Here is a 57,671-nt window from a genome sequence, read left to right as displayed (position 1 = left end):
CGGCTGACCGGTCTGCCAGCCCGCTGGGCGGTCACCGGTCTCGCCTGGGCCGCCACCACACTGCTGCCCCTGGCCTGGCAGAGCATCGACCGGGCCGGTGGGCGCACCGACCGGGCCCAGGAGGAGGTGCTGGTCGTGGAGCAGGCCGGCAGCCGCCTCCTGGAACACGGCACGCCGTACCTCGGACCGGACGCCATCGCCGCTCTGCCACCGGGCGAGCAACTGATGGGCTACACCCCGTACCAGCCCGGCATGGCGATGTTCGGCCTGCCCAGGGCGCTGCTCGACACCTGGTGGACCGACTCCCGGGTCTGGTTCGCGGTGGGCACCGCGCTGGCGCTCGCCCTGGCCGTGGCCGCCCTACGCCGAACACCGGCCACCACCAGCGAGGCCACCCCCGGCCAGGCCACCAACGGCGCGACCCGCCGACGGGACGCCGCCCTGCTGCGCGGTGTACAGGCCGCCACCGTACTGCCGATCTGTGCCCTCACCCTCGCCACCGGCGGTGACGACCTACCCGTACTCGCGCTCTGCCTGCTGGCCCTCGCGTTCGCCGCCGCCGACCGGCCCGGCCGGGCCGGCGTCGCGGTCGGACTCGCCGGCGCGCTGAAGTTGTTCGCCTGGCCGGTCGCCCTGGTCCTGATCGTCTGGGGCCTGACCCGACGCGCCGGAACCCGGGTCGCCGCCGGCGCGATCGGACTGCCCGTCGCCGCACTACTGCCGGCGCTGCTGGTGGACCGCGACGCCCTCACCGAGAACGTGCTGCGCTTCCCCCTCGGCCACGGGCTGGTCACCAGCCCCGCGCAGTCCCCGTTCCCCGGCTACCTGATCGCCAACGCGCTACCCGCGGGCCGGTTGATCGCCGCCGGGCTGCTGGTCGCCGCCGGACTGGCCATCGCCGTCCGGCTCGCCCGCCGCCCGCCCCGCACCGCCGTCGCCACCGCGCTGATCTGCGGGTACGGGCTGCTCGCCGCCATCGCCCTGATGCCGACCACCCGCTTCGGCTACCTGCTGTACCCGTTGGCCCTGCTGACCTGGGCCCCCGCCCTGCACCGCCCGGTCGACACACCGACCGCCACCGTTGCCGAAGAAACCTCCGGTCGGAGCACTTCGGCCTAACTTGCGGGCGGAACGGCACGTCAGGGCGTAGACCTGAAGGCATGACCACGTACCGCGACCGGGCCGACGCCGGCCGGGTGCTCTCCGAACGGCTCACCGCGCTCATCGGCGAACCGGATGTCGTCGTCCTCGGCCTCGTCCGGGGCGGCCTGCCGGTCGCCCGGGTCGTCGCCGAACGGCTCGGCGCACCACTCGACGTGCTTGTCGTCCGCAAGCTCGGCGTGCCGTGGGCCCGGGAGGTCGCCTTCGGCGCACTCGGGCCGGGCGGTGTCCAGGTGCTCAACGACCCGGTGGCCAGCCGACTCAGCAACGACGACATCGCCGAGGTCCGTCACCGGGAGCAGGCCGAACTGGAGCGCCGGGAACGGCTCTACCGGGGCGACCGCCCACAGGTGGACCTCACCGGGCGGACCGCCGTTATCGTCGACGACGGCCTCGCCACCGGCGCGACCGCCCGCGTCGCCGTCGAGGTCGTCCGCCAACTCGGGGCACACCGCGTCGTGGTCGCGGTCCCGGTCGGCGCGCAGGAGGCGTACGAACTGCTCTCCGCCGAGGCCGACCAGGTCGTCTGCGCCCAACGCCCAGCGGACTTCGGCGCGGTCAGCGCCTACTACGACGATTTCCACGAGGTGACCGACGAAGAAGTCACCAAGGCGCTCACAGCAACTGCATAGGTCCACCGGGTACCGTCGGGCGATGAGTAGCCTCACCTGTCCCAAGTGTCACGGAGAAATGCGCCAGTACGAGCGCAGCGGCGTCGTCATCGACCAGTGCGGGGAGTGCCGAGGCATCTTCCTGGACCGCGGCGAGTTGGAGAAGCTGTTCGAGGCGGAGGCCAACTGGAGCCGCCAACAGACCGGAGGCGCGCCGGGGCAGCCCGCGCAACAGCCGGCCGGCTACCCACCCCCGCCGCCCCCGCCGCACCAGCCCGGTTACGGCACGGTCCCGCCGCCCCCGCCGCCCGCCCACGGCTACCCGCCGCAGCCGGCCTACGGCCACCAGCAGCAGCAACACCACGGCTACCACGGCCACTACCGGCAGAAGAAGCGCAAGGGCTTCCTCGACGACATGTTCGGCTGACCCCGGGCCGACCTTCCGCCCGGGTCGATCACGCGTCGACCCGGGCACACCGCCCGCGCCATTGATCGTTGGCGCGCGCCACGCTTCGTGCGAGGCTGAATCGCATGACCGCGATCCGACCGGACGAGGCGCTGGCCCAGGCGTACGACGGCATCACAGCGGTGGTCGGTCGCCTCGACGACTCCGGCCTGCAACAGGCCACCCGGTGCCGGGGCTGGCTCATCGCCGACCTGCTCCTGCACGTGCTCGGCGACGCCCAGCGGGCACTCGTCACCCTGGCCAGCCCGGTCGACGGCCCCGCCGACGTCGACGACGTGAGCTACTGGCGCGACTTTCCCGGCGCCGACACCGACGAGGCTGCCCGCCATGCCTGGTGGGTCCGCCGCTCGGCTGCCGCCTTCGACCGTCCGACCAGGATCGTCGAACTCTGGCGGGACACCGCCCCGGCCGCGGTCCGCGCCGCCGCGTCAGCCGACCCCGACGGGTACGTGACCACCCAGGGACACGTGCTGCGCGTACCGGATTTCCTCGCCACCCTGACCACCGAGGCCGCCGTCCACCACCTGGACCTGACGCTGGAACTGCCCGACGCTCCGCCGCCCGGCCCACTGGCCGTACAGGTCGCGGTAGCGACAATGGACGGCCTGCTCAGCGACGACACAGTTCGACCCGCCGCCTGGGACGACAATGACTTTCTGCTGAAGGCCACCGGGCGCGTACCGCTGACCGACCGGGACCGGCTGGAGCTGGGTGAGTCGGCGGGCTGGTTCCCACTGCTCGGCTGACCGACGACAGGCTGCCGCGTCGGTCAGCCGATGGCCATGTCGACGAAGCGGGACAGGTGCAGCTGAGCCGCGACGGTCACCGTGTCGGTGGGCCCATTTCGATGTTTGGCAACAATAAAATCCGCCTCCCCGGCCCGCGGCGACTCCTTGTCGTAGTAGTCGTCGCGGTGCAGGAGGATGACGACGTCAGCATCCTGCTCGATCGAGTTGTGGGTGGAGATGCCGTTGGCGATGAAGTTGTGCTTCCCAAGCACAGTCGCGTCGAACACTTCCTGCTCACCCAGCGACTCGATGGACACGATCGAGTCCCAGAAGATGTCGTTGGTCGCGTGCAGGTCGAGGTCGGCCGCGTCGAGGACGGTGGCGATCGCCGCCAGCCGGGAGCGGCTGGGCGCATGCTTCCAGAGGGTGCTGCCGCAGAACTGGGTGCCGATGGCCTTCGCGAACTCACGGTGCGTCATGCCCTGCTCGACCAGAATTTCCTTGACTCTGGTCCACACCTCGCGCGGCACGGTGTCAACGTTGGTGTTGCTCTCCGTCGACTCCAGAGCAGCAAGCAGAGCAGCGCAGCCCTCCGAGCGTTGCCCGTAGACGCCAATCTCGCGCAGGAACCTCAACTGGTCGTCCCGACCGGAGATGTCGAGCGTGTACTGAGGCCGATGTCCTACGACTGGTACGGCCCGCAGTCGGGCTGTAATGCCGTACCTGAGGAGCAGTCGAGAGATGTCCTCAAGCATTCGACGGCTCGTGGACGCGAAATATACGCGCCCTCCGCGGCCTGTGCCGTTGACGGTCACCGAACCGTCCGTGGCCCAGAGATGCCGCAGGAAGCTGGTGATCTGTTCCTTGGGCAGGCTGAAGACAGCAGAAGGAAGGAACTTTTCGTGTGACCTCAACCCGAAGAGACCCAGCTCGTCCAGCCAAGACGCGATCGGGTTACGCCGACCGCGAGCCAGGCGATAAGGCGCCGGCAGGCGGAGGGTTGTCACCCTCGCAGCCGCATAGTCGTCGCGGACGGCGGCAATCCCGAAGTGCTTCGCTGCTTCCGCCACGGCCTGCAGGTTCAGCTCATCACAACTTGCGTACCGGATGGGTTGGTGCCGCACGAAGGACCCGTCGCCCAACAGGTGCGCCAACATGACCACCTCGGCGTCGGCCCACGGGCGGGTGACCATGGGAGGCGGTAGGTGTCGGGGCGTAGCAATGCGATCTCCGGGCGACAGCTCACCGAGCGGCAACCAGCCGGTGAACGCTAGGAATGGATGGTTCGCTGTTGCGTCGATCTGCTTGCCCGACGCGAGGGTCAGCCGGAACACTTCGCGAGTGCCGCTCGGGAAGACGTGGGTCATGGTGCGAGGCGTATAGCGAAGGCTCTCGTCCAACGCCCAGACCGGGATGCCCTTTGCGCCGCTGGACAACAGCTCACCGAGCGTGATCTCGGTATTGTCATCCGCTCGAACCACGCGGGTCTCCGCCGTGAGGCAGCCTGATTCACGCAGATCGGATAGCTGGGGTCGCTTGTCGGTGCGTTGCTCAGGGCCACGGTTCAGCTGACTGACCGCGATCACCGGGCACTCGACCTCCTTGGCCAACAGCTTCAAGCCACGGGACAGGTCGGCGACCTCCTGCTGGCGGCTCTCGGTGCGCTTCGGTGAGGTCATCAGCTGGAGATAGTCGACCACGATCATCTTGAGGTCGTGCCGCTGCTTGAGCCGTCGAGCCTTGGCCCGGATCTCCATCAGGTTCATGCTCGGCGTGTCGTCGACGAAGAGTGGAGCCTCGCTGATCTCGCCCATGCATCGGGCCAGCTTGGTCCAGTCGTCGTCGGAGAGTTGACCGCTGCGCAACACGTGCAGCGGCACCCGCGCCTCGGCGGAGAGCAGCCGCATGACGATCTCGACCTTGCTCATTTCCAGCGAGAAGATGGCTGCGGCCTGGTTGGCGCGAATAGCTGCATTTCGGGCAAAGTCCATACTTGCCGTAGATTTACCCAAACCAGGCCTGCCTGCAACGATGATCAACTGTCCGGCGTGCAGGCCGTTGAGCAGTCGATCCAGGTCGCTGAAGCCGGTCGGCACGCCGGTCATCATGCCGCCGGTCGCGCCCACCGCCTCGATCTCGTCCAGCGTCGGCTGCAACATGTCCGCGAGGATCGCGAAGTCCTCGCTGACCCGCCGTTCGGTGACGTCGTACACGGCCTGCTGGGCGAGGTCGACGACGTCGTCCACGTCGCGGCTGCCGCCGCTGGCGGTGCCGTAGCCGAGCTGCACGATCTTCGTGCCGGCCTCGACCAGTCGGCGTAGCACCGCCCGCTCGCTGACGATGCGGGCGTAGTACGCGGCGTTGGCGGCGGTGGGCACGCTGGCGATGAGTGTGTGCAGGTACGGCGCGCCACCGATGCGTACCAGATCCCCGGAGTCGGCGAGGGCCGCCGCGACCGTGATCGAGTCGGCCGGCTCACCCCGGCCGTAGATGTCGAGGATGATGTCGAAGATGGTGGCGTGCACCGGCCGGTAGAAGTCGTTGGTCTTGAGGATCTCGACGACATCGGCGATGGCGTCCTTGGAGAGCAGCATGCCGCCGAGGACGCACTGCTCGGCCGCAACGTCCTGGGGCGGGGTCTTGTCGAACTGGCCATCCCGCTGTGCGGGTGGCTGGCCTCCGCCGGAGCGTGGCTCTGCCCGCATGTCGTCGGTGACCGACACGGGTCCCCCCTCCACTGCGCCGGATCCAACCCCAGCTCTACTGCTGGGGTGCGACACTTCTCCTCCGACCGGGCCGGTCGATCGGGGGCCATCGCCGGCGGTCGAGGGCCAACCATACGGACCCCGAGGTCAGAGACTCAACAACGCCGGTGGACGAGCCTCGGGACAACCTGTGGATCCCGGTGGACAGCATGTGCGCAGCGTGTGCACAGCCTGTGGATAACCATTGGGGAATTCTCGACCATAAGTCGTTGAACTGCGAAGACATACTCCCCAGCCTGTGGAGGAGAATATTTCGGTCGGGCCTGTGACACGATCGTCCCGTACTATCTCCAGCGAACGGCTACACCTGGACAGCGGATTCCGCTTTCGGTTCAGAAGGGTCACACTCCGGCCGTGAATTACCGGGACTGGGGACGCGGCGATGGCAACCCGCGCGAGCGCCAGCCAACCGCCTCGTGGAGTGAGCGCGCGGCGTCCGTTCCGGTTGATCCGTACGACGAGGACGGGCGCTACCGCACCTCCAGCCGTCGACGTGCGTTGGAACGCGGCCAGGACGAGCCTGTCGACGCCTACCTGCCCCGGTGGGCGCTTGAGTCAGGGGTCCGGCACGCGGACGGCGCTGGTCGGCACGCGGCACCGGACGACGACGAGGACGAGCCCGAGCGGCCGATCTCCGGGGCGGGCCGACGGTCCGCCGAGTCGTCGGGTGGTCGGCGGCGGGGCAGCGAGCCGCGTCGACGGGAGCAGGCAGCGATCGGCCCGGCGCCAGACTCGGACCACACCCGGGAGTGGACGCTCGACCGTCCGCAGGACCAGGGTTATTCCGGCCGCCGACGGGCCGACGCCGGCGAGGACGAGCCAATCTCTGGTGCTGTCTCGGAACGGCGTCCCCGCCGCGCGCCGGTTGGCCGTCCGCAGGTGATCTGGTCGGGCGGGGAGCCGGAGTCTCCCCCGAGTGAGCAGGTCCCGGACCAGGAGCCGAGCCGTCCCACCCGGCGTAGCCGTCGTGCGGCGGAGGAGTCCTGGTCCCGTCCGGCGGCCGACCCGTGGGTCCGCAGTTCGGAGCAGGTGGCAGAGCCGGATCCGTCGTACCCGCCTGCTGTGGACCCGTGGGACGCCTCGGGCGTGCACGCGTGGCCACCGGCGGCCGGCGCGGACAGCGGGGACCTGAGCGGGCAGTGGTCGGCGGTGGAGAGTGTCGGCGGCTGGGAACGGTCGGACCGCACCGGCCAGTGGGAGCGGTCCGCGATCGAGGACGACCAGTGGGACCGTACGCTGGCGCCGCGCTCCGATCGCCCGGCGGCTGCCGAGGGGTGGCCGAGCCGGGAGGACGGGTTCTGGTCCGGCACCCGGTTGGCTGATGACGACCCGCGTTGGATGGACCCGACGACGTCGGCGCCCCGGTCTCCGGTGGTGGGATACACCGCCCCACGGCCGCGCAGCGCGCCTGCGCCTGCGCCGCGTCCGGGTACGCCCCGGCGTAGGGCGGACCGGCCGGCGGTGGGCACGGCGTCGGTACGTCGGCGGGTCGAGTCGGCGGCCACGGGTGCCTGGGCGCGGCGCCTGGAGGACGACCTGCTCGACCCGGATCCGGGTGGGTCCGTCCGGCCTCTGCTGTATACGGCGGCCTGTTACCTGGTGCCGGCGATGCTGATCTTCGTTTGGCTGTTGACGTTGGACAGCCAGGCACCGGCTGGTTGTGTGACCGACATCAGCGGGGGTGGGTGTGAGTCGGCCCGGTCCCGCGCGCTGGAGTCACTTCTGGCCGGTTCGCCGCGCTTCGGTCTGGCCCTGGTGAGCAGCCTGGTGGTGGCGGCGCTGCTGCGGCGGGTGGGTACGACCTGGCGCTCGGCGACCATCGCGGTGGCCGCCGCGGTGGTGGGCGGTGGCCTCTCCACGGTGTTGATCAGCGCGGTGACGGGCCAGCCCATCGGCTGACCTGTCGGCGGGTCGGGGCACGCCCGGCCGTGGCCCGGGTTGCCGGCTTGGATGACGTACGCACGAGAGCCCGCACCGATCGCTCGGTGCGGGCTCTCGTGGTGGTGTTGCGGACGTCAGCCCTGAACGACGTTCAGGTTGAACGACGCGGTCACCTCGGGGTGCAGCTTGATCTTCACGGGGTAGGTGCCGGTCGACTTGATGTGACCGGGCACCTCCAGCCGACGCCGGTCGAGGACCGGGCCGCTGGCCGTCTTGACGGCGTCGACGATCTCGGCCGGGGTGACCGAGCCGAAGAGTCGTCCGCCGTCGCCGGCGCGGACCTTCAGGTTGACCTTGAGACCCTCGAGCTGAGCCTTGACCTCGTTGGCGTGGTCGAGGTCGCGGATCTCGCGAGCCCCACGGGCCCGCTTGATAACCGTGACCTGCTTTTCCGCGCCCTTGGTCCAGACGATCGCGAAGCCCTGCGGCAGCAGGTAGTTACGGCCGAAGCCGTCCTTGACCTCGACGATGTCGCCTGGGGCACCGAGGCCGGACACTTCCTGAGTCAGGATGATCTTCATATCGGTGCCTCCTCTCAGCGGGCGGTGGCCGTGTACGGCAGGAGCGCCATCTCACGGGCGTTCTTGACCGCACGGGCGATCTGACGTTGCTGCTGCGAGGTCACGCCGGTCACCCGACGAGCGCGGATCTTGCCGCGATCGGAGATGAACTTGCGCAGCAGCGCGGTGTCCTTGTAATCGATGTAGGCGATCCCGTCCTTGTCGAGCGGGTTCACCTTCTTCTTGGGCTTGCGCAGTGCCGCAGCCTTGGCCGTTGCACGTGCTCCTGGTTTGCGATCGCGAGCGCTAGGCGCCATTAGAACGGTGGCTCCTCGTCAAAATTGGCGCCCGAACCGGCACGCGCGGGAGAGGGAGCGGCCGAAGCCCAGGGGTCGTCGAAGTTGCCTCCGCCGCCGCCCTGGTTGCCACCACCACCGCCGCCACCGAAGCCGCCGCCACCGCCGCCGGAGCGGGACATCTTCTGCACCTTTGCCGTGGCGTAGCGCAGCGACGGGCCGATCTCGTCGACCTCAAGCTCGATGACTGTGCGCTTCTCACCCTCGCGGGTCTCGTACGACCGCTGACGCAGCCGGCCCGACACGATCACCCGGGCGCCACGCTGCAGCGACTCGGCGACGTGCTCGGCGGCCTGCCGCCACACGGTGCATGCGAGGAACAGCGGCTCGCCGTCCTTCCATTCGTTCGACGCCTTGTCCATGAAACGGGGCGTCGAAGCGACTCGGAACTTGGCGACCGCAGCCCCGGAGGGGGTGAACCGCAACTCGGGGTCATCGGTCAGATTGCCGATGACCGTGATGGTGGTGTCTCCTGCCATGACCATCTCCTCGCGCACTCAGCGTCTCGTCGTACAGGCTCTCAGAGCCCTCCGACAGAGTCGCGGAGGCTGATCCGGACGAACCGGGGGTTGGAAGGCTTAGCGCATTTCCGGTCGGATGACCTTGGTGCGCAGCACGGACTCGTTGAGCCGGAGCTGACGGTCCAGCTCGGCCACCGCAGCAGGCGTGGCCTGCAGGTCGATGACGGCGTAGATGCCCTCGGCCTTTTTGTTGATCTCGTACGCGAGGCGCCGGCGGCCCCACACGTCGGTCTTCTCAACCGAGCCACCCGCGGTCCGAATCACGTTCAGGTACGTGTCGAGCGACGGTGCGACGGTGCGCTCCTCGAGGCTGGAGTCGAGGATGACCATCAGTTCATAGTGACGCAAGACGTGCTCACCTCCTGTGGGCTAAGCGGCCACGGTCCTTCCGTGGCAGGAGGTCTTGTGTCGCTGCCCGCACGCGCCGAGGGAACCCGGCCGGACGCGGACAACCTGACCAGGATACCCGGTCCCAACGATCATGCCCGGGGTGGTCGGGACCGGACCCGGACGAGCCGACGGGGGCCCACCGTCCGACCGTCAACCGGTCGGTGGTGAACCCCCGTCTACGAGGCCGCGGGGCGTCCGGTCCGCATTCCTTGGGTGGGACCTGGGGAGGAACGACCACACCGATGAGGTTGGACCGAAGACGCCCCGCGGAGCTTTATCGTGTTGTTATCTGACGATACAACAGCACTCATACCTTGTAGGGGGAAAAAGCACAATTTTCCGAGATCCGTCGTCGCTCGGTACCCGTTGTGCGATGGGTCGCCCCCGCTGCGCCGGGCCGCGCCACGGGGGTGACCTCGCTGTCGGCCGTCGACCGCCGGTCGCCGTGTGCGACGCTCGCGCCGCTGGCGGCACCGGGACGCTGGTCGCCGGTTCACACCCATCAACGATCGTCGGTCCCTCCGGTGACGCGACACCGCCCCGGCCGTCGCCTCGCCGGTCGGGGGCGCGACGTAGGCTCGCTCGCATGCGTATCGGAGCCCACGTCGACTCGACCGACCCGCTGGCGGAGGCGGCCGCCCGGTCCGCCGAGACCGTGCAGTTCTTCCTCGCCGACCCACAGGGTTGGAAGGCGCCCAAGCCTCGCGAAGACGCCGATCGGCTGCGCGCCGCCGAGGTCGACCTCTACGTGCACGCGCCGTACGTCATCAACGTGGCCACACTCAACAACCGCATCCGGATCCCGAGCCGAAAGCTGCTGCTCGGGCACGCCAACGCCGCCACCGCCATCGGCGCCAAGGGCCTGATCGTCCACGGTGGGCACGTCAACGCCGGCGACGACCTGGCCGTCGGCTTCGACAACTGGCGCAAGACCTTCGCGTACGCGGCGGACTCCGGCGGTTTCGGCGTACCGGTCCTGATCGAAAACACCGCCGGCGGTGACAACGCCTGCGCCCGACGGCTGGACGCGCTCGCCCGACTCTGGGACGCCATCGGTGACTACGAGGTCGGCTTCTGCCTGGACACCTGCCACGCGTACGCGGGCGGCGAGGAGCTGCTCGGCCTGGTCGACCGGGTCAAGGCGATCACCGGGCGGATCGACCTGGTGCACGCCAACAACTCAAAGGGCGCGTTCAACTCCGGCCAGGACCGACACGACAACCTGAGCGGCGGGACGATCGACCCGGAGCTGGTGGTTGCGGTGATCCGGGCGGCCGGCGCGCCGGTGGTCGTCGAGACACCGGGCGGCGTGACCGGCCAGGCCGCCGACATCGACTTTCTGCGTGAGCAGCTCGGAGCGGAGAGCCCGGCGGCATGACGAGCGGACAGCCCGGGACCGGCAACGCGCGGCCCACCCCCGCCGGCGCGGCCGGCGAGAGTCAACCCGCCACCACTGCCGCGGCCGGCACCCCCACCCAGCCGGCTCGCACCTCCGACAAGGCCCCCGCCGAAACCACCGCGGACCAGTCCCCGCCTGTCGGTGGCGACACGACCGCAGCCACCCCGAACGGCGACGCCGGGGCAGACCGCGCGACGAGTGGTGCCGCCAGCAAGGACACGGCCCGGCACGGCGACAAGCAGGGCAACGCGGCCAAGAAAGACGACGCGGCCAAGGACAGCAAACCGGCTAAGGACAGCGACCCGGCTAAGGACAGCGGCACGGCCAAGGACGCGAAGGCGGACGGCGCCGACGCTACGGACAAGGCCGACAGCGAGGCAAAGCCGGTCGGCCCGGAGCGTTGGGAGGCATTCGCCTCCGCACCGGAGCCACGGCCCTCCATCTTCACTCGGGCGGGCCGGGAGGTCGGGCGGTTCCTGATCCACGAGTGGACCCTGGCCGCCCTCGGCGCGTTGGCGCTTGCCGTGTTGATGACCTGGCCGACGCTGCGCTATCCGCGCTACACCCTTCCGCAGGACTACTGGGACCCGAGCCTGCAAGCCTGGCAGATGGCCTGGTCCGGGCACATCCTGCTGGCCGAGCCGGCGCGACTGTGGCAGTCCAACACGTTCTTCCCCGAGCTGTGGAGCTTCGCGTTCTCCGACACCCTGCTCGGGTACGCCCCGGCCGGGATGCTCGGCAGCGGTCCCGAGGACGCCGTGCTGCGCTACAACATCATGTTCGTGCTGGCGCACGCGCTCGCCACGCTCGGGGCGTACGCGCTGGCCCGACAGCTCGGGGCCGGCCGGATCGGCGCGGCCGTCGCGGGCGTGAGCTACACCTACGCGCCGTGGCTGCTGGCCCAGGCCGGGCACCTGCACGTGCTCTCCAACGGGGGCATTCCGCTGGCGCTGGCGATGTTGGCGCGCGGGCACGGGTGGTCGCTGCGACACGGCTACCGGCCGGAGCGCCGGCACGACGGTTGGGTCTACGCGGGTTGGCTGGTGGCGGCCTGGCAACTCAGCCTCGGCTTCGGCATCGGGCTGCCATTCGCGTACTTCCTGGCCGGTGCGGTGCTGGTCACCGCCGTCCTGTTCTTCGCGCGGCGGCTGCGCACCGGGCAGGCCGTTCCGTTCGGTCGCCGGTTGTTCGCCGCCGACGTGCTCGGCGGGGTGTTGTTCGCCGGCGTCGGCCTGCTGATGGCGTTCCCGTTCTTCAAGGTGACCGAGCTGCACCCGTACGCCGAGCGCACCATCGGCGACATCGGCCTCTTCTCGCCACCGGCGTCGGGCTTCGTGACAGCGCCCGGGGAGTCGCGGATCTGGGGTGGGCTGCACGAGGGTGCACGGGCAGCGCTGCCGTGGCACCCGGAGATGACCCTGCTGCCGGGCTTCGTGCTCTACGCGCTCGCCGCGGGCGGGTTGTTCTTCTCAGTCTGGCGGTTGCGGCACCGACTGCTGCTGCTCGCCGGGGTGCTGCTGACGATGGTCTTCGCGATGGGCACCCGTTTCTTCGACGGCACCTTCACCTACGTACCTCTTTTCGAGCACCTGCCGGGCTGGAGCGCGTTGCGTACCCCCGGGCGGTTGATGCTCTGGACCACGTTGTTGCTCGGCCTGCTCGCGGCGGGCGCGGTCACCGCGCTCACCGACCGGGTCCGCGAGTTGACCGCGCAGCGGATCCCGTCGTGGCCGGGGCCGTGGCTGCGGATGGCCACCCTGCTGCCGTTGCTGCTGGTCACCGTTGAGGGCCTGAACACCACCCCGCACCCGGTGGTGCCGACCCAACCGGCGGCGATGCGTTCGGCGGAGGGGCCGATGCTGGTGCTGCCCAGCAGTCAGAGCCTGGACCAGCACGTGATGCTCTGGTCGACCAGCGGGTTCCCCGACGTGGTCAACGGCGGTAGCGGCTTCACACCGCGCCAGCTCGACGACGTCCGTCGGGTGAGCCAGTCGTTCCCGGACCAGACCAGCGTCGAATACCTGCGCACGCTCGGTGTCCGCAGTGTGGTCCTGCTGCGCGGCCAGGTGGCTGGCACGCCGTGGGAAATCACCATCGACGCGCCGGTCGAGTCGCTCGGCATCAGCCGGCAGGAGGTCGGCGACGCCGTCGTCTACCGTCTCTGATCCGAAAGCATCAAACTACCCAAAGTACGCCCGACGCATTGAAGTCCCTTGACTTTACGTGGCCTTGGCTGACATAGTCGCTCAACTGCTCACCACGGGGGTGAAATGGTTAAGTACAGACTATTGGGGCCATTGACCATTCAAAGGGGCGATTCGTTCGTCCCAATTTCGAGTCCACGTCATCGGAAACTGCTCGCAGCGCTGCTGATCAGCGGATCCAATGCGGTTTCGGTGGAACGACTGATCGACGTCGTCTGGCCGAACGACCCACCGGCCACCGCCCGCCAGCAGGTGCAGAACTGTGTGGGTCGGATCAATTATCTGTTGGCAGAGTACGAGCACCCGCGAACGGTACGACGTCAGGGCTATCACTACGTACTCGAAGTAGAAGAGGACTCGGTCGACGAGCGCCTCTTCCGTACCGAGTACGACGCCGCTTCCCAGTTCGCGCGACGTGGTGACCTTGGTCGCGCGGCCGAACGGCTCCGGAAGGCGCTGACGCTCTGGCGCGGAGGCGCACTGGAGGATGTCGGCTCCGATCGCCTGGCCGGCGAGGCCGCCCGGCTGGAGGAGATGCGGGTGAGGGCCCTGGAGCAGTTGATTGACTGGGAGTTCGGCCAGGGTCGGCACGCGGAACTGATTCCCGACCTGAGCCTCTGGACCAAGTCCTACCCCTACAACGAACTCATGCATGCCCACCTGGCGCAGGCGTTGCACCAGGCGAGACGGACGGCTGACGGCCTCGGGGTGCTCGATCGGCTCCGCCAGCGGTTGAACAACGAATTGGGCCTCGAACCTGGCACCGCACTGCTCCGTCTGGAAAATCAGCTTCGGGGTTCGGACGAGGCGATAGAGCGCGGCAATCCGATGGCCCTTCCGACGCTTCAGGCGATCAGGGCCGCTCTCATCGATCTGTCCGAGGCGATGCAGTCCTTGGTGGCGGATCCTGGGTCGCAGCGTCCGAGCGCTTCCTCTCGCTCCGATGGCACCAGCAACGGCGGAACCGGCCACAGTGCAACCGTGAGTTCGTGAGCGAAGGGGCCTGGATCCGTCCAGGCCCCTGACTCACATCGCCTGCCGTTCTGAATCGTCACCGCGAAGCAGTCTGCGGACCCCGGAAAGAATCGCCAGCCCGACCACTGCCATTAGGCCGAAAAGCCCGTTCAGCCACCAGTCAACCATGGCCGCGGAGAAGCACAGGGCCCGTGGGGAGCACTCGCCGTCGTTGAGATCCAGGTGGCCTGCGATGATTCCGGCGGGCAGGCAGAGCAGGGCGGCACCGGCGGCCAGGCCGAAGAACCACATCGACACCCGACGGGCGATGGTCAGCACCAGCCAGGTCGCGACGATCAGGACGGGCAATATCAGGTCTGCGCTGCGCGTAACGCTCACGTCTGTGCCAGCCTCCCGTCATGGCCCTCCACCCGTCCCCCACGGCGTCACTCCCAGACCGCGTCCGAGCGTGACAACGACTCCCGTCCGGTACGGCGCTGCGTCGTCGCGCCCGTGGTCGAGAGCACCTCGATCACCGGATACTTGATCGTGCTCAACGGGCCAACCGGTGTCAACGTGGACACCCGGAGCGAGACGTCCAGGACGTCGTCCGGGCCCAACCGCAGGGCCGCCGCCCAGGTGGCCTGATACAGCAGAGGACGGCGGGTCGTCGACACGGGGCGTACGGCACCGGCACGGCTCTGGCCGTTGAACCGCGCTGAAGCGACCTGGATGTCACCCACCACCTGAGGGTCGACCGCGATGCCGAAGAGCAACGATGAGGGCGACTTCCCCGGCCCGGCACCACGGAGGGTGACCTGGAGGGGGTAGTCGTATCGGAATCGACCGCCATCCCCCCAGGTCTTACGGGCCCAGGTGCCTGACAATTCGACTCCCCACGCTGCGGCTGGGCCACCGAAGGACGACGGGCGTCTCGGCTGGAGGCTACGGCGCGAGCGACCGCCCCTCGCGCTGCGCATTTCCGCGCTGGCGTCGGCGGGGGTGCGGACCATGTCCCGCGGGTACAACAGCGGATGCGCGGTGCCCACGACCACCAGCAGGTCACCCGCCGACGGTACGGTCTCGGTCAGTTCGACAGTGCATGAACGCAGACCTGTCGCGGGGTCGGTCGTCGTGGTGGTGCCAGCGGCCACACCTCGCCCGTTCAACGTGACGATCGCCGGTTGGGCAGGGGCGTAGAGGCGCGGGTCGAACGTCACACTGATCCGGCTACCCGCTGGCAGTGGCGTCGAGCGGATCACCTTGACCGCCAGTTGGCGGGGGCACACGGCGGGGGCGGCGCCGGTCCCGGAGAGGACGGACACCGGCTGGTCACCGACCGGCTCCAGGATCGGTGTCGGGTCGGCGGCCGAGGCCGGGGATGACGACATCCCGAGTTCGACGACGCCCACACCGAGCGATACTCCGGCGACGGTCAGCGCCTGCCGCCGGGATAGTTGAGGCATGGTCACCAGGGTCTCCTTAACCAGCGGTGGACGGGGCATCAGCTGACACCGGCGTACTGCTTGATGACGTCGACGAACGCTTTTGCGGTGCCCCGGCGGGCCTCCTCGGGGACCAGGGTCGGGTGCAGATAGTTGTCACTGAACTGCTCGAACCAGAACGCGTCCCGGATCGGCCCGGTGCTGGTGTCGACGATCAGCCCGAACATGCTCATGCACGCCGCCTCGGCGGTGCTGGCCGAACTGTTGAACCGACGGGAGTAGTAGGTGGTGAAGCGGGCCACTGCGGCTGCGGGGGTGGCATACCAGTTGAAAAACAGGGAGGACAGCGGCAGCGAGGGGTTCGCTCGGCTCTGTTGCCCGATCACGAGGGCGTCGACGTCCGCGAAGAGATCACCGAGGGTCAGGAAGGAGTTGTCCGCCCGCGTCGCGATGCGGCTCATCGCGAAGGAGTACGCCTGTGCGGCCGGCAGCCCACTCTGAGTCCACTGGCCGAGCACGCTGAGAACGTCGCCGCCCCATGAGCCGAAGTCGGCGAGGTTCACCTTGGTACGGTCCGACTCCAGGTCGTGGTTGAGGATCGCTCCGAACGACGCTCCGAAATGGTCGATGTCCAGATCCCACAGGTGCTTCGGGTCGCGCAGCGGACGGTCGTCCGGACGCCCTGGGTAACTCCGGACGAAATCGATGAACCCGCTGTCCAGCTCGCCGAAGACGGTGTTGGACCCCGTGAAGGCGTACTGGTTGGACCGCATACGTAGGAACTGAGCAACCAGTTCGGGTGCCGAGCGGGCGGTGTGGCCGTGATCCTCGCGCCACTGCTTGGCCCGCGCCTCCAGCCAGATCAACATCGTGTAGAAGCCATCATTCGGATCGCTGGGACGGGTGACGCTGTCCACGCCGAGGTCACGACCGGAGACAATATTGTTGTCGATCTCCACCGCTCCGGCGGTGCCTGCACCCAGCACGAAGTTGCTGATCTGGTCGAACGCCCAGTTCGCCGGCAGCGGATAGCCCAGGTTTCCGCTGTAGCCGGTGGACATCCCGCTGACGAAACTGCGGCTGGTCAGACCCTCGGCCTCAAGCCGGAGGCAGGTGTTGCGGCATCCGTAGGCGCCGACGGCGAACTGGTTGCCGTCGGCATTGAAGGCGTCGCGCACTCCCTTGAAGTGGGGGATCACGGCGCTGGTGATCTCTTCGTCGAGCGCATCGAAGTCGATGGAGAAGTAGATGACGGTGCCGTATGGGATGCCGAATCGCCGGGCAGCCGTGCAGGCGGCGGTTCCGGCTTCGAAACCCTGGACGTAGTCGAAATACTGGACGGCGTCCCCCCATTCCTGGTAGAGGGGGAAGATGGAGAGTCCATTGGCGAAGATCAGGGCGATCTCGGAATGTGTGAGCACCTTGTTCGTGCCCCCGGTGAGGTACCGGCCGGCATATTTGTAGCCCGCATTCTTCACGGTCTGGATCGTGGTGCTGTTCAACGGATACATACAGTCGATGGCGGTGCCTCTACGTTCGGGATCGCCGGTCGACACCAACAGCGACATCCAGGTCTGGTAGTCGCCCTTCCCTGTCTCGGGAAGCATGCAGAACCGTTGGAAGACACCAACGATGCGAGCAAGTTCGTCATTGAAGCTTCCGCCCCCGTCACCCCAGCGGTTGCCGTACCGGTTGAACGCCATGCCGCACTGGAAGAGCCTCACCCAGCCAGTCGGTCCACTGTCCCGGGAACCGCTCTGCACCAGCGCCTGGCTCCGCAGTCCGTTGCGGGTCCCTGGGCCGATGTAACCGGTGACCTCGCTGTCGCTCATGCCCAACTGGTACTGAATGGCCAGCACGAGGGCCTGCTGCACGTTGCGCGAGAAGTGCCCGTCGCAGGGGCCGACGAAGAACTGCCCGCGCCCGATGTAGGCACCGTTGAGCCATCGCTGACACTCCTGGATAGCAGTGCTTCCGTTGTTGACCAGGACATAGGCATCCATGGTCAGCAACGCCTTGAACACCTTCGGCTCCACGCCGTTGAGCATCAACGGTAGTTGCGGCACTGGAAGACCCATGTCACGGACCACAGCAGCGAGCCCGGACTGGGTGTCGAGCGCGAAGGTGCCGTCGATCTGGCCGCCGCTGTACCCCTTGCAGTAGAGGGCGGCCTCGGCGATGGTCCGCATGTTCATGTTTCCGGAGTTCTGGCCCACGGTGCCGTATGCGATCAGTCGGGACAGTGTCGTCGGGCCGAAACTGTCCGACAGCGCGGCGATGCCGAGCTCATGTTGCAGCGCCCTGGTCAGCGAGTAGATGGTCTGCCATCCGGTCCGGCCGTTCTCGGTGCACTTGTTGTAACCCGGCACGGCGGCATAGGTGGCGTTCACCCATCGCTGCGCCTTGAGCACCATCTCGTCGGTCATCCAGGACCCCCTGGCTCTGCTCGGGCCCCTCGACGCGAGGACCACTCCGGCTGATTGCGGACGGCCGGAGGATCCAGCAACCGGACATCAGGGCTCCACCGTCGGCCCACCGTGCACTCATCCGCCCGTCCATGGGGCTTCGGGCCGCCATGTTGGGCAGCGCACGCGCACCCGGCGTCATCGTGAACCGCGATCGACCACCGGCGGCGTGGCGACATGATGCGCGTTTGATGGCCTCACTGCCTACCGTCACTGGCTCAGCCGGTTCACGCCGACCCCTCGGTCGGTCGACCGTTCGACAAGGAGACAGATGACGAACACAGAGGTGTCTCAGCCAGGCCGCCGCCCGTGGCAATCCCGACTCCTGCTGGTGCTGGCCATGGGCATCGCGATGATCATCGGTTTCCAGGCCCCGGCGATGGCCGCCACGTCAGGGTGTGGCTCGGTCTGCGACGGCAAGGACCCCGACACCTACTTCGCGACGGTCGACGGGAAGGTCATGAGGTGCAACTACATCGACGTCATCACCCCGTACCGTGCGACGAACGTGGAGTTGCGGTACAGCCCCTTCTGCCGTACGGCATGGGCGCGACAGACCGACAGCTTCGGCTGGCTCTCTGGTGTCCTGGTCCAGAGCTACAACTCGAACGGGACGCTGCGTCGGACCGTTGACGACAAGTCCACCTCGGGCACCTGGTCGGCCATGGTCAACGACAAGGGCTTGACGGCGCGGGCTTGCTTCTACCAGTACGACACCGAGTGGGACTACGAGGCCGGCAACCGCCGCATCCTCTACTGCACGGCACGCTACTGACACTGAGACGGCAACACCATCGGTGGCCGGAGCGTCGCGCTCCGGCCACCGATAGTGTCTACCGCGTCCGGCCCAGAGCCGTCGCCGCTTCGACTGGCGCAGCTTGTCGAAGTCGCCAGCGGTCTGTCCAGGGGGCGTCCGGGGCGCCGTCGAGAACGCCGCCGTCCGGGTCGTCCGGGTAGGTGGCCCGCACCGCGTCCTGCTCAGGGTGCAGGATCTCCCTGACGACGAACACGCAGAGCACCACCACAGTGGCCAGCCGCAACGTCGAGGCCAGCACGAACACCCCCTCCGGGAAGACGGGCTTGCTGGTGGCCGCACCGAGCAGTTCCCCGTAGAAGGCGACGAAGTAGCAGACCTCGGCGATCTGCCAGGCCAGGAACGCGCCCCACTTCGGCCGGGCGAGCACCACCAGCGGGAGCAGCCAGAGCACGAACTGCTGCGACCAGACCTTGCTGAAGATCAGGAACGCGGCGACCACCAGGAAGGCGAGCTGACCCAGCCGGGGCCGGCGCGGTGCCCGCAGCGCCAGCACGGCGATGCCGAGGCAGGCCAGGCCGAACAGCGCGTACGAGAGGGTGTTGAGAGTCGGGATGTTGGCGTTGAGCCACTCGAACGGGCCGAGATTGGCGGGGTCGTTGCCGACCTTGCCGTCCAGGTAGCGCCCGATGTACCAGAGCGTGCCCCAGTCGATGGGCCGGGTGGTGTTCAGCTCGAAGAACCGGTCCCAGTTCTCCGGGTACGCGCGGGCGGCCGGCAGGTTCACCAGGACCACCGCCGCGACAGCCGTCCCGATGGCGATCAGCGCGGCCCGAACCCGGTCCGCCCGTAGCGCCAGGATGAGGATCGGCCCGAGCAGGAACAGCGGCCAGAGCTTCGCCGCGCCGGCCAACCCGAGCAGCACGCCGGCCACTGCCGGTCGTTTTCGGGCCCAGGCCAGCAGGCCGAAGGCTGCCAGCCCGATGGCGAGCAGGTCCCAGTTGACGGTGGCGGTGAGCACCAGAGCCGGGGCGAGTGCGAACATCGCCGCATCCCAGGGTCGTCGTCGGCGCAACGACAGGATCACCGCCACCGTGGCCACCGCGAGCGCGCCCAGCACCAGCGCGTTGAGGTTGTAGAACCACTGGCCCTGGTTGATGCTCGGGTCGCCGTCACCGATGGCGTGCACCGGCAGACCCAGCGCCCCCATGAAGTAGCCGGTCAGCACCGGGTACTCGACCGGGTGGTCGCGGTAGGGCACCTTGCCCTCGTTGAGCCCTTCGGCGTAGTAGAGGGCGAGGACGTCGGTGTAGCAGAACCGGGTGTACTGGACGTTGTCCTGCCAGGCGCCGTTCTGGCAGGGCGATTTCTGCACCCAGTGCAGCGCGAACGTGAGGCACACCAGCGCCAGCACGATCCGCGCGGCCGTCCAGAAGCGATGCTCCCGACCGGCCGGCCGGTTCAGCGTTGTCGCGTGGTCGCCGAGCGGCCCGCCGATGACGCTGGAGATGCCGCGGACGAACCCGTCGGAGCGGGACGGGTGATCGGTGGTTCCGGCGTCGTCGATGCCGGGCGTCGACTGGGTGCTCATGAAGAGGCATCCTGCCGTACGAGAGGGGTGCCCGTCCCGTCCCGGCGTGGAGTTCCGGGTACGAAAACGCCGCCGCCGGCCGGGACGTGTCGTCCGGCCGGCGGCGGCGTCGTGTGCTGGTGCGGGTCAGTCCCGGTTGGGTGGCAGGCTGGGCAACAGCCCGCCGCCACCACCACCTGTGCCGCCGCCCGGATTGCCGCCAGGGTTTCCGCCGGGGTTGCCACCAGGGTTTCCGCCGGGGTTGCCACCAGGGTTTCCGCCGCCGGGGTTGTTGCCGCCGGGGTTGCAGAGGATGTCGATCAGCGGGTTACAGGGTTGTCCCTGGCCGGGCTGACCCCCCGGGTTCGGCGGGGGCGGCGGGGGCGGCGGCGCTTCGCCGTTTCCGGAGTCCTTGTCGCCGATGTTCGCCGCCGGCGGGAAGTCCACCTTCGGTTTGCCCTTCAACGCCTCGTTCATGAACCGCTCCCAGATGTCGCCCGGGAGGTTGCCACCACTGACCTTGCGCTTGTCCTTGAGGATAAGCGGCTTCCGGTTCCCCACGTTGCCCACCCACACCGCGGTGGCCAGCTGCGGCGTGTAACCGATCATCCAGGCGTCGCCGTTGTCCTCGCTGCCACCCTTGAGTTCCCAGGTGCCGGTCTTGGAGGCCGCCTTGCGACCGTCATCGAGCCGGTGGTTGACGGCGGCCGGGTAGTCCTTCAGCACGGACGTCACGTCGTCCACGACGCTCCTCTCGATTCTCCGCTTCGAGTCGAGCTTCTCGCTGTAGACCTTGTCCCACTTACCTGTGTTCGGGTTCTGCTTCTCCACCGAGTAGAGGAAGTGCGCCTTGTTGTAGACGCCCCCGTTGGCGAAGGTGGCAACGCCGTTGGCGTGGTCCAGCACCGTGATCGGATACTGGCCGTAGCCGACCACATTGAAGAACGGCTCCGGCGTGATGTCCTTCGGGTTGCTCTTCGTCAGGTCGTAGGCCTTGGCCGGGTTGGTGTCGGTGCGCCACATGGTGGTGACGCCGGCCTGCTTGGCCATGTCCACGACCTTGTCCGCGCCGATGTCCTCGGTGACGTAGTAGAACGGCACGTTCAGGGACTTGAGCGTGGACACCCGCAGTGTGCAGGAGTTGCCGCAGTCCGGGTTGTCGTCGCCCGCGTTGCTGACCTTGAACTCGGTGCCCTCCGGCTTGAAGGCCTTGCCCTTCCAGCGAGACTCGAGCGCCTTCTTCTCCTTGAGCGCGGCCGCCAGAGTGTAGATCTTGAAGCTTGAACCGGGTGAGTGACCGCCGCTGATCGCCCCGGTGGAGTCGGTGTTCTTACCGGCGTAGTCGGTGCCGGTGCCGTTGTCACCGCCGTAGTACGCGACCACCCGACCATTTGTGGGATCGATCGACACCACCGCGGCCATGATGTTGCTTGGCTGACCGGCCACCTCGGAGCCCTTGGACTTGCGCTGGGCCGTCGCGACCGCCGCCGCCTGCATCTTGGTGTCCATTGTGGTGCGGATCCGGTAACCGCCGGACATCAGCGCCTGGGAGCACGACGGCTTGGTATCCGTCACCTCCGTGTCCTTCTCGACACAGATGCCCCTGTCCCGCATCTCCTGCCGGACGTAGTTGATGACGTTGCCGTACGGGGTGTCGACGCCGAAGTCGACGCCGATGCCGCCCTTCTTCGGGGCCTTGATGGCTTTCAGCGGGTACTCGGCAGGACGCGGCTCCATGCCGGGCACACCCAGCCAGCCCTCCTTGACCATGCCGTCGATCACGTAGTTCCAGCGATCCTGTGCGGCGGTCGGGTTGATGGCCGGGTCGTACCCCTGGTGGGTGGAGCTGGGTTCCGGTTGCTTGATCAGAGCCGCGAGGACGGCACCCTCGGCCGGGTTGAGCTTGCCCACCGGCTTGCCGAAGTAGGTCTGCGCAGCGGCCTCGATGCCGTAGGCGCCCCGGCCGAAGTAGATCACGTTGAGGTAGTGCTGCATGATCTGCGGCTTCGTGTACTCGTCGTTGAGCTTGGAGGCGAAGATCGCCTCCTTCACCTTCCGGGCGTACGTGTCGTCCTTCAGGTTGTCGTAGGCGTTGCGCGCGTACTGCTGGGTGATGGTGGAGGCACCCTGCTTGTCGCCGCCGGAGAGGTTGTTCCAGCCGGCCCGGGCGATGCCCTTGTAGTCCACACCCGAGTGTCGGTAGAAGTTCCGGTCCTCGGCGGCGGCCACCGCCTTCTGCACGTGGTCCGGGATCTGGTCGATGGTGACCAGGGTCCGGTTCTGATCGCCCACCTTCGCGATGATCGTCTTGTTGTCGAAGGCGTACAGCGTGGTCGCCTGCGGCGGAGTGATCTCGTCCGGAAGCACCACGTTCGTCGAGTAGTAGGTGAACCCGACCACGCCGATGCCGGCGAGCATGACGAAGACGGCGAACCCGGCGATCAGCAGGTTCATCCGCTTGCGCTTCTTCGCCCGCGCCGCGGCGCCCGAGTCGCCCGGACCACGGCCGCCCCGACCGGGACCACCCGGGCCGCCCGGCCCACCGGGACCCCCAGGGCCGCCCGGCCCACCGGAGACCGGTGAGACGCTCGCGCGCGCGACCGCCGCACGGCCACCGACCGACGCGGACCCGACGCTGGCCCGGCCCGCCGAGGCGGTGCCGACCGAGGCCGCACCGACGGAGGCGGCACCGACCGCGGCCCGACCTGCGGGCGCGCCCGGCGCCGGGGAGACGGGCACCGAGGCCCGACCGGCGCCGGCGCGGCCAGCTGCCGCACCCGGTGCCGGCGACACCGGCACCGAGGCCCGACCGGCCCGGCCGGTCGCTGCCGAACCCACCGACGCGGACCCGGCGGCCGCGCTGCCACGCGGCGGCACCGAGGCGGAGCCACCGACCGTGGCGCGGCCACCGGCAGCCCGGGGCGTCACCGAGGCGCGGCCCGGGGTTGCCGCGCCGGAGTCACCGCCGGGCCGGCGGTACGCGTCGTCCGCGCCCGGTCCGGGGTCACCGTCCGGACCCGAGTACTGGGCCCGCCCGCGCGCAGAACTGGGATCACCGTACGAGTTCATTCCTCACACCCTGCCGGTCGCGGTGGGGCGCGGCTGCGCCGCCACCGGGTTGCCGTGAGTTGCTTCACCCGGGACGCCGGCACGGGGGTGCCGGCCGACCGGGGTCATTGCCGTATCAATCGGGCCAATCGGGCGAACAAGCGGTCGGCCGTCCCGGGTTTCGTCTGCCACTCCGGGGCCGGTCCAACCAGCTGATGTCACCGTTGCGCCTCTCGCCTCCGCCGACCGGCGCCTTCGGCGCCCGCCGCGTCCTGTTCGCTCGTGCCGTCGCTGTCGCCGGTCAGACCGTCCCGGCCGAGCAGGTACTGCTCGACGAGATGGTTCCAGTCACAACCGAGGCACACCTCCACGACGAAGACCTGGAACTCACGCAGCGTCATCGCCAGCACGGGCAACTCGGCAAGTGTCCGAGCCTGGCCGGCGGACTGCTTGAGTTCGTCACCGTAAATGTAGTGGACCAGCGTCAGGTTTTCGCTGCGGCAGATCGGGCAGCGCCGGTCCGTCGGCTCTCCGTGGAACCGAGCGGCGTTCTTCAGGTACGGCGACGCGTCGCAGACGTCGTACGTGCCGACCCGACCGGCCAGGAGCTCACGCAGCACTGCTCGCTTCTGAAGCGAGTAGTCGACGACCTGGCGCTGCGTACGCATGCGGAGAAGGGTACGCGGTCCGACCCGAGCAGGCGACCACGCTCACAATCCGTGACGACGACATCTCGGAACGGGGGTTTGCCCTGACCCACGCGACCCGCTAACGTGCGATGTATCGGTCCGATACATCGCGGCGGTTACCACTCCACGCCGGAGGGTAAAGAGAGGGTGGCCAGTGCTTGAGTTCGCCATCCTCGGCCTCCTGCAGGAGTCTCCGATGCACGGCTATGAGCTGCGCAAGGAGCTGACCGCCAAACTCGGCGCGATCCGGGCGGCGATCAGCTACGGCTCGCTCTATCCCACGCTACGCAGGCTGCAGGCGGCGGGATGGATCACCGAAGCTGCTGAGACACCCGTCACCGCCGAGGAGGTTCCCGCGCTGACCAGCCGACGAGGTCGGGTGGTCTACAAAATCACCGCGGAAGGCAAGGAACGCTTCGGCCAGCTGATCGCACAGGCCGGGCCCGAGACGTATGACGACACGGGCTTCGGGGTGCACTTCGCGTTCTTCGCCCGGACCGACCAGGCGACCCGACTGCGCATTCTGGAGGGTCGCCGCCGCAAGATCGAGGAGCGTCGCGAAGGGCTTCGCGACGTGCTTGGCCGAGCGGCCGAGCGCCTCGACGCTTACACCTTGGAACTGCAGCGCCACGGCCTTGACGCCTGTGAGCGCGAGGTCCGCTGGCTGGAGGAGCTCATCGCCAACGAGCGCTCCGGCCGAGCCCCGACGGTCCCGAACATAGGGACAGCCGGCGGCCGACGAGAAGACAACAGCCCGCCTCCGCCTGGAGAGACCAGGAATGAGCGGCCGTGACAGAAAAGAAGGAGGCAGACGCTATGGGCTCCGTCCGCGTCGCCATCGTCGGTGTGGGTAACTGCGCCTCGTCCCTGGTTCAGGGCGTCGAGTACTACCGGAACGCCGACCCGAACGACCGCGTCCCGGGTCTGATGCACGTCGCCTTCGGCGAGTACCACGTCTCTGACGTGGAGTTCGTCGCGGCGTTCGACGTGGACGCCAAGAAGGTCGGCATGGACCTCTCGGAGGCGATCGTCGCCAGCGAGAACAACACCATCAAGCTCTGCGACGTGCCGCCGACCGGCGTGTCCGTGCAGCGCGGCCCGACCTTCGATGGTCTGGGTGAGTACTACCGCGAGATCGTCGAAGAGTCCGACGCCACCCCGGTCGACGTTGCGCAGACGCTGCGCGACGCGCAGGTCGACGTCGTCGTCTGCTACCTGCCGGTCGGTTCCGAGCAGGCCGCCAAGTTCTACGCCCAGGCCGCGATCGACGCCGGCTGCGCGTTCGTGAACGCCCTGCCGGTCTTCATCGCCTCCAACCCCGAGTGGGCGAAGAAGTTCGAGGACGCGGGCCTGCCGATCGTCGGTGACGACATCAAGAGCCAGGTCGGCGCCACCATCGTGCACCGCGCCCTCGCGAAGCTCTTCGAGGACCGCGGCGTCGAGCTGCTGCGCACGTACCAGCTCAACTTCGGCGGCAACATGGACTTCATGAACATGCTGGAGCGTAAGCGCCTGGTCTCGAAGAAGATCTCGAAGACCCAGTCGGTCACCTCGCAGATCCCGCACGAGATGAGCAAGAGCGACGTGCACATCGGCCCGTCGGACCACGTGCCGTGGCTGGACGACCGCAAGTGGGCGTACATCCGCCTGGAGGGCCGCTCGTTCGGTGACACCCCCCTCAACGCCGAGCTCAAGCTCGAGGTGTGGGACTCTCCGAACTCGGCCGGCGTCATCATCGACGCGGTCCGGGCCGCGAAGATCGCCCTGGACCGGAAGATCGGCGGCCCGATCCTGTCGGCCTCGTCGTACTTCATGAAGTCTCCGCCGGTGCAGTACGCCGACCACGACGCCCACCAGGCCGTCGAGGAGTTCATCGCCGGTGAGGTCACGCGCTGACGCGCTGAATCATCACGCACGTGGAAGGGCCGGGTCCGTGCGGACCCGGCCCTTCGCTACGTTCAGCTCGACATCTCCAGGTACGGCGACAGCCGCAACGCCAACTCGTCAACCGAATCGATCTCACCACTGGCCAACGCGTCGGTGAGCGCCATCCGCTCCTTGGCCGGCATGTGCAGCACCACCCCGCAACGGACCAGGAAGATCCGCATCGCTGCCCAGGCGAGGCCGGCGTTCCACATGTCGAGCGGCCGCCAGATCATCAATCCGTGCATCAACGCCGCCGCCCTCTCCAGCACGGTCGGGTAGACGGCCCGCCCCAGCATCCGGGCGTGTGGGCGGGCCGCCGCTGCGACGAGGATGCCGCCGTCCCTGACCCGGCTGTGCTGGCCCGTGTGCTCGGACAAGAGGATCAACAGGTCTTCCGGCTCGGGCCACGGTTGATTCACCGGTCCCCCAACATCTCGAAGAACTCGGCGTCTTCCTCCAGGACCCGCCGGGCGGCCTGGCGGGTCCACTCGTTGCGCTCCTGACGCTCGAGGTATTCCTGGATCGCCACCTCGACGGTCTTGTGCATCGAACGGTGTTCCGCCTCGGCCAGCTCCCGAAGGCGCTGCTCGACCTCGGGCTTGAGCGTCAGGGTGAAGGCCATACCGTTTTTGTATAACTCTTCCGGGGGTACGTCAACCAGACTCGACACCACCTCTTTCCTCCATCTCCGCAGCCAGCACGTTCGCGTTTCGACCAACGCAGATGCAGAGACCGAGGTACGGCGACAAAGGGTCGAAATGTATAGCGATCGTCACGTGTTCGTCTCTGGCGCGTCGGCCAGGCGTACGGCAGCGGTCGCTGGTCAGGACCACGCGTGTCGCAGCGCGACAGCGGCCTCCAACTCCAGCAGCTTGATCTTGCGCGGCAGGCCTCCGCCGAAGCCGACCAGCTTGCCGCCCGCCCCGACGATCCGGTGACACGGCACGATCACCGGGACCGGGTTGCGGTTGCAGGCCACTCCCACCGCCCGTGCCGCCCCAGGGTCGCCCACCAGGCGCGCCACCTCGCCGTACGTCAGCGTCTCCCCGTACGGGATCCGCGTCATCTCCCGCCACACGGAGCGCTCGAAGTCGGAGCCGCGGGGCACCGACACCGAAACGGTGAACGTGGTCAGCTCACCGGCGAAGTACGCCCGCAGCTCGTCGACGGCCTGCCGGGACAGCGCGTCATCGGGCTCGTCGGTGGCCGCATCGAGCCGGCCGAAGTGGGCACCGCAGACGCTCGTGCCGTCGGTGGCCACGGAGAACTCACCGATCGGCGAGTCGAGCACGGCCCAGCGCATCCACCTATTCTCCCCGACGCGGACCATCTCGCCGGCCCGGCCTCCGGCGTCGGACCGAGCGCCACTCCCGACCCGCACCGGTAGATCACCTTCGCGTCCTGTCAGGCCGTTCGGCGTTGCACGGCGTCGATACCGTCAAGGTCGTGGCAACGGGGACGCTCATCTTTCTGATCATCGGCGGGGCGGGCATCGGCGTGCTCGCGCTCGCGCTGCTCGGCACCGAGCTGCTCCACTTCGGGCACGCCGACGTGGACGGGCCGATCTCGGTCGAGACGGTCGCCGGCTTCGCCGGGGCTTTCGGGTTCGGCGCGGCCATCGTCAACGAGCTGCTCGGTGCGCGTACACCTGGCATGGTCGTCGGGGCGGTGGCCGGCGGCGTGCTCGCAGCCGTGCCCATCGGCTGGTTGGCGTCCCGGCTGAGCCGGGCGGCGCGGAACATGCGCACCGACCCCACCCCCACCCGCGACGACCTGGTCGGCGCGCTCGGCCTGGTCGTCACCCCGGTGCCGGCCAACGGGTACGGCGAGGTCCGCGTTCGCCTCGCCGGCCAACCGGTCAAGCTCAGCGCCCGCGCCGACCAGCCGATCCCGATCGGCGCCCAGATCTTCGTCGTACAGGCGCTCAGCGAGACCAGCGTGCACGTAGAGACCTACTGATCTCCCCCTCACAGACGGGACTTTTATATGGCCCTACTCATCGCCATCGGTGGCGCGGTCCTCCTCGTGCTCATCCTGGTGTTCTTCGTGCTCTCCCGGATCAAGGTGGCCGGCCCGAACGAGGCGTTCATCGTCACCGGTCGCAAGGGCCGCACCACGCAGACCGCCGACGGCGGGCGGTCCACCGACACCTCCGGTCAGAAGGTCGTGCTGGGCGCCTCGGTGTTCGTGCTACCGGTGGTGCAGAAGCTCCAGTCGCTCGACCTGTCCAGCCGGCGGATCGACGTCGGCATCCGCGGCGCTGTCAGCAAGCAGGGCATCCGCGCCGACCTGCACGGCGTGGCGATCGTCAAGGTCGGCGGGACCGAGGACGCGATCCGGGCCGCCGCCCAGCGGTTCCTGCACCAGCAGGACGAAATCGACAACTTCACCCGGGAGGTGCTGGCCGGCGCGCTGCGCTCGATCGTCGGCCGGCTCACCGTCGAGGAGGTCATCCGGGACCGGGCGGCGTTCGCCAGCGCCGTGGCCGAGGAGGCCGAGCACTCGATGACCAACCAGGGTCTGGTGTTGGACACCTTCCAGCTCCAGGACATCCTCGCCGAGGGCTCCTACCTGCAGGACCTGGGTCGGCCTGAGGCCGCCCGGGTGCTCAAGGACGCGGCGATCGCCGAGGCGCGGGCCCGGCAGCAGGCCGAGCAGGAGCGCCTGCTCGCCGAGGAGGCCATCGCCGAGGCGAACCGGAACCTGGCCCTCAAGCAGGCCGGCATCCAGGCCGAGATCGACGCGGCGAAGGCGAAGTCCGCAGCGGCCGGACCGCTCGCCCAGGCCGAGCGGGACCAGGCGATCCTCTCCGAGCAGCAGAAGGTGGCCGAGCGCAACGCCGAACTCAAGCAGCGCCAACTCGACACCGAGGTTCGCAAGCCGGCCGACGCGGCCCGGTACAAGGTGGAGCAGGAGGCCGAGGCGTCCCGCAATGCGGCGGTGCTGCACGCCGACGCGCAGCGCCAGGCCGTCATCGCCGCAGCGCAGGCCTCCGCCGAGCAGGCCCGCCTCACCGGTGAGGGTGAGCGGGCCCGGCGTGCCGCACTTGCCGAGGCCAACGCCATCGAGGGTGCCAAGGAAGGTGAGGCCGAGCAGCGGCGACGCTCCGCCATCGCCGAGGCGGTGGAGCGGGAGGGCCAGGCCGAGGCTGCGGCCATCCTCGCCAAGGGTGAGGCCGAGGCCGACGCGATGGCGCGCAAGGCCGAGGCGTTCGCCGCGTACGGAGAGGCGGCCGTGCTGGACCTGCTGGTCAAGGTGCTGCCGCAGGTCGTCGAGGCCGCCAGCGCGCCGATCGGGGCGATCGACAAGATGACCGTCATCTCCACCGACGGCGCGTCGTCGCTCACCAGGTCGGTGGCCGGCAACGTGGCCCAGGGCCTCCAGCTCGGCAGCGATCTCACCGGGATCGACCTGCCCGGCCTGCTGGCACGGCTCGGTGCCGGACGGACCGACGCCACCGCGCCGGTCGCCGGGGGCGGCACTGTGGACGGCAGCACCGTCTCGCGCTGAGCACGCGCAATCGGCCGACAGTCAGGGCTCTGGCCGGCACGGATCACCCACCAACGGCCGGCGCCCGCCGGCACCGCCTCCCGAGGGAGGGGTGCCGGCGGGCGCCGGTCGTGATTCCGTGGTTGGTTCAGACGAGACCCATGACGAAGCGCTCGCCCGCCGAAAGGCCGAAGTCCTCGCTCCAGAAGTCGAAGTCCTTGTTCGGGATCAGCTGGCTGGTGCCGGCGCTGCCGGCACTGACCGCCTGCCCGTCGACGTTCGCGTAGATCCAGCCCGACCCGTCCGTGGTCCCGACACCCCGGTGCCAGAAGGTGAAGGCCTCCCAGGCATTGATTCCGGCGGCCGAAGCGACCAGAGGCTTGCTGCCCGCACCGTCAGCCGAGACGAACTTGTTGTTGGCCAACGAACGCAGGCCGAAGTAGCCGTAGTAGTCCAGGTCGTACAGCTCGAACTTCTCCCAGGTGCTGACCTTCGTGGCCACCGGGATCAACGGCTTGCTGCCGGCACCGTCAGCGGAGACGAACTTGCCGCTGGCGGAGGACTTGAAGCTGACGATCAGGTTCGTCTCGAGGTCGAACTTCTCCCAGGTGCTGGCGTTCGTCGCGCTGGCAATCAGCGGACCACCGTTGCTGGGGGCACTGACGTACTTGTTGTTGACAGTGGCCTTCAGGCTCACGGTGCCGTCGGTCTGGTGAACCAGCTGGAACCTCTCCCAGGTGCTCACCGTCGAGGCAACGGCGACCAGTGGCTTGCTGCCGGCACTGGTGGCGCTGACGTACTTACCGTTGACGTTCGCCCGCAGTGCGACCAGGCCGCTGCCGGCGTCGACGATGTCGAGCTTCTCCCAGCCGCCCAGCACCGGGCCGACGGAGGCCAGGGGCTTGCTGCCCGCACCGTCAGCCGAGACGAAATAGCCGTTGGAACGCGCCAGCAGACCGTGCGCGGTGCGCGCCGGGGAGAGGGCCGCCGCGACGTTGAGCAGACGGTCCACCCCGCCCTGCGGGTTCAACACAGCGCCGGCGAGCCCTCGGGTCACGATCGTGTTGCGCACCTGCGTCGGGGACCACGTCGGGTTCGACTGGAGCAGCAGCGCAGCGGCTCCGGCCACGTGCGGTGAGGCCATCGAGGTCCCGCTGAAGGCCACCGACCCGTTGGTGGTTCCGCTTGCGGCCGAGACGATGTCCACGCCCGGAGCCCAGACGTCGACACACGGACCGTAGTTCGAATCGAAGTATTCGGTCGAGGCCCGACGGTCGAACCTGTCGGTGGCTCCGACAGTGATCGCCGCCGACACCCCGGCCGGGGTGTACGAGCAGGCATCGTCCGCTTCGTTGCCGGCGGCCACCGCGTAGGTGAGACCGGTGGCGATGGAGTTGCTGACCGCCATGGAGATCGCCGGGTAGTCCGGGTTCTCCGGCCCGCCGAGGCTCATGTTGACCACGGCAGGCTTCTGCGCGTTGGCGGTCACCCAGTCGATCCCGGCCACGACCTCCTCGGTGGTGCCAGCACCATCGCAGTCGAGGACCCGGACGGCGACCAGGCTCACGTCCTTGGCCACGCCGTACTTCGTGCCGCCGACGGTGCCCGCCACGTGCGTGCCGTGACCGTGGCAGTCCTGCGCCACATTGTCACGCTCGATCGCGTCGTAACCGTTGGAGGCACGGCCACCGAAATCGCTGTGACTGATGTCGATGCCGGTGTCGACGATGTACGCCTTCACCCCGGCACCGGTGTTGGGGTAGGTGTAGCTGCCATTCGGCTTGGGCGAAACCTGATCGATCCGGTCCAGGCCCCAGGAGGGAGGCGAACTCTGCGTTCCGCTCGCGTGGACGCGAACCACCGGCTCCACGGATGCGACATCCGGGTCGGCGGCCAGCCGGCCGGCCTGCTTCGCGCTCATGGCGGCGGAGTAGCCGTTGACGGCGCTGCTGTACAGCCGGCGGACGGTGCCGCCGTTCTCCTTGGCCAGAGCCGAAGCGGCGGCCTTGATCTTGGCAGGCGTGGTCTTCTTGTCCTTGAGGACCACGATGTAGCGATTCGGTACGACCTCGGCGGGCTTGGCCTTGGCCAACCGGCCGTCCGCCTTGGGGGCGGTCAACTTGCTCGCGGGCTTCGGCGCCAGCGGAGCGGTCGGCTCGGCCATGGCGGCCCCACCGGTCGCAGCGGTGACGATGATGGTTGCGGAGGCGAGAGCAACGCTCGCCACCGCCGAGCGGCGTATTACGCCACGGCGTTTCACTAGGTGATCTCCCCGTTGATCGTCGCCCGTCCAATCCGGACGACCGGACGGGCGGTGGGGTCGGCGGCGGTGTCGATGCACCGATAGCCGACGGACGCCCAGCCATCATGGACGACAATCAAAGCGATACACCTCAGCCATTCGGTCGATCCGCTCGCGTTTCGTCGTCGACCGGACAGCTGCGCGTCGCCGTCGGCGACGTCCTGAAGTGACGGTTCCCGCCACCGCACCGCAGAGCGCGCTGCCTGATCAGCATCGCGTTGAGCGCGTCAGCCGAGGATGCCCTCGGCGCGGGCCCAGCGCAGCAGCTCCGCCTCAGCGGCGTCGCGGTCCAGCGGACCCTGCTCGAGGCGTTGCTCCTTGAGGTGCTTCCAGGCCCGCCCGACCACCGGCCCCGGCGGTACGCCGAGCAGTTCCATGATCGCGTTGCCGTCCAGGTCGGGTCGAACCCGCGCCAGGTCCTCCTCGGCCGCGATCCGCGCGATCCGATCCTCCAGCGCGTCGTAGTCCGCCGCGAGCTGCGCGGCCTTGCGCCGGTTGCGGGTCGTGCAGTCGGAGCGGGTCAGCTTGTGCAGTCGGGGCAGCAGGTCACCGGCGTCGGCGACGTAGCGGCGCACCGCCGAGTCGGTCCACTCGCCCCGCCCGTACCCGTAAAAGCGCAGGTGCAGCGCGACCAGCGCGGTCACCTGCGCGGTGACGTCCTTGGGGTAACGCATCGCCTTCATCCGGGCCTTGGTCAGCCGGGCGCCGACCACCTCGTGGTGGTGGAAGCTGACCCGGCCGTCGGACCCGACCGCCTTCGTCGCCGGCTTGCCCACGTCGTGCAGGAGGGCGGCCATCCGCAGGATGAAGTCGCAGCCGTCCTCCTCGTAGGAGACCGCATTCTCGACGACCGTCAACGTGTGCTCGTAGACGTCCTTGTGCTGGGCGTGCTCGTCGATCTCCAGTTTCAGCCCGGTCAGCTCCGGCAGGAACCGCTCGGCCAGCCCGGTGTCGACCAGCAGCCGCAGGCCGGTGATCGGATCCGCGCCGCAGAGCAGCTTGGTGAACTCGTCGCGGATCCGCTCGGCGGTGATCCGGTCCAGGTCGGCGGCCATCTCGGTCATCGCCCGGTGCACGTCCGGGTGCACGGCGAAACGCAGCTGGGCGGCGAACCGGGCGGCCCGCAGCATCCGCAGCGGGTCATCGCCGAACGACTCGCCAGGAGTGCTCGGGGTACGGATCACCTTCGCCGAGAGATCGTCCAGCCCACCGTGCGGGTCGGTGAACCGGTGGTCCGGCAGGCTGACCGCCATCGCGTTGATCGTGAAGTCGCGCCGCTTCAGGTCCTCGTCGAGGCTGGTGCCGTACACGACCACCGGGTTGCGGCTGACCTGGTCGTACGACTCCGCGCGGAAGGTGGTGATCTCCAGTCGGAGGCCGTCGCGCTGAGCGCCGATGGTGCCGAACTCCCGACCGGTCTCCCAGATCGACTCGGCCCAGCCCTTGATGATCCGCAGGGTCTCGTCGGGGTGCGCGTCGGTGCAGAAGTCGAGGTCGTCCCCGAGTCGACCGAGCAGGGCATCCCGTACCGAACCGCCCACCAGGTGCAACTCGTGACCGGCGCGGACGAAGCGGCGGCCCAACTCGTCGGCGACCGGGGACACCCGGAGCAGTTCGGCGACGGCGTTGCGCTGCGCGGCGGTGAGTTCGCGGCGGTCGGCGGCGTGAGGAGCGGAGGCTTCGGACATGGGATCGCCAGCTTATCGGGCCGGGGTGTGATCCGATCCGCCGGGCGCGGGTAACGGGTGGGGGTTGACTATGGTCTGTGGCGTGCGGGTCGGTGTCCGACTCGACGTACCCCTGGGAGGCTGGAGATGAGCGGCGGGCTCTACCGCAGCGCCAACGCCGCGAATGACGGCGATCCCGGTGTCCGTCCCGGGGATGGCGCCACCTTCATCTCCGCCGAGCCGCTGAACCAGCCGGCCATGGAGTCGACCGCGCCGCCGCAGGAGCAGGTGGGCGAGGCCAGCGCGGCGGCCAACAGCGCGGTGATGGCGATCGGCAGCCTGGTCAGCCGGGGTACCGGCTTCCTGCGCACGTTGGCGTTGACCGCCGCGCTGGGTGGGGCGCTGGTGGGTGACGCGTACACCACGGCGCAGATCCTCCCGGGGATGGTCTACGAGTTCCTACTCGGCGGCATCCTCACCAGCGTGCTGATCCCGGTGTTGGTCCGTCGGCGCAGGGTCGACACCGACGGCGGGCAGGCGTACGCCCAGCGGTTGCTGACCCTCGCGGTGCTGACCCTTGCCGGCGCGGCGCTCCTCGCGGTGCTGTCGGCGGGACTGTTGACCAAGCTCTACGCCGGTGACGACACCGGGGAAGGCTTCCGGAGTCTGGTCAAGGCTCTGTCGTACCTGATGCTGCCGATGATCTTCTTCACCGGTCTCAGTGCGCTGATCAGCGCGGTGCTCAACACCCGGGGGCACTTCGCCGCACCGATGTGGGCGCCGATCCTCAACAACATCGTGGTGATCGCCACCGCCGGGTCGTACATCGCGATCTTCGGCGCGGAGATCGTCAAGCCGGAGGAGATGACCCCCGGACGGATCCTGCTGATCGGTGGCGGCACCCTGCTCGGCGTCGCGATTCAGGCCGCCGGGCTGCTGCCGGCCTTGCGCAAGGTGGGCTTCCGGTGGAAGTTCCGGTTCGATTTCCGCACCCTCGGCCTACGGGAGCTGGGGCGTCTCGGCGGCTGGATGTTCTGCTACGTCGCGGTGAGCCAGGTCGGCCTGATCGTGCTGTTCAACCTGCTGAACCGGGCAGGCAAGGAGAACGCCGCCGGCCCGCTGATCTACAACAACGTGTTCCTGCTGCTGATGATGGCGCACGGCATCATCGCCGTATCGATCATCACCGCGCTGATGCCCCGGATGAGCGCGGCCGCCGCCGACGGCCGGTACTCCGACGTCGCCGCCGATCTGTCCCGGGGTACTCGCACCGTCTCGGCGGTGCTCGCCCCGATCGCGGTCTGCTACGCGGTACTGGCGACTCCGCTGGCCGTGACGTTGTTCCGCTACGGCGCGTTCACCGACGAGAACGCGGCGGACACCTCGCTGGTGCTGCTCCTGGCGGCACTGGCGTTGGTGCCCTTCGCGATCAGCCAGCTCTTCACCTTCGCCTTCTACGCCCTGCCGGACACCCGCACCCCGGCGCTGATCAACATTCCGGTGGTCGCCCTGCGGATCGGCGTTCAGGTGGTGCTCTACGTGGCCTTCGCCGCCCACTTCGCCGCGGCCGGGATGATGATCGGCAACGCTGTGTCCTACCTGGCGGCCGCCTTCGCCTCCGCGTGGCTGTTGCGGCCCCGAGTGGGCCGGATCGGAATGGGTGCCATCCTGCGCACGCTCGGCCGAGTCGCGGTCGCCGCGCTGGGCGCCGCCCTGGTCGGCCTCCTCGTGGTGAGTCTTCTGCCCGGCGGCGACCGGCCGAATTGGATTCAGGCCGTTGTGCAGCTCGTGGTCGGCGGCGTGGTGATCGGCGGGACCTATCTGGGTCTGGCCATGCTCCTGCGGATCGGGGAGATCACCGAGGTGGTCGGTATGGTTCGCCGCCGCCTCGGTCGCTGAAAGTCCGCATCCGATTACAACAAGTTGGCACTCATACGGAATGTGACTACGGATCACCAGGCTGGGGATGCGCCTGTGGATAACTCCGCGATTCGCCGGTCAACCGCCGCTTCGGCCTGTGGATAACCAACCGTACGGCTGAGGGTGGCGACCCGATCGGTGGGAACGTACGGGGCAACGCGAGCGCCACGCCAGCCCAGCCCCGGCGTCGGTCACTTGCGGTGAAGCCGTAGATTAGCTAGTACATGTGCCAGCAACGTGGCTGACAACGGTCGTAACCGGACGAGTTTTCTGACAGCCGGAACCCCGCCAGGTACGGCGGGAAGATGACATGTCGGAGAGACGGGCAACCCGGGTAAGGTCGCTCTCGACGGGTACGGCAGGGGCCGACGCTGGGCGTCGACACCGGTCGGCCGGTTCCTTCAACGGCAGAGCGGGAAGCCACATGCCCAGCAGTTCGGGTTCATCGATCGACACGATCACCGAGGGAGGACGGGTGACCCAGGTCGGCGAGGGTCAGGAGGCAGACGAAAGCGCTCCTCCGGTCATGACCTTCGGTGCTCCCACGGCCGGTGAAGTCCTCGCCGAGCGGTACGAACTGGTTGAGCACATCAACAACGACAGCGCGGGTCGGCTGGTCTGGCGCGGGGTCGATGTCATCCTGCGCCGTCCCGTTGCCGTCGTGCTGCGTTACCCCGGTGGCGACTCCGCCACCGAGATGCTTCAGGCCGCCGTCGCGGCCAGCCGGGTCATCCACCCCAACCTGGTCGGCGTCTACGACGCGATCGACGAGGCCGACCGGGCGTACGTGGTGCGCGAGTGGGTCGACGGGCAGTCCCTGCGGGACCTGGCGACCGACGGCCCCCTGGACCCGGCTCGGGCCACCGCGATCGGCAACGCCGTCGCGAGCGCGCTCGCCGCGGTGCACGCCACCGGCATGGTGCACGGCAACGTCCACCCCGGCACCGTCATGATCAGCGATGAGGGTCGGGTGGTCCTGGCCGACGCGCGCACCGACGGCGCCGACAGCCAGGAGAACGACATCCGGGCGGTCGGCGGGGTCCTCTACTTCGCGCTGACCGGCTCCTGGCCGCACGCCGAGGCCCCACTGCACGGCGCCACCGCCGGCCACGGCCGCGCCGCCATCCCGGACGCTGTTCGGGACGCCGGGGGTGCCATCGCCGCACCGCGCCAGGTCCGGGCGGGCGTTCCGGCGTACCTGGACGACCTGACCATGGACCTGCTCGACGCCGAGATCGCGCCGCCGTCCTCCGACGTGCTCGCCGCGGAGCTGGCGCGACTGGACGTGCCGGCCGAGGATGAGCACTACCTCGACAACAGCGGGCCGCTGCGGTTCGCCGCCGAGACCGGGGAAGAGCCGTCGCCGCTGGCTGCGGCCGGGGGTCGCAAGGTCGCCGTCGGCATCGCTGGTCTGCTGGCCGTCGCCCTGGTCGGTCTGCTGATCGGGATCATCGCGTTGGGCGGCGACGACGAGGACCCGCAGTCCAACCCGGTCGCCGCGCCGACCTCCAGTGCCCCGGCCGGCGACGCCACCCCGGCCGCCGCGGCGACGCGCAAGCTGACAGTGAAGAACGTCCGGATCATCGACCCGGAGAGCAAGGACCGCAGCGAGGTAAAGGACGCCGAGAAGGTCATCGACGGTGACGAGGACAAGGGCTGGGAGACGGAGACGTACGTCAACAAGCCCAACTTCGGCAACCTGAAGAAGGGCATGGGCGTCTGGATCGATCTCGGCGAGCCGCACACCGTCAAGTCGGTGCAGGCAGTGTTGTCGGCCACCAACGCGTCCGCTCAACTGCTCGCCGGCACGACGACCTGGCCGTCCAGCTCCAGTGGTGACAAGCAGTTGGTCGCGAGCTACAAGACCGCCATCGGCCAGCCGTTCGAGGACCACGACGGCACCACAATGACGTTCAACGGCTTCGACGCCGACACGAAATACCAGTACCTGCTGTTCTGGATCACCGAATTGGCTCCGGTCGAGGGTGGGTTCAAGCTGGGGGTGCAGGAGATTACGGTCCAAGGGTCGTGAGCTGGGCGCCACGATCCGGGCATCGCACGCACTGGACGTGGTGATGGACGGGCGCGCGGCCGCGAGTGACCTGGAGCTGCTGCGCGCGCACGTCGCCGGAGACCGGGACGCTTTCGCCGAGTTGTTCCGCCGGCACCGGGACCGGCTGTGGGCGGTGGCCCTGCGGACGCTCGGCGACCGCGAGGAGGCAGCCGACGCGCTCCAGGACGCCCTGCTGTCGGCGCATCGGGCGGCGGCCCGGTTCCGTGGTGACTCCGCTGTCACCACCTGGCTGCACCGGATCGTGGTCAACGCCTGCCTGGACCGGATCCGACGTCGGCAGGCGCACCCCACGGTGCCACTGCCGGACGGCAACCGGGCCGACGGCGGATCGGGCACCGGCGGGCTCGAACCGGCGGCGCCGGCAGCGGACCACGACACCGCGCTCGTGGTCCGCGAGGCGCTCGCCGCACTGCCCCTTGAGCAACGCGCCGCGTTGGTGCTCGTCGACGTCCAGGGTTATCCGGTCGCCGAGGTGGCACGCATCCTCGGCGTCGCCGAGGGGACGGTGAAGAGCCGGTGTGCCCGGGGCCGGGCCCGGCTGGCCGTGCTGCTCGGGCATCTCCGCCCCGCCGTCGTGGCGACGCCTTCGCACCGGCCGGACCCCGCCGCCCCGAGCACCGGCGTGCCCGGCGTCACGCCGGGGAACCCAGGCCCGGTGCAGGGCGTCGGATCGGGGTCAGGTCGATACCGGCGGGACGCCAACCAGGAGGACACGTGACGACCGAGGGGTTCCGGGAGGTCGACGCCGACCTTCTCGCTGACTACCTCGGCGGGGCGTTGGACGGCACCCCGCAGCAGGACGAGGTCGCCCTGCTGGTCTCCACCGACCCGTCCTGGGCCGAGGCGTACGCGCTGTTGGCCCCCGCCGTGGCCGAGGTGCGGACGGGTCTGAGCCGCTGGGCCGAGCCGTCCCCGGAGATGCCCTCGGAGATCACCGACCGTCTCCTGGCCGCGCTGGCCGCCGCGGAACCGACGAGCGACGCCTCAACCGGGCAGACCGGCGATGCGACCACGCCGTCGGTCGTACCGGCGCAGGGTGGAGTCGGTCGCCGACCGCCCGCTCCAACGCCCGCCGGGCGCTGGGCGTCCACCGGTCCGGGCCGCCGACGGCGCGGCTGGGCCCGCCGTGGCGCACCCGTGGCCGCCGCCGCGATCGCCGTCGTCGCCGTCGCGCTGGGCCTCAACCAGCTCTCGATGCGGGCGTCGGACGACTCCGGCGGCACCGCCATGAACCAGCCGGCCAGCGCGCCGGAGGGCGTCGCGGGGGCCGGGACGGCCCGCACCACCGGCCCGGCACTGCGCAGTGGTACGAACTACACCCCGCAGACCCTCGGGGACGTCCACGGCCCGGATGCTCCGGCTGCCAGCCGGGCGACCGGCAACACCCCGGGCGGGCAGCCGCACGTGGATGCCGAGGGCGGACGCCGTCCGTCTCCCGACGGGTCGGACCAGCTCGCCCGGCTCACCGACGAGGCCGCGCTGACCAGCTGCCTGACCAGCGTGGCGGCGGAACACGGATCGGCCCCTCTGGTGGTCGAGGTGATCGACTACGCGCGGTTCCAGGGCGACCAGGCACTGGTCATCCACTTCACCGACGCGAACGGGGCCCGGTGGGTCTGGGTCAGCGGCCCGGAGTGCGGCGTGCCCGGGTCCGGCTCGGACAGCCGGTATTCGGCGCGGGTAGGGTGAATCCACGGTCAATGGCACGATGACCCCCCACGTGACCTGACCCACCGGATGCCCGGCTCGGGAATCCCCGGTTCGTACGATGACGTTCTGGAAGTCAGCTGCCGGCCCCACCCAGGCGTCGGCGACTCGGATCAGCATCGGTGCTCGCGCCGACGCCGAACACACACAACTCGGGAGACGGCAGTGGACGAGGTCCGCAACCTGATCATCATCGGCTCCGGGCCGGCCGGCTACACAGCGGCGGTCTACGCCGCACGTGCCAACCTGAAGCCGCTGATCATTGAGGGCGTGCAGTCCGGTGGCGCGCTGATGACCACGACCGAGGTGGAGAACTTCCCCGGCTTCGCCGACGGCATCCTCGGCCCCGAGCTGATGGACAACATGCGCAAGCAGGCCGAGCGGTTCGGCGCCGAGTTCCTCACCGACGACGTGACCCGGGTCGAGCTGGTGGACACGGGCGACGCCGGCTCCGGCGCGGTGAGCACCGTCTGGGTTGGCGAGACCGCCTACCGGGCGCGATCCATCATTCTCTCCACCGGTTCGGCCTGGCGTCCGCTGGGCGTGCCCGGTGAGCAGGAATTCCTGGGCCACGGCGTCTCCGCGTGTGCCACCTGTGACGGCTTCTTCTTCCGCAACCAGCAGATCGTGGTTGTTGGCGGCGGCGACTCGGCGATGGAGGAGGCCACCTTCCTCACCCGCTTCGCGGAGTCGGTGACCATCATCCACCGCCGCGACTCGTTCCGGGCCAGCAAGATCATGGCCGACCGGGCGCTGAGCAACGAAAAGATCAAGGTCGAGTGGAACAGCACCGTCGAGGAGATCCTCGGCGAGGACGGCAAGGTCACCGGCGTACGCGTCCGTAACGTGCACACCGGCGAGACCAAGGTGATGGACGTGACCGGTGTCTTCGTCGCCATCGGTCACGACCCTCGCAGCGAGCTGTTCCAGGGCCAGGTCGAGCTGGACGACGAGGGCTACGTGAAGGTCCACGCCCCGAGCACCCGTACCAACGTGCCAGGTGTCTTCGCCGCCGGCGACGTGGTCGACCACACCTACCGTCAGGCGATCACCGCAGCCGGCACCGGTTGTGCCGCAGCGCTCGACGCCGAGCGGTTCATCGCGACGCTCAGCTGAAACAAGGAACACATCCCGGAGGAGGGGCATAGTGGGAACAACCAAGGCGGTCACCGACAAGAGCTTCGTCGCTGACGTGCTGCAGGCCGACAAGCCGGTGCTTGTGGACTTCTGGGCGGAGTGGTGCGGGCCGTGCCGCAAGGTGTCGCCACTGCTCGAGGAGATCGCCCGGGAGATGGGTGACCAGGTCACCATCGTCAAGCTCAACATCGACGAGAACCCGGAGACCGCCCGGGCCTACCGGGTGATGTCGGTGCCGACCCTCACCGTCTTCAAGAACGGTCAGCCGGTGCAGTCGATCGCTGGCGCCAAGCCGAAGGGCGAGCTGGTCCGGCTCATCGAATCGGCCCTCTGAGCAGCAGAAACATCAACCGAACCCCGTACCCGCTCGTCGGGTGCGGGGTTCGGTGCCTTCCCGGCCTTACCGTCGACGTATTTCCCGGCCCAGCCACCTCGCCGCCCCGGAGCGCATAGCCTCAAGCCTGGGCCGCCCGGCCAGCGAGTGTCGTGCAGAGGGGGTCGTGCGTGCGTCCGATCCGACCCGGTGACCGGGGACCCGCGGTCACGGAGATCCGTACCATCCTGACCGGCCTCGACCTGCTGGCCGCCGTCGACCCGCACACCGACGAGTTCGACCTCGACACCGAGCGGGCGGTCCGCGCGTTCCAGCAGTCGCGGGGGCTCAGCGTGGACGGCCGGGTCGGCGCGGAAACCTGGCGCGCCCTGGATGCCGCCCGTTGGCGGCTCGGCGCCCGCACCCTCTACCACGCGGTTCCCGAACCGCTCACCGGCGAGGACGTCCGGTCGCTCCAGGAGCGACTGCTGGAGATGGGGTACGACACGGGCCGCGCGGACGCCATCTACGGTGTCCGGACGTCGCGGGCGCTGGCCCAGTTCCAGCGTGAGGTCGGGCTCACCCCCGACGGCTCCTGCGGCCCGCACACGATGAACGCGCTTCGCCGGATCGGCCGCAAGGTGGTCGGTGGCCGCCCGCAGTGGCTCCGCGAATCCGACGCGATCCGCCAGTCCGGGCCGGCGCTGGTCGGCAAGACTGTCGTCATCGACCCGGGGCACGGGGGCACCGACCCCGGGATGGTGGTGCCCGACGGCTCACTGCGCTGGACCGAGGCGGACCTGGTGCACGACCTGGCCAGCCGACTGGAGGGACGCCTCGCCGCCTCCGGAGTGCGGGTGCAGCTCACCCGGGGCCCGTCGCCCGACAGCTGCCTGCCGGACGCCGACCGGGCCCTGCTCGCCAACTCGCTCGGCGCCGACGTGTTCATCTCGCTGCACCTGGACGGGCACGCCAACCCGGATGCGGAGGGCGTGGCGACCTACCACTACGGCACCGACAACGGGGTGACCTCGGCGACGGGTGAGCGCCTGGCCGGGCTCGTGCAGCGGGAGATCGTCGCCCGCACCGGGCTGCGGGACTGCCGCACCCACGCCAAGACGTGGGAGTTGCTGCGACTGACGCGGATGCCCGCCGTCCGGGTCGAGGTCGGCTATCTCACCTCTCCGACGGACCGCGCCCGCCTCGTCGACCCCCGGTTCCGGGACCGGGTGGTGGAGGCGATCGTGGCCGCTGTGCAGCGGATGTACTACCCGATCGAACGAGACGTGCCGACCGGATCGCTCGACGTCAGCGAACTGCGTGCCGTGGTGACCGCCGGCACCGTGCTGGACTGATCAGCCGGACGTCAGCCGTTGGTGGAGCGGGTGGCCGGGGCTGGACGGACCGGCCGGAGCAGGGTCTCCGGGCTCATCGACCCGAGCAATTTCTCCAGCGCGTACTCGACGTCGGACTTCCAGCTCAGCGCCGTACGCAGCTCAAGACGCAACCGGGGGAAGCGCGGATGCGGACGTACGGTCTTGAAGCCCACAGAGAGGAAGAAGTCGACGGGGGCCACGCAACCGCCGGCCGGGTCGTCCGCGTCACCGAACTTGGCGTCGCCGAAAGCCTCGATCGCCTTGATCCCACGCTTGGTGAGATCCCGGGCGACACCCTGCACCAGCATCCGGCCCAACCCGCCGCCCGAGAACGCGGCGACCACGTTGGCGGTCATCAACAGTGCCGCGTCCGCGGAGACCGGTGAGGTCGGGAACGCCATCGAACGGGGCACGTAGGCGGGCGGGGCGTACATCACGAAGCCGGCCGGCATGCCGTCGACGTACGCGAGCTTGCCGCAGGAGCCCCACTCCAGCAGCGTCTGGGAGACCCACGCCTCCTTCTCCAGGCCCGGATCGCCAGCGGCGCAGGCGCGCTCCGCGGAGACCGGATCGAGCTCCCAGTAGACGCACTGTCGGCAGGGGCGCGGGAGGTCTTCCAACGTGTCGAGGGTCAGGCTGACCAGACGTCGCGACATATGGCGCATCCCCACAATAGGCTCGGTGGTGAGACCGGCATGGAACGACAGCGCCGCCTTCCTGCCCCCGACGAGCGATCGTACGCCGCCGATCGACGATACGGGAGGGGACGCGCGAATGCCCACCGCGACGGGGGACGCCGAGGACGGTCCGCGATGTGGTCGATCTGCTGCGGTACGGCGGCAGTACGGTTCAGGCGGACTAGGATCGACAATCGGTGTGTCCGCCGCCATGGTCAGCGGTGTGCGGGGTACCCGGGGCGGGAGCCACTCGAGCAGCGATCGAGGTGAGGTCATGACCGGCACGACACTCGACGACTACACCGACCGGTACGCCCGGCGGGTACGCGGGATGACCGCCTCCGAGATCCGAGCACTGTTCGCGGTGGCCAGTCGTCCGGAGGTCGTCTCGCTCGCCGGTGGCGCACCGTACATCGCGGCCCTCCCGCTGGACGCGGTCGGCGAGATGCTCGGCCGGCTCGGTTCCGAGCACGGCGTGAGCACCCTTCAGTACGGCATCGGTCAGGGCACCCTCGAACTCCGCGAGCGGATCTGCGAGGTGATGTCGCTCTCCGGGATCGACGCCGCGTGTGGGGCCTCCCCGGAGGACGTCGTCGTCACCGTGGGCGGGCAGCAGGCACTGGACCTGGTGGCCCGGCTCTTCCTCGACCCAGGCGACGTGGTGCTCGCCGAGGGGCCGACGTACGTCGGTGCGCTCGGCGTGTTTCAGGCCGCCCAGGCGCAGGTCGTCCACGTACCGATGGATGCGGACGGGCTGATCCCGGCAGCGCTGGAGACGGCCATCGCCGACCTGGCCCGCGCGGGCCGGCGGGTCAAGTTCCTCTACACGATCCCCACCTACCAGAACCCGACCGGCGTGACGCTCAGCGAGGAGCGCCGGGAACAGGTGCTCGACATCTGCGAGCGCGCCGGCCTGCTCGTCGTCGAGGACGACCCGTACGGCCAGCTGGGGTTCGAGGGTGAGGCCCCGGCCCCCCTGCGGGCCCGCCGCCGCGACGGCGTCTTCTACCTCAGCACCTTCTCCAAGACCTTCGCCCCCGGGCTGCGGGTCGGCTGGATCCTGGCGCCGCACGCGGTGCGCGACAAACTTGTCATCGCCAGCGAGGCGCAGATCCTCTGCCCCAGCGGTTTCGCCCAGGCCGCGGTGGCCACCTACCTGAGCACGATGCCCTGGCGGCAGCAGCTCAAGGTCTACCGCGAGGTCTACCGGGAACGCCGCGACGCCCTGCTCGACGCGATGGCCGACCTGATGCCCGAGGGCACCAGCTGGACCACCCCCGCCGGCGGTCTCTTCGTGTGGGCCAGCCTGCCCGACGGGCTCGACTCGAAGGCCATGATGCCGCGAGCGGTCGCCGCCCGGGTCGCCTACGTGCCCGGCACCGGCTTCTACGCCGACGGCACCGGCACCGACGCCATGCGGCTCAACTTCAGCTTCCCGCCGCCGGAGCGGATCCGTGAGGGCGTCCGCCGGCTGGCCGGTGTGATGGAGCAGGAAATCGCGATGCGCCGGGTCTTCGGTGCCGTGGGTGGCGCCGCCGGCCGACGCGGCCGGGCCGGCTCCGACGTGCCCGGGCCCGACTTGGCATGATGCCGGCATGGCTACGACCGCCGAGCGCCTCCTCGTGACCGATTCCGCCATCTCGGCCGACCTGCGCGTCGTGGTGCTCGCCGGGGGGCTCTCCTACGAACGGGACGTGTCGCTGCGCTCCGGTCGCCGGGTGCTCGACGCGCTGCGCGCCGTCGGGGTGGAGGCCGAGCTGCGGGACGCGGACGTGGCGCTGCTGCCGGCGCTCGCAGCCGACCCGCCGGACGCGGTGGTGATCGCACTGCACGGCGCGACCGGCGAGGACGGCTCTTTGCGCGGGGTGCTGGATCTGTGCGACGTCCCGTACGTCGGCTGCGACGCTCGGGCCTCCCGGGTCGCCTGGGACAAGCCCTCGGCCAAGGCGGTGCTCCGCGAGGCCGGCATCCCCACCCCCGACTGGGTGGCGCTCCCGCACGATCGTTTCTCCGAGCTCGGCGCGGTCGCCGTCCTGGACCGGATCGTCGACCGTCTGGGCGTACCCCTGATGGTGAAGCCTGCGCAGGGCGGGTCCGGGCTGGGCGGGGCGGTGGTCCGGGACGCCGCCGCACTGCCCGCCGCGATGGTCGGCTGCTTCGCGTACTACTCCACCGCGCTCGTGGAGCGGTACGTGCCAGGGATGGATGTGGCAGTCTCCGTCGTCGACCTGGGCGACGGCCCGCAGGCGCTGCCCCCGGTGGAGATCGTGCCGCGTAACGGCGTGTACGACTACGCCGCCCGCTACACCGCGGGGCGGACCACCTGGCACGCCCCCGCCCGGCTGGACCCGGAGGTGGCTGCGACTGTCGCTGACGTGGCCCTCGCCGCGCACACCGCGCTCGGTCTACGGGACCTCTCCCGCGTCGACGTGATCGTGGACGCGGACGGCCAGCCGCACGTGCTGGAGGTCAACGTCTCGCCGGGGATGACGGAGACGTCGCTGCTTCCGCTCGCCGTGCAGGCGGCCGGGCTGGACTTCGGCCGACTCCTCGGCACCCTGGTCGCCCGAGCAGCCGCCCGCCTCACCCGGCACTGACCTACCCGCCAACCCGTTCGGCGGAGCGGACCACCCGCGGGCCGACCATGAGGTTGGCCTTGTCCTGCCGGGTCAACCTCATGGTCGGTTCCAGATCAGTGAGTCGCGCGTACGTCGGGAGTGCCGCTGCCGTCGGTGCGCGCGGCCTCGCCCGGAGTGCCAGTGCCCTTATCGGGGGCGTTCCTGCTGACGGCCTCTCCGGAGGCTTCTCCGTTCGCGGGGTCGGACGCTGCCGGGTTGGCGGATCCAGCCTCGTCGCTTCCGCTCGCCGGGCCGACGTGGGGCCCTCCGGTGGGCTTCTCCGCCGAGCCGACGCCGTGAGGTCTGGCGGTGGGCTGCTCCGCCAGGCCGGGGCGGAGTCCGTCGATGGCCGTCGTGGCGGCGCTGCCGGATGCCGCGCTGCCGGATGCTGCGGTGGTGGAGTCCCGGGTGCCGGCGGCCGGGAAGCCGGGCAGGTCGGTGGCGGATGCCGTCCGAGCGGGTTCAGCCGCCGGACGGTTGACAGTGCCCGACTGGGCGGGTTCAGCCGCGCGGTCGGTGACGGTGGTCGTCGTCGAGCCGGCACCGGCACCGGGGTCGGCTACCGGTTCGGCCCGGGGGCCGCTGTCGGCGTCGGTCGGATCAGGAGTGGAGTCGAGGGGCGGTTCCGGGATCTCCTCTGCCGCCTCGATGACCGAGACGGCCTCCGTCCCGGCTGCTGCCGCTGAGGCGGCCTCCGCTGCGGCAGCGGCGTCCGCGGCGGCGGACTGGGCCAGCAGACTGGACGGCGCCTGCCACTGGATGCGGGGCGGCTCGGCGAGCGGGCGGCCACCGAACTCGGCGAGCCAGGCCGCGACGAGCGCCAGGTTCTCCCGCCACTGCGCTTCGGAGATCGGCGGCAGGATCGAATCCCACAGGGACAGGAACGTGCCCCGCAATTGAAGGCGGCCGTACGGGCGAGCGAGGAACCACATGTGCAGATGAGCAGAGCCGTCGCCCCAGCGATTGACGTGCACCCGTGCCACGCCGTCGAGCGACCGGATGGCCCGCTCCAGACGTACCGTCATCACCCCCAGCTCGGCAGCCAGCAGGTTCGGCAGGTCGCCGAGGTCGAGGTGGGTGCGCGATTCCAGGATGAGCACCATGGGCAGACCGGTGGGCCGGTCCATCGCGCGGACCCGCCACCGCTCGCCCACCCAGATGTAGGCGTCGTCGGGTGCGTTGCAGGCGGTGCATTCCCGGAGACCCTCGCCCTTCCGGGGCGGTTCGACCGGGACCGGATCATCGAGTTGCTTCACGTGGAGGTCACCCTCGAAGGGAAATGACGGCCACTGGGTGAAGTCCGGGACTGAGGGCGGGTTGTCGTGCACGACGCTGACCCTAACCGAGTCTGGCACCGCTGTCCCTACCTGATCGAGCGGTCCCGGGCCACCGGATCGGTGCTCGCCGCCGCCCGGCTGCTCGTGCTCGCGCAGGCACCGAGAGGCGATATCCACAGGCTGCCGAGATCCTGAACACAGGCCGTCATCCACAGGCTCACACCCGCTCCCACGCGCTGTTTCACGTGAAACGGGGGGTGCCTGTGGACAACCGGTGTGGATAACTTTTTGGCCAGTCGGTCGTTGTCCGCGAGCCTCCAGATCGGCGGGTTCGACGGCCACCGGAGACGGAATCGAACGGGTGCCTTCCGAAGGGCTTCGCGTGCCACCGTCGGAGCGGTATCGAGCCGCCGGCGACCCGTCCGCTGGCTCATGTGACCCACGTCGGCGCTGACGGGTTGACTCGTTCGCGGACCCGCACCAGCACAGACCTCGACCGTGCGGCCTGGACGCCCCGGAGGCCCGGATGCTCTGAACGCCGACGGACGGAGAGGTCGCACCGCAGCACCGACATCGCGTGTCTGAGGTGAAGTGGTCACGTCGCTTGACTAGCCACTCCCGAACGCCGGGTTTTCGATCGGCGCCAGCGAGCCGCTGTCTCGGTTTCACGTGAAACCGCGTGCCGGCTGCCGAGGCGATCCGGGGGGCGGGCTCACGCTTCCGGGCCATCGCCGCCGGCGCCGCGCGTACCCACGGTCGGTGGGCGCGCACGCGGCCTACCGACCGTGCACCTAGTTCAGGAGGTGTCGCGGCCTAGCGGTGTCGCGGCCTAGCGGTGTCGCGGCCTAGCGGCCTAGCGGTCTAGCGGTCTAGCGGTCTAGAGCTCTTCGCGGTGTCGCGTTGTGGCGGTCCACCGACCAGCGCCCGGCGGCCCAGCGGTCGCTGTGAGGAGGCCGCTCCGGAAGACCCAACCACGATCGCGGGCCTCGGCCCCTTACCGATAGCCACGGAGACGTCGTTTCGCGCCTCTCAGCGGCTCGCTGGTGCTTTGAGCGGCGCCAGGGGCAGTTGCGGACGAGTGGACCTTCCCGAAGGCTTCTGCGACGCGTGTAGGGGTTCCAGCAAGGCCCACACTCGCCCAGTGGCCGCCGCCAGTAGCGAGCGACGCGCCCCGCCGCCAGTCGCGCCACCGCGCCCCGCCCGTCGCTGCGTCCGCTCCGCCACCAGCCCCGCTCACGACACCAGGCCCGTCGCCCACCGCCGCGCGCACCGTCCACCGCCGCGCGCACCGCCTACCGGCGCCCCGCCGCTCGCCGATTGCGCTTCCGAACCTGCCCGCCAGCGCGACCAACCGGACCCTCCGGCCCCCACCTCCGTCAACTTCTCCTGCGGTAAGAGCGGGACCCCTGGTTGGCTGGGCGACCCAAGGATGGCGACGGGCCCACGGTCGTGCCGATCTCGGAATCAGGTCCGACGCCTGTTTCACGTGAAACAGGCGTCGACGCCGGGATGCGGAACGGCCGCGCTCCCGGTGGGGTGGCGCGGCCGTAGGTGAGCGGGCGGGGTCAGTCCTCCCCGCTCTCCTCCTGTTGCACTCCGATGATCCCGACGATCCGCTCAAGGTCGTCCACCGTCGCGAACTCGATCGTGATCTTGCCCTTGCTCCGGCCGATGTCCACCTTCACGCGGGTGTCGAACCGGTCGGAGAGCCGATCGGCGAGATCGGTCAGGGCCGGCGCGTGCGCCTTGGGTCGCCGCTTCGCGGCCTGACCCTTCGCCGGCCCGTCGTTGAGCGCCAAGGCCACGATCTCCTCGGTCGCCCGAACCGACAGCCCTTCGGCCACGATCCGCAGAGCAAGCTGTTCCTGCGCCTCCGCCTCGTCGAGGCTCAGCAGGGCGCGAGCGTGCCCCGCCGACAGGATGCCGGCGGCCACCCGGCGCTGCACCTGTGCGGGCAGGTTCAGCAGTCGGATCGTGTTGGAGATCTGCGGGCGACTCCGGCCGATCCGGCGGGCCAACTCCTCGTGGGTGGCCCCGAACTCCTCCAGCAGTTGCTGGTAGGCGGCGGCCTCCTCCAGCGGGTTCAGGTTGGCGCGGTGGATGTTCTCCAGCAGGGCGTCGCGGAGCATCGCGTCGTCACGGGTGTCCCTGACGATCGCCGGGATGCTCTCCCGTCCCACCGCCTGGGCGGCCCGCCAGCGCCGCTCGCCCATCACCAGTTCGTACTTCTCGTCGTCGAGCTGCCGAACGACGATGGGCTGGAGGAAGCCGACCTCCTGGATCGAGGTCTTCAGCTCCTCCAACGCCTCCTCATCGAAGACCTGGCGGGGCTGCTTCGGGTTGGGCATGATCGCGTCGACCGGGATCTCGGCGAATCGAGCACCGGGCACCGGGCTCAGCACCGGCTCCGGCTCGCGGATCGGCGCGTCGGCGGGCACAGCGGCGATGGCTTCGGTGCCGCCGTCGTCCAGGTGCTCGTTCTCCGGCTCGGCCGTCGCGGTGCCAGCGGCACCCGGCGCGGGCCCGGTCGGGATCAGCGCCCCCAGGCCCCTACCCAGACCGCCCCGAGGACGGTTCTTCATGCGACGCCTCCCAGCGACTCGTCCGCACTACGCATTCCGGCCCACCGGCTCCTTGACGCCCCGCTCGGCGATCTCCTGGGCGGCCTCGAAGTAACTCGTGGCGCCCCGCGAACCGGGATCGTAGGTCATCACCGATTGGCCGTAGCTCGGCGCCTCGGAGACCCGGACGTTGCGGGGGATGACCGCCTGGAGAACCTTGTCGCCGAAGTGGTTCCGGACGTCCTGCTCGACAGCGTCGGCCAACCGGGTGCGACGGTCGTACATGGTCAGCAGGATGGTGGAGACATCGAGCTTCGGGTTGAGGTGCTGGCGTACCAGGTTGATGTTGTTGATCAGCTGGTTGAGCCCTTCCAGCGCGTAGTACTCGCACTGGATCGGGATCAGCACCTCCTGCGCGGCGACCAACGCGTTGACAGTGAGCAGGCCGAGCGAGGGCGGGCAGTCGATGAAGACGTAGTCGAACTCGCCCGGGTAGGCGGCGATCGCACGGTCCAGACGCGACTCCCGGGCCACCACCGACACCAGCTCGATCTCCGCGCCCGCCAGGTCGATGGTCGCGGGTACGCACCAGAGGTTGGGGATGCCCTCGACCGCCTGCGCCACCTCGGCCAGCGGCACGCTGTTGATCAGGCAGTCGTACACGTCGGGGATTCCGGTGTGGTGTGGGACGTTGAGCCCGGTCGAGGCGTTGCCCTGCGGGTCGAGGTCGACCACGAGCACCCGGTTGCCGTGCAGGGCGAGCGCCACCGCAAGGTTGACGGTGGTGGTGGTCTTACCCACGCCACCCTTCTGGTTGGCGACGCACATGACCCGGGTCCGGTCCGGCCGAGGCATTGTCACCTCGCCACTGGGATTCAGGATCTGCACGGCGCGCATCGCCTCCATAGCCAACGGTGGGTCATCCTCTTCGCGCGTCGGGGTTTCACGTGAAACGTACGTGGAATCGGCCGCCACAGCGGCCAAGGACTCGGTCGAAGCGACAGGGGCGTCGGCAACCACCGGCCCGGCGTCCCGAACGGCCGCCGCAGTGGGTTGGTGTGGGACGGCCGGCTCGAAGCGAACCGCTGCGGCGGTGTTGCGACGACCTGAGGTCGACCGCACCTCGGCGGCGTTGACGGGTCGACCCGACGCCTCCGGCGTCCGGCGACCACTCGCCGGCTCCGGAATGGTCGAGCCCTCCGGCCGCCCGGCACCCGAGGGCGGGTCGAGAGCGGCCGGCGGATCGCCGTCGGTAGGTCGGGTAGATGGCCCGGTCGCGCCGGGCGACCAGCTCGGGTAGTCGGTTTCACGTGAAACGGGATCGCTGGGCGACCCGGTCACGCGTGGATCGTCGTACCTGCCGTCGTCATGCACCTGTCATCCCTGCCCGCTTCGGATGGTCGGTCCGCGCCCCGGTCAACTTGGCCGCATCCTCGCCCGCAACCCGGAGCGTACGGCCCGCGGGAGCGGTCGGAGACCCGCGACGTCCGTCACCCGCTCCACACTATCGACGCGCGGTCAGCCTACGGCGGACGGGCGCGGCCGGTCCACGTCGGGTTCTCATCCCCTCGTCCATCCGTACCGGTACAACGAGGCAACCCACCGGCCGGAAGCCCGATGGCGCGAAGTGTCAACCTCGGCGGGAGCGTCCGCCCCGGGCGCGCTTCCTGGCCGCCGGGCGGGCCGGGCCGACCATCCGCTCGCGCACGATCTCCACAACCGTGGTGGGCGGATCGATCACCCCGACGCCGCAGAGCTGCACGGCCGGCTCCCCGCCGCCGAGTCGCGCCACCACCTCGGCGTGCTCCTCGATCTCAGTTGCGGCGGATGAGCCCTTGAGCGCCAGCAGCCGACCACCGCGAACCGCCAGGGGAAGGCTCCAGCCCGCGAGCCGATCCAGTGGCGCGACGGCGCGCGCGGTCACCACGTCTCCGCTGATCGGCTCCCGGCCGCTCGACCCGCTGGCCGCCTCGTCGGCCCGACCACGGAACACCCGCACCGACTTGGCCAGACCGAGTCGCTCGACGACCTCGATCAGGAACGACGTCCGCCGGGCCAGCGGCTCGATCAGCGTGACAGTGAGGTCGGGGCGGGCGATGGCCAGGACGAGACCCGGCAGACCGGCGCCGGAGCCCACGTCGAGCACCGTCGCGCCGGCCGGGATCCGCTCCGCGACCGCGGCGCAGTTGAGCAGGTGCCGGTCCCAGATCCGGGGTGCCTCCCGGGGACCGATCAGACCGCGGACCACCCCGTCGGTGGCCAGCAGTTCGGCGTACGCGGCAGCCAGGTCGAGACGGTCACCGAAGAGCGTCAGCGCGGCCGGCGCCAGCTCGGGCGGCAACGCCGCGTCGGCCGGGGACGGGGCGGTGTCGCGCCCTGCCGAGTCGGCATCGGCGTCGCCCGTGGCGGGGTGGACAGCGGACGGCCCGGGCGGCGTGCCGCCCGGGCCGGACACGGCATCGGCCGCGTTGTCGTCGTGAGTCACCCGGTCAGTCCGCGGGCCGTACGACGATGCGCCGGTTCGGCTCCACACCCTCGGACTCGCTCGCCACGCCGGACATGGCGTTGACGACGTCGTGCACGCACTTGCGCTCGAACGCGGACATCGCGTCCAGGCGGACCGGCTCGCCGTACTCCTTGACCTTCTCGACGGCGTTCTTGGCGACCGCGGCGAGTTCCTTACGGCGGTTCGCCCGGTAGCCACCGACATCGAGCAGCAGACGGCTCGGCGTACCGGTCTGCCGGAAGACTGCAAGGCGGGTCAGTTCCTGGAGCGCCTCCAGGGTGGCGCCGCGCTGACCGACCAGATTCTGCAGCCGCTCGCCGACCACCTCGACCATGGGACGGCCGGCGGCGACCAGCTCGTCGATGTCGCCGTCGTAGTCGAGGATGTCGAGCAGGCCCTCGACGTAGTCGGCGGCGATCTCGCTCTGCCGGAACAGGTCGCCCTCGCCCACAGCCTTCTTCACCCGGGTGCCGGCGGCGGTGTCGGTGTCGTCGTCCGCCTCGGTGTCATCGGCTTCGGTGTCGTCACCGTCCACCGCGATCGTGGCGGTCTCCTCCTCGTCCACTGACTGCTCGGCGCGGGGGATGCTGGTCTCGGTCACGGTCTCATCTCCGTACTCGCTCGGCCGGACCGTCGGGTCCGACTGGTTTCCCGGGGCCGGCTGGAGGTTGCCGGTGACCACAGGCACGTCTGTACGGGCAGTGTCGCCCGTGGCCGCGCGGTGCGCGGTCGGTTCCGCCCGGCGCCGGCCGTACGGCGGCTGCGCGGTGCGGAACGGGCCGCCGCCGGATCGCCGGCGACGGCCCTCGCTGGTCAGCCCTGTCGCTTGGCGGGGCGGCTCTTCTTCGGGTTGTTCACCGGCTTGGCGCCCGGCTTCGGCCCGGCAACCTTGGGCGCGGTCGCCTTGACCGGGGCCGGCGGGGTGGCCTTTCCGCGACCGAACAGGCCGCCGGACTTGGCGGGCTGCACCGGGTTACGGCTGGCGGCGGGCGCGACGGCCTTCTTGGCGGTCACCGGCGGCGGGAACTTCCGCAGCACCCACTGCTGCTGGCCCAGGGTGAAGAGGTTGTTGGTGACCCAGTAGATGATGACGCCGATCGGGAAGATCGCGCCGGAGATCAGCAGCGACGCGGGGATGCCGTAGAGCATCAGTCGCTGGATCATCCGCTGCTGCGGGTCCTCGGCCCAGCCGGTCTTGAGGATCATCTGACGGCTGGTCAGGTAGGTGGTGGCGATCATGACCAGGACCAGGACACCAGCAATGATCTTCACGGTGCTGCCGTTGGCGCCGAGGCTGGCCAGCTCGTCGGCCGTCGAGCCGAACTTGCCGGCGATCGGGGCGGTGAAGAGCTTCGCCTGCGAGGCGCTCTCGAACTGGTCGGCGGTCCAGCCGTAGAGGGTCTTGTTCTGCTTGTCCGGGTCGAGCCGGCGCAGCACGTGGAAGAGGCCCAGGAACACCGGGATCTGAAGGAACATCGGAAGGCAACCCATCAGCGGGTTGGCCTTCTCCTTCTTGTAAAGCTCCATCATTTCTTTCTGGAGCGTCTCCCGGTCACCCTTGTGCTTCTCCTGAAGCTCCTTGACCTTGGGCTGGAGCGCCTGCATCGCCCGCTGGGACTTGATCTGCTTGACGAAGACCGGGAACAGGATCACCCGGACGGTGACCACCAGGAAGATGATGGCCAGGATCCAGGCGAAGTTGGTGCCGATCACCGCACCGACGGGCACCCCGATGGCGTCCCAGGCAGAGTGCCAGGTCAGCAGGATCCACGAAATCGCGAAGTAGATCCAGTCGAGACTCAGACTCAATTCGGGGCTCCAGTCACATCAGCACGGCGGCGGCCGCCCGGCTCCGGCACCGGGTCATGTCCACCAGGGTGAAAGGGGTGGCAGCGCAACAACCGCCGGGCCGCCAGCACGGCTCCCCGGAGCGCGCCGTGCCGAACGACCGCCTCCTGGGCGTACGCACTGCACGACGGGTAGAACCGACAGCGAGCCGGCAGTGCCGGACTTATCCACCGACGGTACGCGATGATGGGCGCGATCAGCACCTTGGCACCGGTTGTCGACGGCCGTGGGCTGCTCTGCTCGGTGCCGCTCATCGGGACCGCCGTTCGCGCGGCGACCGGGCGACCGCGATGGCGGCGTCCAGGTCGGTGGCGAGCCGAGGGTACGACGCCTGCGCGGCGGCGGGGAGCGCCCGGACGACAAGCGTGCTGCCGGCGGGCAGGTCGGTCAGTCGTTCCCGGACCAGCGCCCGCAGTCGGCGCCGGACCCGGTTACGGGTCACCGCGTTGCCGACCGCCTTGGACACGACGAAGCCGGCACGGGACGGCACGGACGACTGCTCCGCACTGTTGTCCCGTACCGGCTCCGGCAAGGTCGGTGTGCTGGGGTCGACGGTCACCGGCACGCTCAGGTGGACCACGACGGCACCACGTCCGGCGCGTCGGCCACCGCGAACCGCTGCGGCGAAGTCAGTGCTGCGCCGCAGTCGCTGTGCGGCGGCCAGCACGACTGCCCACGTCCCCTGGACCGGCCCGGTCGGCTCAGGCCGACAGGGTGGTGCGACCCTTGGCGCGACGGCTCGACAGGATGGCACGGCCGGCACGGGTGCGCATGCGCAGCCGGAAGCCGTGGGTCTTCGCGCGCCGGCGGTTGTTCGGCTGGTAGGTGCGCTTGCTCACGTCAGGCTCTCCGTTTTCGTACGCGCCCCGCGCGACGGGATCGCCGGGGTCGTGTGGTGGTCCAGGCCACCTCGACGGTGGCCCACGATCGGTGCTGTCCGGCGGAGCGGGACCTCGGCGATGCGGGGTTGCGACCGCGGACAGCAAGCACCCATCACCCTAGCAGAGGGCGAGAAAGCAGCCGTTCCAGCCTACGCAGGGGTGCAATGACCGTCAAACACCCCGAGCAGGGGGACAACGGGACGCGCCCGAGGCCGAAGGGCGGTTTTCACTGATGCCGACAAGGCCGTCGCCGCGTCGCCGGTTGATGGCGCAGGGACAACGCTGTTACCGTGCCCGATTGCGGTGAGCGTCGGAAGCTCCGGTCGTCGCGCAGGCAAGACCGGACATGGCAGTGAATCGTTCGGCACGGTGAACCCGCTTCAGCGCCCGATCAGGCAGGGGCAGGTCCCACCCGCGTCCGGCGGCGGCCACAATCGGTCGGTACACAGGCTGTGGATAACTTGTGGATGACCACCGGTCGACCGTCCGGGTGGGTGTTGTTCCACCCGCGAACGCGGCGGGCCCGGGACGGCCGGCTGGCAGACAGCGGCGGCCGGGAGCAGAAGCGAGGGGGTGGCACGACGGTGGCCGGTACGACCGACCTTGCCGCGGTGTGGTTAGCGGCGACCGACGAGCTCGCCGACGAGATCATCTCCGCCCAGCAGCGTGCCTATCTCCGACTGACCCGGCTGCGAGCGATAGTCGAGGACACCGCACTGCTCTCCGTCCCGGACGCGTTCACCCGCGACGTGATCGAGTCACGGCTGCGCCCGGCGATCACCGAGGCGCTCACCCGCCGGCTCGGCCGACCGATCCAGGTCGCGGTCACCGTCCGGGTGGCCGAGGACGCCACCGGCCGACCGGCCGGCACCGTCTACCGCAGCGCCCCGGAGACCGGGCAGCTCGACATCGACGGCCCGGGTGTCGCGCCGTACGACGACGACCAGGGCGCTCGACAGTCGGCCGACGCGATGATCCCTGAGCAGTCGCCAGCGCCGCGTCACCCCGATCCGGGTCCGCTGCCCGCGCCGGCGGGTCCGCCGCTCGCGCCCCCGGTGGAGGGGCATCGCGCGGGGTTGATTCCCGCCAGCAGGGACGGGCAGGAGGCGCTGTTCAGCGCCTCCTTCGCGGAGCCCCTGCGGCCCTCCCGGTCGGGTCCGGACCGGCGCGGTTACGACGAGCAGGCCGCCCGCCTGGACCCGTCCGGCCCCGACACCCGGCCCTACGATCCCCGCTACCGGGACGACTCGGCGTCACCGCGCGACCAGCACGTGATCCGTTCGCTCCCCCGGGACAGCGGGACGGACAGCGGCCCGGGTCGCAGCGCGGTGGACCACCGGCCCGGTGGGCGGGACGACCGCCGGTTGCCCGGGGCCGACACCGGCGGCAACCGGCTCAACCCGAAGTACATGTTTGAGACGTTCGTCATCGGCTCGTCCAACCGCTTCGCCCACGCCGCGAGCGTGGCGGTGGCGGAGTCGCCGGCCAAGGCGTACAACCCGCTGTTCATCTACGGGCACTCCGGGTTGGGCAAGACGCACCTGTTGCACGCCATCGGGCACTACGCCACGACGCTCGGCAACGCCCGCTCGGTCCGGTACGTGTCGACCGAGGAATTCACCAACGACTTCATCAACTCGCTCCGGGACGACAAGACCAGCGCGTTCCAACGGCGCTACCGCGACGTCGACATCCTGTTGATCGACGACATCCAGTTCCTGGAGAACCGCGAGCGCACCCAGGAGGAGTTCTTCCACACCTTCAACACCCTGCACAACGCCAACAAGCAGATCGTGATCACCTCTGACCGGTCGCCGCGCCAGCTCGCGACCCTCGAGGACCGGATGCGAACCCGGTTCGAGTGGGGGCTGCTGGCCGACATCCAGCCACCGGATCTGGAGACCCGGATCGCGATCCTGCAGAAGAAGGCGGCGCAGGAGCGGATGTACGCCCCGCCGGACGTCTTGGAGTTCATCGCCTCCAGGGTGTCGAACTCGATCCGGGAGCTGGAGGGCGCGCTGATCCGGGTGACAGCGTTCGCCAGCCTGACCCGGTCGACCGTCGAGCTGTCGCTGGCCGAGGAGGTGCTTCGGGACTTCATGCCCGACGGCGCCGGTCCGGAGATCAACGCTGACCAGATCATGGCCTCGACCGCTGACTACTTCGGGGTGAGCCTGGAGGATCTGCGCGGTCAGTCGAGGTCCCGGGTGCTGGTCAACGCCCGCCAGGTGGCCATGTACCTGTGTCGGGAGTTGACCGAGCTGTCGCTGCCCCGGATCGGGCAGGCGTTCGGTGGCCGGGACCACACCACTGTGATGCACGCCGACCGGAAGATTCGTCAGCAGATGGCGGAGCGCCGTTCGCTCTACAACCAGATCGCCGAGCTGACCAACCGCATCAAACAGAACAGCTGAGGCGTACGACCGCCCGCACGGCGGCGCACAGCCGCAGGACACGCCCGACCGAAGATCCGGTCGGGCGTTCTTTTTGGGTCAGTCAGCTGGACTCTCAACATGGTGCAGACCACAGCATTGAGGCCGTGACCGCCTCGATCCCCACTCGTTGTCCACAGCTCGTTGTCCACCGTCGGTGGATAACTACGGACCGTCCTTCGCCAGTTACCCACAGGCTGTGGAGAAACCCTGTGTACGAGGCTGTGGACGCCTGGGGACGACGGTCAGGTTATCCACCGATCATCATCAACCTGTGTACGAGCTGTTGAAGGTTCTGGGGATGACGGCAATGGTGATCTTCCCCGCGGTCCACAGGCTTGGGGAGAAAGTCGGTGGATTACCGGTGGACAACCGGTGGACAACGGTGGACAACCGGCGGTCGTCGGCGAGCTGTGGACACACAAGCCGGTTGTACCCCGGGTTCTCCACAGCTAAATCACCGGTGGATAACGTGTCTGACCTGCGCAGACTTCAGTTTTCCACAGTTTGCACAGGTGCGATGAAGACGATGAGTTATCTCTTCTAAGAGAACAAAAACCAATCATCACCGTTGGGCTTTCTGTGGATCGGGCCGAACGCTGTCGGATCAGCCGGTCAGCATCGACACGATCCATGGGGTCGGGCGCACAGCCGATGTCCCCGCGCCCTAAGGTGCGATGGGTACCCGCACGGTCGGGCGGGACGGTAGGCAGCGGTCGGCATGAGAGAGTTGTCGCTGACGTCGACGCGGAGGCATTGATGAAGTTCCGAGTGGAGCGCGACGCGCTCGCCGAGGCTGTGGCGTGGACCGCGAAGAGCCTGCCCAACCGGCCATCCGTACCGGTGCTCGCCGGGGTGATGCTCCGCGTCACCGACGGCAACCTGCGGGTCTCCGGGTTCGACTACGAGGTCTCCAGCCAGGTGACCGTCGAGGTGCAGGGCGACGCCGACGGTGCCGCGCTCGTCTCCGGCCGCCTGCTCGCCGAGATCACC

The 57,671-nt window shown here is 69.4% G+C and carries 50 protein-coding genes and 1 pseudogene (2 of these 51 only partly in view); 25 read left to right on the top strand and 26 right to left on the bottom strand.

Annotated features, from left to right (window positions below):
• The 4 genes from ACFYPG_RS11700 to ACFYPG_RS11685 form a co-directional block, all read left to right on the top strand.
• On the top strand, window positions 1–1,119 hold the 3' portion of the coding sequence (locus ACFYPG_RS11700) for a glycosyltransferase 87 family protein (RefSeq protein ID WP_387351679.1). 246 nt of this gene lie to the left of the window's left edge; only the last 1,119 of its 1,365 coding nucleotides appear in the window; its start codon lies beyond the left edge, outside the window; it ends in the stop codon at window positions 1,117–1,119.
• 41 nt (window positions 1,120–1,160) lie between these two features.
• Window positions 1,161–1,793, top strand: coding sequence for a phosphoribosyltransferase (locus ACFYPG_RS11695; protein ID WP_387351677.1), 633 nt, complete (start codon window positions 1,161–1,163; stop codon window positions 1,791–1,793).
• A gap of 22 nt (window positions 1,794–1,815) precedes the next feature.
• Window positions 1,816–2,199, top strand: a complete 384-nt coding sequence (locus ACFYPG_RS11690) for a zf-TFIIB domain-containing protein (protein ID WP_355004521.1) — start codon at window positions 1,816–1,818, stop codon at window positions 2,197–2,199.
• Between the two features lie 104 nt (window positions 2,200–2,303).
• Window positions 2,304–2,984, top strand: coding sequence for a maleylpyruvate isomerase N-terminal domain-containing protein (locus ACFYPG_RS11685; RefSeq protein WP_355004522.1), 681 nt, complete (start codon window positions 2,304–2,306; stop codon window positions 2,982–2,984).
• 23 nt (window positions 2,985–3,007) lie between these two features.
• Here ACFYPG_RS11685 and ACFYPG_RS11680 read toward each other — a convergent pair whose 3' ends face one another.
• Window positions 3,008–5,704, bottom strand: a complete 2,697-nt coding sequence (locus ACFYPG_RS11680; protein WP_387351675.1) for a replicative DNA helicase — start codon at window positions 5,702–5,704, stop codon at window positions 3,008–3,010.
• 381 nt (window positions 5,705–6,085) lie between these two features.
• Here ACFYPG_RS11680 and ACFYPG_RS11675 point away from each other — a divergent pair, with 381 nt between their 5' ends.
• Window positions 6,086–7,630: a hypothetical protein gene (locus tag ACFYPG_RS11675; RefSeq protein WP_387351674.1), complete on the top strand. Its 1,545-nt coding sequence runs from the start codon at window positions 6,086–6,088 to the stop codon at window positions 7,628–7,630.
• A 116-nt stretch (window positions 7,631–7,746) separates the two neighbouring features.
• Here the strand turns inward: ACFYPG_RS11675 and rplI are convergent, their stop codons facing one another.
• The 4 genes from rplI to rpsF all read right to left on the bottom strand — a co-directional run bounded on the left by rplI (window position 7,747) and on the right by rpsF (window position 9,397).
• Complete coding sequence (gene rplI / locus ACFYPG_RS11670) at window positions 7,747–8,193, bottom strand: 50S ribosomal protein L9 (RefSeq protein WP_387351672.1); 447 nt, start codon at window positions 8,191–8,193, stop codon at window positions 7,747–7,749.
• 14 nt (window positions 8,194–8,207) lie between these two features.
• Window positions 8,208–8,489 (bottom strand): 30S ribosomal protein S18, encoded by a 282-nt coding sequence (rpsR, locus tag ACFYPG_RS11665; protein ID WP_091249063.1) that lies wholly within the window; start codon window positions 8,487–8,489, stop codon window positions 8,208–8,210.
• Window positions 8,489–9,025 carry a single-stranded DNA-binding protein gene (locus ACFYPG_RS11660; RefSeq protein WP_181518404.1) on the bottom strand — a complete coding sequence of 179 codons (537 nt, stop codon included), beginning with the start codon at window positions 9,023–9,025 and terminating at the stop codon, window positions 8,489–8,491. The genes rpsR and ACFYPG_RS11660 overlap by 1 nt, the downstream gene beginning before the upstream one ends.
• A gap of 81 nt (window positions 9,026–9,106) precedes the next feature.
• Window positions 9,107–9,397 (bottom strand): 30S ribosomal protein S6, encoded by a 291-nt coding sequence (rpsF, locus tag ACFYPG_RS11655; RefSeq protein ID WP_036391391.1) that lies wholly within the window; start codon window positions 9,395–9,397, stop codon window positions 9,107–9,109.
• Window positions 9,398–10,025: 628 nt separating this feature from the next.
• Between rpsF and ACFYPG_RS11650 the strand changes: the two genes are divergently transcribed.
• The 3 genes from ACFYPG_RS11650 (at window position 10,026) to ACFYPG_RS11640 (ending at window position 14,035) form a co-directional block, all read left to right on the top strand.
• The gene (locus ACFYPG_RS11650; RefSeq protein ID WP_387351670.1) at window positions 10,026–10,817 is read left to right on the top strand and encodes a deoxyribonuclease IV; all 792 of its coding nucleotides are present in this window, start codon (window positions 10,026–10,028) and stop codon (window positions 10,815–10,817) included.
• Window positions 10,814–13,003, top strand: coding sequence for a hypothetical protein (locus ACFYPG_RS11645; RefSeq protein ID WP_387351669.1), 2,190 nt, complete (start codon window positions 10,814–10,816; stop codon window positions 13,001–13,003). Before ACFYPG_RS11650 ends, ACFYPG_RS11645 begins: the two co-directional genes overlap by 4 nt.
• Before the next feature lie 105 nt (window positions 13,004–13,108).
• Entirely contained in the window at window positions 13,109–14,035 is a 927-nt protein-coding gene (locus ACFYPG_RS11640) for an AfsR/SARP family transcriptional regulator (RefSeq protein WP_355004528.1), read from the top strand.
• A gap of 33 nt (window positions 14,036–14,068) precedes the next feature.
• On the opposite strand, the gene ACFYPG_RS11635 is transcribed toward ACFYPG_RS11640, so the two are convergent.
• The 3 genes from ACFYPG_RS11635 to ACFYPG_RS11625 are packed head-to-tail and all read right to left on the bottom strand — an operon-like array spanning window position 14,069 to window position 17,867.
• Window positions 14,069–14,395, bottom strand: a complete 327-nt coding sequence (locus ACFYPG_RS11635; protein ID WP_355004529.1) for a hypothetical protein — start codon at window positions 14,393–14,395, stop codon at window positions 14,069–14,071.
• A gap of 47 nt (window positions 14,396–14,442) precedes the next feature.
• Window positions 14,443–15,468 carry a hypothetical protein gene (locus tag ACFYPG_RS11630; protein WP_355004530.1) on the bottom strand — a complete coding sequence of 342 codons (1,026 nt, stop codon included), beginning with the start codon at window positions 15,466–15,468 and terminating at the stop codon, window positions 14,443–14,445.
• A 32-nt stretch (window positions 15,469–15,500) separates the two neighbouring features.
• Window positions 15,501–17,867 carry a glycoside hydrolase domain-containing protein gene (locus ACFYPG_RS11625; protein WP_387351667.1) on the bottom strand — a complete coding sequence of 789 codons (2,367 nt, stop codon included), beginning with the start codon at window positions 17,865–17,867 and terminating at the stop codon, window positions 15,501–15,503.
• 310 nt (window positions 17,868–18,177) lie between these two features.
• Between ACFYPG_RS11625 and ACFYPG_RS11620 the strand changes: the two genes are divergently transcribed.
• A complete protein-coding gene (locus tag ACFYPG_RS11620) occupies window positions 18,178–18,681 on the top strand; it encodes a DUF2690 domain-containing protein (RefSeq protein WP_355004532.1) in 504 nt (167 codons plus the stop codon).
• A 58-nt stretch (window positions 18,682–18,739) separates the two neighbouring features.
• Here the strand turns inward: ACFYPG_RS11620 and ACFYPG_RS11615 are convergent, their stop codons facing one another.
• Both ACFYPG_RS11615 and ACFYPG_RS11610 read right to left on the bottom strand, forming a co-directional pair.
• Complete coding sequence (locus ACFYPG_RS11615; protein ID WP_387351665.1) at window positions 18,740–20,251, bottom strand: glycosyltransferase family 87 protein; 1,512 nt, start codon at window positions 20,249–20,251, stop codon at window positions 18,740–18,742.
• 126 nt (window positions 20,252–20,377) lie between these two features.
• Entirely contained in the window at window positions 20,378–22,684 is a 2,307-nt protein-coding gene (locus tag ACFYPG_RS11610; RefSeq protein ID WP_387351663.1) for a transglycosylase domain-containing protein, read from the bottom strand.
• Between ACFYPG_RS11610 and ACFYPG_RS11605 the strand changes: the two genes are divergently transcribed.
• The gene (locus ACFYPG_RS11605) at window positions 22,647–23,357 is read left to right on the top strand and encodes a hypothetical protein (protein WP_387351661.1); all 711 of its coding nucleotides are present in this window, start codon (window positions 22,647–22,649) and stop codon (window positions 23,355–23,357) included. The two genes, ACFYPG_RS11610 and ACFYPG_RS11605, sit on opposite strands and share 38 nt — an antisense overlap.
• A gap of 139 nt (window positions 23,358–23,496) precedes the next feature.
• Here ACFYPG_RS11605 and ACFYPG_RS11600 read toward each other — a convergent pair whose 3' ends face one another.
• On the bottom strand, window positions 23,497–23,946 hold the full coding sequence (locus tag ACFYPG_RS11600) for a DUF5318 domain-containing protein (RefSeq protein ID WP_355004535.1): 450 nt from the start codon (window positions 23,944–23,946) through the stop codon (window positions 23,497–23,499).
• A 175-nt stretch (window positions 23,947–24,121) separates the two neighbouring features.
• On the opposite strand from ACFYPG_RS11600, the gene ACFYPG_RS11595 reads away from it, so the two are divergent.
• Both ACFYPG_RS11595 and ACFYPG_RS11590 read left to right on the top strand, forming a co-directional pair.
• On the top strand, window positions 24,122–24,760 hold the full coding sequence (locus ACFYPG_RS11595) for a PadR family transcriptional regulator (RefSeq protein WP_110564821.1): 639 nt from the start codon (window positions 24,122–24,124) through the stop codon (window positions 24,758–24,760).
• A 23-nt stretch (window positions 24,761–24,783) separates the two neighbouring features.
• Window positions 24,784–25,863, top strand: coding sequence for an inositol-3-phosphate synthase (locus ACFYPG_RS11590; protein WP_355004536.1), 1,080 nt, complete (start codon window positions 24,784–24,786; stop codon window positions 25,861–25,863).
• A gap of 62 nt (window positions 25,864–25,925) precedes the next feature.
• On the opposite strand, the gene ACFYPG_RS11585 is transcribed toward ACFYPG_RS11590, so the two are convergent.
• The 3 genes from ACFYPG_RS11585 to ACFYPG_RS11575 all read right to left on the bottom strand — a co-directional run bounded on the left by ACFYPG_RS11585 (window position 25,926) and on the right by ACFYPG_RS11575 (window position 27,196).
• The gene (locus ACFYPG_RS11585; RefSeq protein WP_357208243.1) at window positions 25,926–26,312 is read right to left on the bottom strand and encodes a hypothetical protein; all 387 of its coding nucleotides are present in this window, start codon (window positions 26,310–26,312) and stop codon (window positions 25,926–25,928) included.
• The gene (locus ACFYPG_RS11580) at window positions 26,309–26,515 is read right to left on the bottom strand and encodes a ribbon-helix-helix protein, CopG family (RefSeq protein ID WP_088987059.1); all 207 of its coding nucleotides are present in this window, start codon (window positions 26,513–26,515) and stop codon (window positions 26,309–26,311) included. Before ACFYPG_RS11580 ends, ACFYPG_RS11585 begins: the two co-directional genes overlap by 4 nt.
• A gap of 201 nt (window positions 26,516–26,716) precedes the next feature.
• Window positions 26,717–27,196 (bottom strand): methylated-DNA--[protein]-cysteine S-methyltransferase, encoded by a 480-nt coding sequence (locus ACFYPG_RS11575; protein WP_387351658.1) that lies wholly within the window; start codon window positions 27,194–27,196, stop codon window positions 26,717–26,719.
• Between the two features lie 98 nt (window positions 27,197–27,294).
• Between ACFYPG_RS11575 and ACFYPG_RS11570 the strand changes: the two genes are divergently transcribed.
• Both ACFYPG_RS11570 and ACFYPG_RS11565 read left to right on the top strand, forming a co-directional pair.
• Window positions 27,295–27,852: a hypothetical protein gene (locus tag ACFYPG_RS11570; protein WP_387351867.1), complete on the top strand. Its 558-nt coding sequence runs from the start codon at window positions 27,295–27,297 to the stop codon at window positions 27,850–27,852.
• Between the two features lie 27 nt (window positions 27,853–27,879).
• The gene (locus ACFYPG_RS11565; protein WP_387351657.1) at window positions 27,880–29,403 is read left to right on the top strand and encodes a flotillin family protein; all 1,524 of its coding nucleotides are present in this window, start codon (window positions 27,880–27,882) and stop codon (window positions 29,401–29,403) included.
• Between the two features lie 127 nt (window positions 29,404–29,530).
• Here ACFYPG_RS11565 and ACFYPG_RS11560 read toward each other — a convergent pair whose 3' ends face one another.
• Window positions 29,531–31,609, bottom strand: a complete 2,079-nt coding sequence (locus ACFYPG_RS11560; RefSeq protein WP_387351655.1) for a S8 family serine peptidase — start codon at window positions 31,607–31,609, stop codon at window positions 29,531–29,533.
• A gap of 302 nt (window positions 31,610–31,911) precedes the next feature.
• Window positions 31,912–33,372 (bottom strand): CCA tRNA nucleotidyltransferase, encoded by a 1,461-nt coding sequence (locus ACFYPG_RS11555; protein ID WP_387351653.1) that lies wholly within the window; start codon window positions 33,370–33,372, stop codon window positions 31,912–31,914.
• Window positions 33,373–33,498: 126 nt separating this feature from the next.
• On the opposite strand from ACFYPG_RS11555, the gene murJ reads away from it, so the two are divergent.
• The 7 genes from murJ to ACFYPG_RS11520 all read left to right on the top strand — a co-directional run bounded on the left by murJ (window position 33,499) and on the right by ACFYPG_RS11520 (window position 41,857).
• Entirely contained in the window at window positions 33,499–35,250 is a 1,752-nt protein-coding gene (murJ, locus tag ACFYPG_RS11550) for a murein biosynthesis integral membrane protein MurJ (protein ID WP_387351651.1), read from the top strand.
• Window positions 35,251–35,695: 445 nt separating this feature from the next.
• Entirely contained in the window at window positions 35,696–37,303 is a 1,608-nt protein-coding gene (locus tag ACFYPG_RS11545) for a protein kinase family protein (RefSeq protein ID WP_355004543.1), read from the top strand.
• Between the two features lie 43 nt (window positions 37,304–37,346).
• A complete protein-coding gene (sigM, locus tag ACFYPG_RS11540) occupies window positions 37,347–38,063 on the top strand; it encodes an RNA polymerase sigma factor SigM (protein ID WP_355004544.1) in 717 nt (238 codons plus the stop codon).
• On the top strand, window positions 38,060–39,034 hold the full coding sequence (locus tag ACFYPG_RS11535) for a hypothetical protein (protein WP_387351650.1): 975 nt from the start codon (window positions 38,060–38,062) through the stop codon (window positions 39,032–39,034). The genes sigM and ACFYPG_RS11535 overlap by 4 nt, the downstream gene beginning before the upstream one ends.
• A gap of 183 nt (window positions 39,035–39,217) precedes the next feature.
• A complete protein-coding gene (trxB, locus tag ACFYPG_RS11530; protein ID WP_091396582.1) occupies window positions 39,218–40,168 on the top strand; it encodes a thioredoxin-disulfide reductase in 951 nt (316 codons plus the stop codon).
• Window positions 40,169–40,199: 31 nt separating this feature from the next.
• Window positions 40,200–40,523: a thioredoxin gene (gene trxA, locus ACFYPG_RS11525; RefSeq protein ID WP_030331849.1), complete on the top strand. Its 324-nt coding sequence runs from the start codon at window positions 40,200–40,202 to the stop codon at window positions 40,521–40,523.
• Window positions 40,524–40,693: 170 nt separating this feature from the next.
• Window positions 40,694–41,857, top strand: coding sequence for an N-acetylmuramoyl-L-alanine amidase (locus tag ACFYPG_RS11520; protein ID WP_387351649.1), 1,164 nt, complete (start codon window positions 40,694–40,696; stop codon window positions 41,855–41,857).
• An 11-nt stretch (window positions 41,858–41,868) separates the two neighbouring features.
• On the opposite strand, the gene ACFYPG_RS11515 is transcribed toward ACFYPG_RS11520, so the two are convergent.
• A complete protein-coding gene (locus ACFYPG_RS11515) occupies window positions 41,869–42,534 on the bottom strand; it encodes a GNAT family N-acetyltransferase (RefSeq protein ID WP_355004547.1) in 666 nt (221 codons plus the stop codon).
• A 295-nt stretch (window positions 42,535–42,829) separates the two neighbouring features.
• On the opposite strand from ACFYPG_RS11515, the gene ACFYPG_RS11510 reads away from it, so the two are divergent.
• Window positions 42,830–44,143, top strand: a complete 1,314-nt coding sequence (locus ACFYPG_RS11510) for a PLP-dependent aminotransferase family protein (protein WP_387351648.1) — start codon at window positions 42,830–42,832, stop codon at window positions 44,141–44,143.
• Between the two features lie 7 nt (window positions 44,144–44,150).
• On the top strand, window positions 44,151–45,152 hold the full coding sequence (locus tag ACFYPG_RS11505; protein WP_355004549.1) for a D-alanine--D-alanine ligase: 1,002 nt from the start codon (window positions 44,151–44,153) through the stop codon (window positions 45,150–45,152).
• A 95-nt stretch (window positions 45,153–45,247) separates the two neighbouring features.
• On the opposite strand, the gene ACFYPG_RS11500 is transcribed toward ACFYPG_RS11505, so the two are convergent.
• From ACFYPG_RS11500 to rpmH, 9 genes and pseudogenes are all read right to left on the bottom strand, one after another.
• Window positions 45,248–46,276, bottom strand: coding sequence for a hypothetical protein (locus tag ACFYPG_RS11500; protein ID WP_387351865.1), 1,029 nt, complete (start codon window positions 46,274–46,276; stop codon window positions 45,248–45,250).
• Window positions 46,277–48,015: 1,739 nt separating this feature from the next.
• Window positions 48,016–48,849, bottom strand: a pseudogene (locus ACFYPG_RS11495) (ParB/RepB/Spo0J family partition protein); the annotation flags it as partial.
• A 210-nt stretch (window positions 48,850–49,059) separates the two neighbouring features.
• Entirely contained in the window at window positions 49,060–50,031 is a 972-nt protein-coding gene (locus ACFYPG_RS11490; RefSeq protein ID WP_387351864.1) for a ParA family protein, read from the bottom strand.
• Between the two features lie 610 nt (window positions 50,032–50,641).
• Window positions 50,642–51,496 (bottom strand): 16S rRNA (guanine(527)-N(7))-methyltransferase RsmG, encoded by an 855-nt coding sequence (rsmG, locus tag ACFYPG_RS11485; protein WP_387351647.1) that lies wholly within the window; start codon window positions 51,494–51,496, stop codon window positions 50,642–50,644.
• Between the two features lie 4 nt (window positions 51,497–51,500).
• Window positions 51,501–52,118: a R3H domain-containing nucleic acid-binding protein gene (locus tag ACFYPG_RS11480; RefSeq protein ID WP_357204848.1), complete on the bottom strand. Its 618-nt coding sequence runs from the start codon at window positions 52,116–52,118 to the stop codon at window positions 51,501–51,503.
• Window positions 52,119–52,330: 212 nt separating this feature from the next.
• Window positions 52,331–53,320: a membrane protein insertase YidC gene (gene yidC, locus ACFYPG_RS11475; RefSeq protein WP_355005161.1), complete on the bottom strand. Its 990-nt coding sequence runs from the start codon at window positions 53,318–53,320 to the stop codon at window positions 52,331–52,333.
• Between the two features lie 2 nt (window positions 53,321–53,322).
• Entirely contained in the window at window positions 53,323–53,619 is a 297-nt protein-coding gene (yidD, locus tag ACFYPG_RS11470; protein WP_355004553.1) for a membrane protein insertion efficiency factor YidD, read from the bottom strand.
• The gene (gene rnpA, locus ACFYPG_RS11465; RefSeq protein WP_387351645.1) at window positions 53,616–54,032 is read right to left on the bottom strand and encodes a ribonuclease P protein component; all 417 of its coding nucleotides are present in this window, start codon (window positions 54,030–54,032) and stop codon (window positions 53,616–53,618) included. Before rnpA ends, yidD begins: the two co-directional genes overlap by 4 nt.
• Before the next feature lie 34 nt (window positions 54,033–54,066).
• Window positions 54,067–54,204, bottom strand: coding sequence for a 50S ribosomal protein L34 (gene rpmH / locus ACFYPG_RS11460; RefSeq protein ID WP_007453904.1), 138 nt, complete (start codon window positions 54,202–54,204; stop codon window positions 54,067–54,069).
• Window positions 54,205–54,830: 626 nt separating this feature from the next.
• Here rpmH and dnaA point away from each other — a divergent pair.
• On the top strand, window positions 54,831–56,660 hold the full coding sequence (gene dnaA / locus ACFYPG_RS11455) for a chromosomal replication initiator protein DnaA (protein ID WP_387351863.1): 1,830 nt from the start codon (window positions 54,831–54,833) through the stop codon (window positions 56,658–56,660).
• A gap of 777 nt (window positions 56,661–57,437) precedes the next feature.
• On the top strand, window positions 57,438–57,671 hold the 5' end (the start) of the coding sequence (gene dnaN / locus ACFYPG_RS11450) for a DNA polymerase III subunit beta (protein WP_210782097.1). Its footprint extends 900 nt past the window's final position; 234 of the gene's 1,134 nt are visible here — the first part of the coding sequence; its start codon is at window positions 57,438–57,440; its stop codon lies off the right edge, out of view.

It is taken from the genome of Micromonospora sp. NPDC005553 (genome assembly GCF_042871765.1).
GTDB lineage: Bacteria > Actinomycetota > Actinomycetes > Mycobacteriales > Micromonosporaceae > Micromonospora.
Note: the sequence above shows the minus strand (reverse complement) of the source record. Positions and strands in the feature narration are given on the sequence as shown.

Coding starts and splice junctions, on each gene's coding strand:
- ACFYPG_RS11695 (WP_387351677.1), top strand. CDS start 1,161: ATGACCACGTACCGCGACCGGGCCGACGCCGGCCGGGTGCTCTCCGAA.
- ACFYPG_RS11690 (WP_355004521.1), top strand. CDS start 1,816: ATGAGTAGCCTCACCTGTCCCAAGTGTCACGGAGAAATGCGCCAGTAC.
- ACFYPG_RS11685 (WP_355004522.1), top strand. CDS start 2,304: ATGACCGCGATCCGACCGGACGAGGCGCTGGCCCAGGCGTACGACGGC.
- rplI (WP_387351672.1), bottom strand. CDS start 8,193: ATGAAGATCATCCTGACTCAGGAAGTGTCCGGCCTCGGTGCCCCAGGC.
- rpsR (WP_091249063.1), bottom strand. CDS start 8,489: ATGGCGCCTAGCGCTCGCGATCGCAAACCAGGAGCACGTGCAACGGCC.
- ACFYPG_RS11650 (WP_387351670.1), top strand. CDS start 10,026: ATGCGTATCGGAGCCCACGTCGACTCGACCGACCCGCTGGCGGAGGCG.
- ACFYPG_RS11645 (WP_387351669.1), top strand. CDS start 10,814: ATGACGAGCGGACAGCCCGGGACCGGCAACGCGCGGCCCACCCCCGCC.
- ACFYPG_RS11640 (WP_355004528.1), top strand. CDS start 13,109: ATGGTTAAGTACAGACTATTGGGGCCATTGACCATTCAAAGGGGCGAT.
- ACFYPG_RS11625 (WP_387351667.1), bottom strand. CDS start 17,867: ATGACCGACGAGATGGTGCTCAAGGCGCAGCGATGGGTGAACGCCACC.
- ACFYPG_RS11620 (WP_355004532.1), top strand. CDS start 18,178: ATGACGAACACAGAGGTGTCTCAGCCAGGCCGCCGCCCGTGGCAATCC.
- ACFYPG_RS11615 (WP_387351665.1), bottom strand. CDS start 20,251: ATGAGCACCCAGTCGACGCCCGGCATCGACGACGCCGGAACCACCGAT.
- ACFYPG_RS11605 (WP_387351661.1), top strand. CDS start 22,647: ATGACGAAGACGGCGAACCCGGCGATCAGCAGGTTCATCCGCTTGCGC.
- ACFYPG_RS11610 (WP_387351663.1), bottom strand. CDS start 22,684: ATGAACCTGCTGATCGCCGGGTTCGCCGTCTTCGTCATGCTCGCCGGC.
- ACFYPG_RS11600 (WP_355004535.1), bottom strand. CDS start 23,946: ATGCGTACGCAGCGCCAGGTCGTCGACTACTCGCTTCAGAAGCGAGCA.
- ACFYPG_RS11590 (WP_355004536.1), top strand. CDS start 24,784: ATGGGCTCCGTCCGCGTCGCCATCGTCGGTGTGGGTAACTGCGCCTCG.
- ACFYPG_RS11580 (WP_088987059.1), bottom strand. CDS start 26,515: ATGGCCTTCACCCTGACGCTCAAGCCCGAGGTCGAGCAGCGCCTTCGG.
- ACFYPG_RS11575 (WP_387351658.1), bottom strand. CDS start 27,196: ATGCGCTGGGCCGTGCTCGACTCGCCGATCGGTGAGTTCTCCGTGGCC.
- ACFYPG_RS11565 (WP_387351657.1), top strand. CDS start 27,880: ATGGCCCTACTCATCGCCATCGGTGGCGCGGTCCTCCTCGTGCTCATC.
- ACFYPG_RS11555 (WP_387351653.1), bottom strand. CDS start 33,372: ATGTCCGAAGCCTCCGCTCCTCACGCCGCCGACCGCCGCGAACTCACC.
- murJ (WP_387351651.1), top strand. CDS start 33,499: ATGAGCGGCGGGCTCTACCGCAGCGCCAACGCCGCGAATGACGGCGAT.
- ACFYPG_RS11545 (WP_355004543.1), top strand. CDS start 35,696: ATGCCCAGCAGTTCGGGTTCATCGATCGACACGATCACCGAGGGAGGA.
- sigM (WP_355004544.1), top strand. CDS start 37,347: ATGGACGGGCGCGCGGCCGCGAGTGACCTGGAGCTGCTGCGCGCGCAC.
- ACFYPG_RS11515 (WP_355004547.1), bottom strand. CDS start 42,534: ATGTCGCGACGTCTGGTCAGCCTGACCCTCGACACGTTGGAAGACCTC.
- ACFYPG_RS11510 (WP_387351648.1), top strand. CDS start 42,830: ATGACCGGCACGACACTCGACGACTACACCGACCGGTACGCCCGGCGG.
- ACFYPG_RS11505 (WP_355004549.1), top strand. CDS start 44,151: ATGGCTACGACCGCCGAGCGCCTCCTCGTGACCGATTCCGCCATCTCG.
- ACFYPG_RS11500 (WP_387351865.1), bottom strand. CDS start 46,276: ATGGTGCTCATCCTGGAATCGCGCACCCACCTCGACCTCGGCGACCTG.
- yidD (WP_355004553.1), bottom strand. CDS start 53,619: ATGAGCGGCACCGAGCAGAGCAGCCCACGGCCGTCGACAACCGGTGCC.